The organism is Legionella stuttgartensis, from assembly GCF_977063405.2.
The window spans coordinates 403,700-461,370 of sequence record NZ_CDRUHA020000082.1; the positions used below are offsets into that span (position 1 = coordinate 403,700).

Sequence of the window (57,671 nt, forward strand, 5' to 3'; positions counted from 1 at the left end):
CGATGAAATGACCGTTCGCCTTCCAAGTGATACATTTTATGCGCTCCAAGTAGAAAAAGAACAGCATTGGCTTCCCTACCTTGCTCCTCATCTAACGTTGCAAATTCCAACACCTATAGCGAAAGGAGAGCCGGCAGAGGGCTATCTTTGGCAATGGTCAGTTTATCGATGGATTGAAGGGCAAACAGCATCCATTGAACGCGTTAACGATCAGAGCCTATTTGCCGCGGATCTTGCAAAATTTTTATTGGAATTACAAGCAATTGATACGACAGGAGGACCATTAGCTGGCGAGCACAGTTTCTATCGTGGAGGCCCACTGATAACTTATGATGCTGAAGTACAAGAGGCAATCAAAATTTTGGCGAAACAAACCGATACAGCAACTCTATCTTCAATATGGTCCGAGGCGCTCGCTGAGCCCTGGCAAAAACATCCTGTTTGGGTTCATGGTGATATTGCTGTGGGCAATTTATTGATTCAAGAAGGATGTCTTCGTGCAGTAATTGATTTTGGTCAATTGGCTATCGGTGATCCAGCATGTGATTTGGTACTTGCTTGGACATTTTTAAAAGCACAAAGTCGGGATGTGTTTCGTAGGACTCTTCAACTTGATAAAGCCACATGGGCGCGCGCTCGGGGATGGGCCTTGTGGAAAGCATTGATTGTATGTGCCGCATTACCAGGTACGAATCCTTTGGATATTACGAAATCTTGGAGTGTAATTGAGGAGATCATTGCAGATTATAATAATGACAACTAAGATCATATTGAGGCATGAATTAAATCCTCTAAGTAGGATTTTAGACCTATAGACAACTTATGGAATAAATAATTATAAGGAAAGCCATGTCAACAATTAACCTATTGAAAAGAGTGATTTTTGTATGTTGTTTGGTGGGTGTTACTGTATTCCTCAGTTCCTGCAATACAAGTGAACCCGATCAACCCATTTCATCAAGTAATGAAAAAGGTTATGGCGGAGAAGGAGGCGGTGGCCATTAAGTTTTAAATACTCATCATCTTGCAGTGTTTATCTGTGGGATGATGAGTGCCTTGCCAAATGGAAACGGAGTATTTATCAACTACCGAATTACTTTTCTTAATGTTTCCAGGCTAATATTTCCTCCACTTAAAACCACCACGGCATTTTTTCCTGGATAATCTTTGGCGCATTTTAAAAATGAAGCCAGAGCAACTCCTGCAGCACCTTCAATTAATAAATGTTGTGTTTTTATGATTGTAAGGAGTGCCGATTGAATTTCATTTTCGGAAACTAAAACAAAATCATCCACATAATCGCGACACAGGTCCAAAGTAATTGAGTCAGGCTCAATCCCCCCAGCTGTAGCATCTGAAAGGGTTGGCAAGGTTTCCATGGAAATAATTTTCCCTGCCTTTATTGACTCAGACATAACTGGAGAGTTTTCTGGTAAACACCCTATAATTTTGGTTTTTGGAGAAACGGCTTTCATGTATCCGGCAATTCCCCCAATTAATCCGCCTCCGCCAACGGGTATAAAAACTACATCAATGGAATTTAGTTGGCGCATCAGCTCTACAGCAATGGTGCCCTGACCCGCAACTACTTGAGTATTGTTATAGGGAGACACATAAACCATGCCCTGTTGTTTTGCATAGTCTATTGCGTGTAACTCAGTTTCTACACAATCGTTCCCATAGAGTTTAAGAGACGCATTATAAAAACCTATATTTTCCTTTTTTACGGGAGATACATTTTCGGGAACAAAAATAATTCCTTGGCGATTGAGCTGATGCAATCCATAGGCAATTGCTGCCCCATGGTTTCCGGTAGATGCCGCGATAATCCCATTTTGCTGCTCTGTTTTTAAAGACAATAAAGCATTAAATGCGCCGCGTACTTTGAATGAACCTGTATGCTGTAAATTCTCACATTTTAAATGAAGGTTTACCCGGGTTAATTTACTAAGTGGAACAGAGAAATCCAAAGGAGTTTCACGAATATAGGAACGAATTCTCTGTTCTGCCTTAAGTACTTCAGTTTTAATATCCAGCATGAGTTGCTTTCTCCCTCAACTATGAACGATGTGGGTAATTATATAGTGGCGCGTGAAATCTACTTATATAGACAAGAAAATAAATCAGTTCAAAAAATAATTTCTTAATTCTTCCTTAAGGTTTGATCTTTATACTTAATCCTGAACTAAAAGGGAGCCCGGATGCTATGCGTGTATTAATTATCGAAGACAGCGTTTTTAATGCATTTTGCTTATCTCGACTCATGGAGTCAGTGATTACTCCAATATCAATAGATGTCGTAAGCAACAGCCAAGATGCTTTGTCTTTTATAGATACACATGCACCAGATCTGGTTATTATTGATGGTGAGTTGAATTTGATTGATGAGTCCTCTACTCATGGCCCTCAACTTGCAGCGGTAATACTTCAAAAATACCCTCATCTTCCTCTTATCGCATGGTCAGATTCTGAATTTATGCACGGATCTTTTGCTAAGATTTTTATTCAATATAATCGGTTAGTTAATGAATATAATACTTGGACTAAAACCATAAGTCCGGAATGTATTCAAAAAACTTGGGCTTATTATTTTGATGAGTCAATTGGAAAAAAACAGCAAGCGTTCTCACATGCCTCTCATGCTAAAAGACTGGCTGGCTATCAACTAGACTGCATTTAGGCTTACATATGTTGTTCTGAACTTCTCTTAGGTATTGTCAGCAAAGACCTGAAATACGCGCTATAATTGTAAATATATACTGTTTACAGGACAAGTAAATAGATCTTTTTTTTTAAGGAAATCGCAAATGATGGATTATGAACGAATGCAGAGGCCTTCGGATCATCCACCAAAAAAAATACATAAAACAAAAAGAATTCGTAAAAAAGAAATGGATAATGATCTCAGTTCCTTAGGCCAGCAATTTAACAAGGCTAAAAATCACCAAAACAAAAAGCATGCACCAATAAAGGAGAGCATACTTGATTTGGAGGTACAACCTATTAAGACAGAAGAAGCATTTTATGCAAAAAGTATTCTGCAAAATATTCTAGAAAGCTCAATTGAGTATTCAATTGTAGGAACAGATTTGGATGGAAAAATAATTGTCTGGAACGAAGGAGCTTATCGTAATTACGGATACCATGCTACAGAAATGGTAAACAAGAAGAATATTTTGGACCTCTATAATCCCGAAGATATTAAATCCGGAGCTGCTCAGGAGTTTATGCAAAAAACATTGCGAGAGGGGAAGGCAGATAAGGAGTTTGAACGCATTCGCAAAGATGGGTCAACTTTTATTGCCTCGGTCACCTTAGCATTGCGTCGGGATAATGAAGGCCGCCCCATTGGGTTCGTTATGATTTCCAAAGACATTACTGAAGCAAAGAAAATTGAAAATCAATTGATAAAGACGAATGAAGAGTTAGAACAATTTGCTTATATTGCATCACATGATTTAAAGGCTCCTTTGCGGGCAATCGAACGTTTAGCGACCTGGATTGAAGAAGATAATATTGATAAGTTAGATGATAAATCGAAAGATCATTTGGCATTATTACGGCAACGTACGTTGCGTTTGGCCAATTTAATCGATGGAATATTACAATATTCACGAGCTGGTCGATTAGATTTGAATCTTGAGCTTGTAAATACCAAAGAAATTTTGAAGGAAATTATTGAGAGCCTTAATCAAGAAGGCCGATTTGAAATACATTATCCAAAACATCTGCCGATTTTTAAAACAGCTAAAATTCCATTGATGCAGGTATTATCTAATTTGCTGGGCAATTGCATAAAACACCACCATCGAAAAAAAGGTACGATTACAATTGAGATTGAAACATCAGGTGCCTTTTATACGTTTACGATTCATGATGATGGACCGGGAATTCCCTCCGAGTTTTTTGACAAAATTTTTATGGTTTTTCAAACGCTTAAATCAAGAGATGAATTGGAGTCTACAGGTGTTGGCCTGAGTATAGTGAAAAAAATTGTTGAAGCTCAGGGGGGGCGAGTTATGGTTCAATCTCGGGTTGGACATGGAACTTCGATGTCATTTACCTGGCCTAAGCAAATCAGCAAACAAGATTTGAACCCTCATTAATATCGTTTAGCGGATAGTAATGGCTACTAATCCTCTTTTTTGTTAGGGAACTCAAGCAGATTCCAATAGTGATGTAAGGATGAAATTACTTCCATAAAGTCTGAAATTTGAAATGGTTTGACAATATAGCCAGCCGCATTCAAGTTGTATGCATCTATTTTATCTTTTTCACTATTTGAAGTAGTAAGAATAAAAATCAATAGAGATTTTAATTGTTTATTGGTTCGAAGAGTTTTCATAAACTCGATACCATTCATTTTAGGCATATTGATGTCTAAGAGAATTATTTTTGGGGTTGGTGTTAGTTTCTTTTCTCCATTAATGCCTAATAATTTGTTTAAGGCATCTATCCCATTAGTAGCCACATGCAGTGGATTATTGATTTTATTTTTTTTAAATGTTCTTTGCATATCTTTGATATCAATTTCATCGTCATCCACAAGCATAAAATTAATGGATTTGTCCAATTGATACATAATTTTTATTCCCTATGACCGTGTAATATAGATTATAGGCAATAAAGTTAACTATTTCACATAATGATCTTTTATTGATACTATAATCAAAGTATGAATCAATATAATTAGGATAAGTCTCTTTTAGAAAACTAATTCCTAATAACCGTGATTTTGAGCCATTTAAAGAACACCATCGCGGCAGGAGAATGACTATGGAATCCAAAGGAAACATCGTTGATATTTTGTATATTGAGGATGATATTGTTGATGTCGAGGGTGTAAAACGTGTATTTAAAAAAGTTAAAGAGTCGTGCGCTATTGAGGTGGCTTCAAATGGTGAAGAAGCATTAAATAAATTATTCGGGCGGGATGGACAAGCAAAAATTCATCCGAAAGTTATTCTCCTTGATATTAATGTCCCTAAAATGAATGGGATCGATTTGCTGAAAATTATCCGTAAAGATCCTTCATTAGCTTTTACCGAAGTATTTATTTTGACTAATGCTTATACAAAAGAGGATAAGCTTGCGATCAAGGACTTAAATGTTAGAGGACAAATTATTAAACCTCTTGAATATGGTGACGCCTTGAATATTTATTGGGCAACCCATCATGTATAAAATGAAGCGCTAATGCTTCACATACCGCACAACCACGCTGCTTCATCGCATAACAAAACATTATTAATGAGCTGCATCCCAATTAGCGCCTGTACCAATAGAGACTACCAGCGGAATGGAAAGTTCCACTGTATGCTCCATTAATTCTCGAATTATCTTTTTGCTTGACTCAATCTCTTGGGCATTTACTTCAAAAACCAATTCATCATGTACTTGCATAATCATCTTGGCGGGTGGATTTTTTTGCTCATTTTGCCATTTAGCAATAGATATCATCGCTTTTTTAATGATGTCTGCAGCAGTACCCTGCATCGGTGCATTGATTGCTGTTCGCTCTGCTGCCTTTTGGCGTATCATGTTGCGTGCATTTATTTCGGGTAAATACAAACGTCTACCAAACAAGGTTTCTACATAACCTAGATGATGAGCTTGCTGTCGGGTGCGATTCATGTATTCCAAAACTTTAGGATAGCGCTGGAAATAGGTGTCAATGTAATATTGTGCATCCTGACGTTCCACCCCGATTTGTTTAGCCAAACCAAAAGCAGACATTCCATAAATCAAACCAAAATTGACTGCTTTGGCGCGACGGCGTTGCTCACTGCTGACTTCATTTAAGGGTGTTTGAAAAATTTCGCTGGCTGTTGCTGCATGAATATCCCAACCGTGAGCAAAGGCTTTTAATAGATTTTCATCTTGTGATAAATGAGCCATGATTCGTAATTCGATTTGCGAGTAATCTGCTGCAAGAATGATGCAGTTTTCAGGTGCTATAAATGCAGTACGAATGAGCCGGCCTTCCTCACTTCGAATTGGAATATTTTGCAAATTGGGCTCGCTTGAAGAGAGTCGGCCTGTGGCAGCGACTGCCTGGTTGTACGTTGTATGTACTCGGTGCGTCTGCGGATTAATTTTTTTAGGTAGGGTATCAATATATGTAGAAACTAGTTTCGTTAGACTGCGGTATTCGAGAATTACTGCCGCAAGACGGTAATCATAAGCGAGTTCTTGCAGTACAGACTCTGCTGTGGAAGGTTGTCCGGTTGGTGTTTTTGCGATCACTGGTAGTTTGTGTGAATCAAAGAGGATCTCTTGTAATTGTTTGGGAGAATTCAGATTAAAAGGTTTGCCTGCCAATTGTAATGCTTCTTGCTCTAGCGCATTAATGCGCTCTTTTAAACGGTTTCCATGCTTCTCCAAAGTTACGGAGTCAATCAGCACTCCAAGTCGCTCCATATCAGCAAGCACCGTAACTAATGGCATTTCTATATCATTGAATACTTTTTGCACTGATTCAGGGAGCAAAGGGAACAGTTTATTGTGAAGTTGCAGCGTAATCTCTGCATCTTCAGCGGCATAAGCTGCTGCTTTATCCACCGGAATTTGATCAAAACGCAGTTGTTTTACTCCTTTTCCCGCAACTTCTTCATAACTAATGGCTTTATGTCCTAGATATTTTAAGGCCATTGAATCCATGTCATGACGCCCGGCACCGCTATTAAGCACATAAGATTCTAACATGGTGTCATAACAGATGCCTTGAAGGCTGATGCCATGATTTTTCAATACGGAATAATCATATTTGAGGTTTTGGCCGATTTTTTTAATTTTGGGATTTTCTAAGATAGGTTTTAATGCAGTTAATACTTCTTCACGAATTAATTGGGTCGTTCCATCTGTATGCGTAAATGGAATATATACGGCTTTTCCTTCTTCAATCGCTAAAGAAATTCCGACGATTTCTGCAAGCATAATCTCAATGCTGGTTGTTTCTGTATCAATGCAAAATGCTTGGCATTGTTCCAGTTGATTGAGTAAATGATTTAATTGGTGATTGGTGGTAATTAATTCGAAGGGAATGTTGAATGTACTAGGTTTTGAGGATGTACTTCCTTCTTCTCCTAAAAGATCTTTCAGCCAGTTTTTAAACTCAAATTGACGGGTTAACTCAATGAGTTGTTCTTTATTCATTGGCTTAGGTTTTAACTCCCCCCAGCTTAGAGGTAAATCAACATCTGTTTTAATCGTCACCAATTTTTTGGATAATGGCAGTTGAGGTATGCCTGCACGTAAGTACTCACCAATTTTGCCACTAATTTCAGCTGCATGTTGAAGGAGATTATCCAGAGTTTGATATTCGGTAAGCCATTTGACTGCGGTTTTAGGTCCACATTTGGTTATCCCTGGAATGTTATCCACACTGTCGCCAATAAGTGTAAGATAATCAATCATTTGCTCTGGTACTATCCCAAATTTTTCTTTGACCCCATCAATACCCATGATGGTATTACTCATAGTATTGATTAATGTAATATGTTCATTAACGAGCTGAGCCATATCTTTATCGCCAGTCGAAATGACCACAGAAATTCCTTGTTCGGTCGCCTGCCTTGCCAAAGTCCCTATTACATCATCGGCTTCAACGCCTTCGATAATCAATATGGGAAGTCCCATCGCTTCCAGTATCTGGATCAAGGGCGCAAATTGAGAGCTTAACTCTTGGGGCATAGGCGGTCTATGCGCTTTGTATTCTGGATACCATTCATCTCGGAATGTTTTTCCCTTGGCATCAAAGACTACTGCTAATTCTTCTGGTTGATAGTCTTTAATGAGCTTTTTAATCATATTAGCTACCCCATAGATGGCACCTGTGGGTTGGCCTTTTGAATTAGTTAAAGGCGGTAGCGCGTGGAAGGCGCGAAAGAAATAGGATGAGCCATCAATAAGAATCAAGGGGGATGTCATAGTTACTCTGCCTCTGCTTTGGCTAGTTGCTTCTTCAATGATTCAACTTGTTCCGAAAGTGCTTTAATGTTTTTACGTATCAAAGGGATTCGATTGACACCTAACTCATGTTGAATGGCAATATCTTTAGGGCGAGCTGGATTGCCTAAATAAACATTTCCTTCTTTCAAATGTTTGTTCGGTGGTACCCCTGTACGAGCACCTAATACCACCCCGTCATCAATACGTACATGATCGCTAACCCCAACATTCGCCGCAAAAATTACGTGATTTCCGGAAGTCGTACTTCCTGCTATGCCAGTGAAACCACATAAAATGTTATGTTTACCCAATTTAACAGAATGCGCTATCTGGACCAGGTTATCAATTTTGGTCCCCTCGCCAATAACAGTCGCCCCCATGGTGGCGCGATCTATGGCGGTATTTGCTCCTATTTCTACATCGTCTTTAATAATGACTCGCCCAACATGAGGTACTTTGAGGTGTTTGCCATCAACAAAGGTGTAACCAAAACCATCAGAGCCAATAACAGTAGATGCATGAATTATGACTCGGGAGCCAATTTGACACGAATCATACACAGTGACATGAGAATGAATGGTGGTGTGAGCACCGAGAGTCACCTCACGACCAATATGAATATGGCTTTTTAAAATACAATGATCCCCAATAACGCTACCTGATTCGATGACCACATAGGGCCCTATAAATACTTCCTTCCCTAATTGCACTCCTTCGCCGATAACTGCAGTGGGGTGAATGCTAGGAACGACTGTTTGGGGCGGATTAAAGTGATTCATCAGAGTAATAAAGGCTTTGAATGGATGCTTTACTTGTATTAATGGTTTTTGAGAGGTAGTGATTTGTTCATTGACTAATATAGCAGCTGCTGGTGAGGCCTCTGCCAATTTTATATTTTCATTACTGTCAGCGAACACTAAGCTTCCAGGTTTAATTTCATCAATAGGAGATAAGAAAGAGATTTTTATTGAGTCATCACCTATGACTACCCCTTGTACCTTATTTGCGACATCACGTAGTGAATAACTCATTTGTAAGCCTTTTTTTATAAAATAGCTGATTATATACTCAAGAAACCTCCATTGCTATGTTTTAAATGACTTGATTGCTTTGCGTAGAATCATCTACAAAGTGAGTCTTTATTAAGTCCCTTTCATTTTTTAAATTGGAATAAAATATGGTGATACCTGAGCTCGCTGTCTTTCACCGTGACTACAATTTTGACTTCATTGGATGAAGATTATGAACCATTTTCTGAAGCGCAACAAAGCCCGGCAGCCGCGGTTAAAATGTAGTGATATGAAGTATAGAAAAGTAGGTCCAAATACTGTATAAAATTAGCCTGAATGCTTAGGATTTCATGATTAAAAATCAAAAGGACATGTATGTTGAAAAAAATAATAGCCTCAGGGTTTTGTGCGCTGTTTACCGTAAATGTATTTGCTATGGTAGATCCTTATGCCCCAGTGTTACCCCAGGTTTGGTCCTCAATCATTATCGTAAGTGGGGGACCTGCGTGGTCTAATCCAGGGAAAGATCAATATCTTTATCCTTTTCCGCCCCCGCAGAACAACTTATATCTAGCTGACTCGAAATCCGATTGGTTAGGATCGGGTGAATTGTTTTTTGGACTACAGCATTTTATTGGTGCAAGCAATGTTATTGCTCAATTTGGACTCGGGGTGGCCGCAGCCAGTGATGCGAGTCTTTCAGGAACAGTTTCTGTTGATGGTGTTCCCGATGTTTATACCTATAGCTATAAGGTAAGTCATGTGCGGGCGGAGTTTAAAGGGAAACTTATTGCTTGCGGGTTCCAAGCAGTTCAGCCTTATTTAAGTGGTAGTTTTGGTGTGGGTTGGAACCATGCTCATGATTGGTTTCCTACTACAATCGATCCAGTTCTGTATCCTACCTACTGGTTTGACACTGCCAGTACGGTTGCTTTTTCCTATACTGTTGGGTTAGGCGTGCAAAAAATGTTAACCCCTAACTGGCAAGTAGGTGTAGGCGCTGAATTTGCAGATTGGGGTAAAAATTATTTAGGTGATGATGGTGCGACCTTAGACCAAGGCCCCGGTATGCCCCATTTATATACTGCAGAATTATTGTTCAGTGTGGGTTATATGTTTTAAGTAGCTGTGGTGTAAAGAATTCCTCTTTGCAAACAGCGGCCTCTAGATCACATCTGCGTCTACGCCCCGCGACTTTGTCCGCGGGGTCCAGTGTTTTAGGGTAGATCTTCTGGATCCCACGGACAAAGCCGCGGGACGTCGGAATAGAGATGGGCTGGTTTTTCAGCGATGTGTAGAAAATTTAGTTGCAAGCACCCAGGCTACGCCTCTATTTGATGTACCTGCGTAGGATCAAGGCTACGTTGGCGCCTCCAAAGGCAAAATGATTAGATAGTACGATATCAATAGCTTTTTTCCGTGCTTCATTAGGGACATAATCCAAGTCGCAGGCAGGATCTGGAGTTTCCAAGTTAATTGTAGGTAATAATAAATCATGCTGTAGACTCAGTGATGTGGAAATGACTTCCATTACCCCAGAGGCTCCTATGGCATGCCCAGTCATTGATTTTTGTGCGGTGACCGGGATTTCATAGGCTCGTTCACCAAATATTGATTTAATCGTTTGTGTTTCAATTTTGTCATTTAATGGTGTTCCGGTACCATGAGCTTTGAGATATTGGATATCTCGCGATGATAATTTAGCGTCATCTAATGCCCCCTGAATCGCACGTTGCTGTCCTTCTGAAGAGGGGGCGGTAATATGAAATGCATCACAGCTGGACCCAAAACCAATAATTTCCGCAAAAATAGTGGCTCCTCGTGCTCGGGCGTGATTTAATTCTTCAAGAATTAAAATTCCGGCTCCTTCCGCCATCACCATCCCCTCACGATTCAGATCAAATGGACGGCAGGCTTTTGTTGGTGTCTCATTATTGGTTGCCATCACCTTTAATTTGCACCAAGCAGACATCATCGATTCCCAAAGAGGTGCTTCTGTACCGCCACAGACAGCAGTGGAAAGTCGACCATGAGCGATTTGTTGGTAAGCTGTTCCTATGGCATCTGCCGAGGAAACACATGCATTCGAAATCGTCGAATTGGGTCCACCCAGGCCAAATCCGATGGCAATAAAATTGGCAATGGAGTTAGACATTCCTCGAATAACCGTCAGAGGTTGCATTTTTTTCCAATTATCATCAAAGAAAAATTTATAACTGCTTTCTGATTCGGGATATCCACCCATTCCAGTTCCTATGAAAGTCCCTGTTTTGCTGAGTTCCTGAGGAGTAAGTCCAGATTGTTCTATGGCATTATGTGTACAATAGAGTGCGAATTGAGCGACCCGTGGATAACGTTTATTTTTATTAAGCTCCGGAAGATGCTCCAGTGAAAAATCCGTGATTTCCCCTGCTATTTGTGTTGGGTACAAGGAAGGATCATAGCTCTGAATGCGTTTTATTCCACAGTGCCCTTGTTTTGCCGCTTCCCAGAATTTGTTTAAACTTGTTCCTATGGAAGAGGTTATTTCCATGCCGGTTATAACAACCCTTTTTTTCATCAATGATCCCTTTTAATTTTTTAAATGTGAGACGTCTTTTATGTAAGCTGAACGAACGATTTTGAGAAAAAAAGTTGTTACGGCTTTTTTAGGACAATACTAAAGGCGGGGTTTAAATTCTGTCAAGCTCTATATGAAGAGGTTTTATTTTAAGGAAATGGTTACTCACACTGTCATTAAGTGTCGTTCCCGCGAAGATGGGAATCGATTTTTTTTGTAGTATTGAGCGATTTTCGAGAAATGGATTCCCGCCTTCAGCGGGAACGACAGTTTTATTAACTTAATGGTTGTGATGATTACTCAGCGCAGCCAATATAATCTGTTTTTCTGGGACAGCAGAGTTTCAGTTCTGCTCACCACATCGATATAAAAGGTACCTCGAGTAGCGAAGACATATCAATGTTTGTTTTTTGGTTTAATTCGTTTTTGCAATTCGAAGAGGTTAATTTCCCAGTAATCACATGAATTTTGAGTTAGAAAACCTAGGCGGGTATATAGATTAAGCGCTTTTTGATTGTGTGTTTCTACATCAAGATTCAGATCGGGTTTCCCCTCGCTTAAAGCATAATTAATACAATGAGAAATCAAGGCTGTCCCCAATCCTTTACCTTGGCGAATTGGTAAAACGGCAATATCAGAAAGCGTTGCACCATGGTTTTCCCAGCGAATGTGTGCTTTTCCTACAAGGTGATTATCTTCAAAGGCCAGTATTATTTGATAGGTTCTATCACTAAGAATGTGTTCAAAACGAGGAACTAATTCTGCTTGGGTTTTGAAGAAACAGGCTTCATCTAAGACGCAAAGCAATGGAATATCTTTTTCTGTTGCAGTGCGGTATGTTAGATTTTTTTTGTAATCCAGTAATGGGTTTAAATCATGTCGCTCCATATAGTATTCACTATGCAGATACGAAAAACCAAGCTCAGTTAACCACGGACTATTTATATGAGCAGGATTAGAAAAAATCAATTTTTGAAAACCTTGTTCTTGCACAAGCGGTAATATATTGTGAAGCAATTTTTTGGCTATGCCTTTCCGACGATAATTTGGGTGAACAAGTAGAGAAACTTCAACTGCATCTTCGTAAAAGAAAAAAACACTCAGAAAGCCGACTAATTTTTTTTTGTCATAGTTCAGCACGAGCGTAGGTAAATTTCTTTTTTGTATGAGCAAGTGAGTGTATAAATTGGGTACACTGCCGTCATTTTTTTTGCATGCGGTTTTTAAATATTCTAGATCTTTGAGCTGATCTTTATTAAGTTGATTTGTTTTACTAAGCATAATTGATAATAAATTATTATTCATTTTTGTAAAGAATAGCTTGTTTTGGATTAATTTGCTCTAATTACAGCCTAATTTATTAAAAATGTAAGTTTAAGACCGCAACAATAATTTCCAAAATAATTAAGACGATAATGATAATCTCCAAGTTATGGCCATGTCGATTATCTAAGTAACCATTAAACATATCAAAAATTTCATTTAGAGTATCGAGTCGATGATTAATCGCATTGACGCGTCTTTGAATATGTAGGTAACGTTCCAACATGGTAAAATGTTCTTCTAAGGTTGGATGTTGCCAAAAATATTTAGGGTGATAAAGGAAATTACTAATTAAATTCAGTTCACTTTTAGCACCAAGGATTTCCCCTATAATTTGTTGTATTTGAGTACGGCTAATTTCCATTTCACCGGTATGCGAAAGCGTTTGAATCGTAGGATTATATTTATCGATTAGCGCATCAATAATGGTTTCAAAATATTGTAATTTGACGGATTGAGAAAACCCGTAAGAGAGACTGAGTTTGAGTTCATCACTCTCATCCTCTATAGTCAGGCAGTCCACATCGAAAAAATCATGTGGTTCTATCGTAGTTTTATCACTGAATTGATAATGAAATTCATCATGCACCAAAAGTGTGACCGGTTTATCAATCAGCTGCTTAATGGTGTTTAGATAGTCATTAATCTGATAACGTTTGATCCCCCATGAAACCACTGTGCCATTTTTAAAAATGAATATTGTATGGTCTTTGTTGTGGTTTGCACTTAACTTTAGAACATCTCGAGTTTTCAATGAGGTAAAGTCAGTTGAAGCATTTTTAAAATGACTGTCGACACGTGATAAATCAATTGATTTGGCAATACAAAAACTTAAGCATTCCATGATGGTAGTAACCCGCGAATAAAAGCTATTTTCTATGATGAAAATAGATACATATGCTGTATCTAATAATCGAATTTAAGATCAGATACAGCATTTTACAAATATATAATAATTATCTCAACTTTAACTATTATACATCATTCTGCAGTTTCACGAGCTTGATAAGTTTTTTTTCGGTCGGTTGCCCCACATAACCATTTCGGACAAACTTCTAAAATCTCGGCGATCCTATTAAGTTGTTCTGCTGCTGGAAGTATGTGGCCAAAGATTAAAGAGTTAGCTAAATGACGTGAAATACCGAATACTTTAGCTACGGCTTTGACTTTCTCGGTTAATTCCTCTGGAAAGTCCAATGAAGCCAACTCGCGATTGAAGCGTTGCGAAAATACTTTACTGTTCATTTTCTCACTCCATGAAAAAATAATGTTCAGCATCATGCTGAACAATCCTAGATAATACCCGTCAATCCTTGATTCAGGTAAGAGAGAGTTATAACTCATTTTTTTTTAATCGCAAAGACTTTTTTGGCATGAAATCAAATAGTTATTATTTACTTGCCATTATGGTAATTAGTTGATCAACGATTGTTAAAATCCGCAACAATTCATAGAAATAGTGCAGTGAGTCACAAATAAAGTAGAGCGATAAAAATATAAGCAGGAAAATTTTATGGTATAATATTTATACGATATGATAAAAAATAATTCCACCCCAGAAGAGAATAAAAAAATACATATCAGCAAAAATAAAAAGTATTTTTGAATGAGGTGTGGAATGGGAAATAGCTATAAAGACATTTATACTACATTAGGCTCTCGGTCCAAAGTCCAACAGCTTCATAGAGATGAAAGTTTTTCCGATCTAAACACCCTTAAATTAAGCTATCTGAATGAAGCATTTGCTGTTTATTGCGCAAGAAAATACCCTAATCATCCTGCGGAACAGATCCCTAAACATCCCACAAGCCTAAAAGCGTATCAATCATTTACTAAGAACAACCCTGATTTTATTAATTACAATAGGGCTGCTCTTCTTTTATACCAAGAAAAATTAGATGCCATGGTAGTTGAATCCAGAAAGGATGCCGCTTTAGCAGAAGCCTGTAAGCTTGCATTAACCAGTTTAATTTCAAAGAACATTATAAAAATTAATTAAAACCAAATGGATGAAGTAATTTCATCTTTAGTAGAAAAAGCAAAAGAAACACCACAAGGAAACTATTCAGATACCAAAAATTGGCATACTTGCTTAGCTGCTTTTATTGTTACTAAAGGAAACTCAAAAAAAGCTAAGGTGGAAGAAGAAATAAATAAAACAATGCAAAAGGCCTTGGGTGCATTAGAACCTTATGCCAGCTATAGCACAGCAACCATAGAATATGACTTTGCCAAAGTAATAGAATACGCTTGTAAGCGATATGAAGATTTAAATCCTAATCCCAATAAGAAGAGGGTAGCTGATCTCTACGCAATAAGAGAAATCTTAAATAGTTATCGTAGTCCACAAAAGGTACCACCAGATAGAATTGATGAGGTGGTTAAAGAGATAGCAAGCCATTTCTTATCCTCAAGTTTTAGCAGAGGCTTTTCAAGCCGGTTTGAGATTTTAATAAAGCAGGCCATTGTTGATTTTTCTGCCAAACATCCACAAGGATTTAAGCAATATAAAGCTGAAAATGATAATAGAACATTACAAATAAAAACATGGTCTGATTTTGCTCCAGAAAATGAAGCAGGCAAAAAATTAGTATTAGCGGTACATGGATTGCAAGACAGCGTAAACACTTTTAATGTGGTTGCTAACCAGTATGTCAGAAGAGGTTATAAGGTTATAAGTTACGATCAGTCCGGCGCTGCTTTTGATGAGTCTCGCGGGAAAGAGGATTTAAATATTAAACAAATGCAATTAGATTTTTATAGCATGTTAGAAAAGGCCTATTCTGATCCCAATGTCGATGAAATAATCTTATTAGGCCACAGCCTAGGAGGTGCAGTTATTGCCAATGCATTAAATATGATCCATGAACTCAATGAAAATCCGCCTCCAAATTTGCCTAAAGATAAGATAAAAAAAATTCAGTTAGTAGCCCCAGCAGCTATGAAAAATCCACTGTTACAAATCATTGGTAATTTACCAACGATTAAATTTAATCCGAGTGACAAAGATGAGCATGCTCATCTAATAGGGCAACGAGGAATAAGACGAGAAGGCGGTGCTTCTGCGCTTTCATCTCTTTCAGATTTTATTTCTTTTGTAGCGAACGCTTTTAAAAACTTAACACGATATTTCGAAGAAGGGCATGCCAAAAATCCAATTCCAATAGAAATCCATTACTCCGAGACAGATGGGTTGGTAAACAAATCTAATTTTGAAGAAATTGAACGAAAAGCACCTAATTCAAAGCATAAAATTTATAAAAATCCTACAGGACAACATCATCTTCATGCAGCACCAGATTCAACTATAGTAAATGGTCTTGAACCTGAGGATGATATGCACATAGGCTTCAACTAAATTTTATGAGAGACCAAAACCAACGGGTGATTCATCTTTATCCTCCTCAAACGTATCCTCAACTTTAATAAAGGGAACTCTAAAATAGGATAAGGTATTTTTTGGAGTCAATGAAGCTTTTTGGAACAACCTATTTGTTCTTTGGTATTCATTACCAAGAGAAAACCCAAACACATTAAAAATATTAAAAATTACTGCAAGGAAGTTGTAAACAGCAGATTTAAATCGCACATCACTTGCGATGGCGGTTTGATGTTCAGTGCAAATAAATTTTAGCTTTTTTTCAAATGCTGAATGCTCGTACAATTGTTTCTCGGGCGATAAAGTAAAATATTGATTAACTGATGCGGTTAGTTTTGCTAGAGCACTTTCTAATTCTGTAACATAAGGATTATTATTAACTTTTAATTGTTGGATTGTTTTTTGTATTAGCTCTAGTTTTTCCCGCGCGAGTTTTTCCGGATTAATTACATGTTCTTTTAAATACCAGTTATAAGTGATTGTGAGTACATGAAATGCGTATGCTTTATGCCCCTGATCCAACATCGATAATTCATGAGAAAACGAATCCAATACTTTTCCAAGATAAGGATGTACTTTAATTCCACGAGCTGCAACATGTACCATTTTATCGATAGAGTTCATAAATTTATCGGGTTCAATGCTATTATTGCATTTCACAGCATGATCATATATTGCAAAAGCAGATGCGGTTAGATTTTTTTTATGCTTTCTATCATAGGGGTTTTGCAAATAATATATTAATGCAGTTCTAAAATTTTGGATTAACTCTTTAGACATTCATCGCACAGTTAGTTTTTATTTGGGCAATTGTACCAAATAGTTTTTATTTGGTTAATAAAAAATGCAAGTAGGCCAAAAAGAGACTGCCCGCTTAAGAGCTAGGCGCTCTATCTAATTTATCGATAGTTCAACAATTCTAGAACCATTTAAATAAGCTGTTTTCGAGCAAAATGAGAATTAATTTATAAATTTTTACACTATTCGTATGAAATAGGGTATAATGACGGACTGAAATTGATCAGAGTAGTTGTTTTATTTTTAGACAATCTCTTGTTTTCTTGTTCTTTGCAGTGGTTTAAGGAGAATAAAATCATTACAAAGAATATTTATTTCAAATTAGGAGTTAAAACAGAATGATGAAAGTAGCCTCGGTAATATTGGGTTTGGTTTTAACTGGTTATGCTTTTGCAGACAATCCTAAAGAAATAGCAACTCATAAAGTGACACTTGCTGGTTTGCAACCTGGTGAAGGTCGTTTTATTCGTAGTGATGTATTCGAGAATGACAAGTTCCAATCCGGTTCTTATTTTTGTGCAGGCGCAGATAGCGTTTTGTACGATATGCAGTATGTTTTTTCAAAAAGCTATGAGCCATTTCACTCAGAACATTTAATTAAATTTTCAATATGCCAAGACGAAACCATGGCTCAATGCCAAGAGTTTGCTGCCGATAAATATTCTACCTTTAGAAACTTAGATGGTTATTTGCAAAATAATAGTACCAAATCAACTGTGGATGTTTCTCCATTAAAAGTTGTGTATCAATCTTGTGAACCTAGCGCTGACATGGATGAATTGGTTAAAAAATCAATTTATGAAAATGATCGCCGTTTTTCACATGTAGGGTAATGCCCCTTCTTTAGTTTGAAGTGTAACTCGGGAATTTCGAATGGATTACGATTTTCGGGTTGCGCTTCGATCAGGCTTTTTGTTTTTGCGTCAATTGAATTCAAATCCCATTTGTTAAATTTTTGCAAAACTCATCCATTTGTTGCCTGAAATTTATGTATCAGTGGTTAAATAACGTCCACTTTAAAAAGTATCCATGTATTAATTTGGAGGTACAGTGAATGAAAAAAATGAAAGTATTAGGAAGCTGTTTATTATTAATGCTTGCATTGGATGCGTACTCCTACCAAACTCGGGAAAGTAAAATTTACAATGATAAAGGTCAACTTGTTCATATAGATGGTCTATCATGGTCTGGATTTCAGGACACCAATGTTTTTCAAGGCTTACAGAGCAATCCTTTTTATGCAATTCCCTCGTTGAGTTCCAGCCCAAGAGCTTATGGAATGATGAATTTGATCAGCAAGCCATGGGAGTTCCCAAGTTCAGGCGTAGATAGAAATTCGGGGGTGAGTTTTAAAACCGTACGATTACCCATACAGCCTGAAGTTCTTTATGATGATCAACATGAGGTTGATTTGAATAAGTGGCTTTCAGATAAAGCAGCCCCCAGCGCAGGTAATGGTTTATTTTGTAAAACATGGCAAAGTAATGGAAGTGCTTGTGAAAAAGCAGTGAGCCCGAAACAAGCGTTCTGGACTGTTTTACAGGAGTTAAAAAAGAAGAATATCCGGGTAATGATTGACATCCATCATCGTCACGGCTATGGCGATGCAATGCGAGATGGCACGGTATACGATATGAATCGATACGAACAAGATATTTCTCTTTTAGCTACAGAAATTAAAAAGCGTAACTTAGATAATGTATTGGGCATTGATATTTTTAATGAACCTTATCGTTTAAATTGGTTTAAAACGCATGACTCGCAAGTACCATGGACAAAAGTCATAGCAACAGCTGCCAATGCAGTTCAAAAAAACAACTCTAATTTGTTGCTCTTTGTGGAAGGCCCTGATTCAGGAAATGATGATTCAAACAACCCTGTAATTTGTGTCCCTAAATCAAAGATCGTGAATGATAATGGATACAGTCACTCGCCTGATCCCGCTTTATGTGGCGCGTCAGATCGGATGTTCTTTAAAGGGAATTGGGGAGAAGATTTCAAGCCTTTACTCAATGAAAAACAGGCTAAAAATGGAGTAGCAGTATTTGATAAGGACAAATTTAAAAAAGAATTAGTGAGCCAAGGAATTAATCAGACTGCTTTGCAGTGGTTGCTGGGTGATGCACAAGCGCAAAACAGTCATATCGTTTTTTCACCGCATGTGTATCCTGCTGAGGTCGCTGGTTGGGAAACTGCACCCGGAATTCCAAGCCAATTACGTTTCGACTGGTCATGGGGATTTTTATCCAAAGCAGGTTATCCGGTTGTGCTTGGTGAGGCCTCATGGAAAACTGCAAAAGGTAAGGCATTTTTTACCAATTCAGTTATGCCTTATTTGCAAGCGAACATGGAAACCAACAACATCTTCTTCTGGGCGATTGGTTATCTTGGGGATACGGTAAGCGCTATCGATCCTAATTCTGGTGAGCTCAATTTGGATGTGCAACAAACATTAAAAAATTACTTTGATGATGTTTAAAGACAGTATCTAGAAGGGATTCACGACCACACGTTATCCTGAGGAGTTTACAACGAAGGATCTCCGGATTTTACTCATACCCATCTTCTGGAGCCCCCTCACTGCATTCAGGATGACGTATCCTCCGTTAGGATTATGCAGCTACAGTCAACAGCCCCTTACTCACTCCCTACACAATGATGGCAGCTAAATAGATTTTGGGGACGTATTTGTGTTTTATTTGCAGTAATTTAGGATAATTGCTTACCCATAAAGTCGGTTGTCAATTTTTAATAAAATAATCTGCTTCATTCGGATAAGTACCCGAGTCAGGACTTAGGGCTTGTAGTAATGCCATAGCCTTATTGGCTTGCTTTATTGCCAAATTGTAATTCTTATCCCGCACCAACTTCGCTTACTCAGAATATCATGTAACTTGTTTCCAGGTTTCACAGTGGCTTTATATTCCATGCCAGACACTGCCATTCCTCAGATGGCTCGTTGTTTTCAAAGACACACAATCCGCCTGTTGCGACTTTGATCCCATATTGCGCACTGAATGTTGCAAAGTCACCAGTTAAATAAGGTGCGAAGCGGGCAATCCCATTGCTGGTAACTACCAAACATGTTTTTCCAGGGTATTCTTTACGAATACGTATCGAAAAATCCAGCCAATTCTGAATCAGTAGCGAAGGATCGACTTTCCAACCTTCAGGCACTATGGCCTGGGCTTCCCATGCATTAATTGCTTCTTTTCCTAGACGCGCAACAACCTTTTCTTCGGGTTGATTTTCATCAGGCCCATAATCGATTTCATTGAAAATGGCCAGTGTTTCAATCGGCAAATTGGTCCCCATAGTACTTTGGGCTTGCTGTGCTGTTTGTATGGCTCGTTTGAGCTTTGAGGTGAAGATGACATCAGGAATAAGCCCATTATTTTGGAGGTAGTTGCCTAGTAAGCGTCCTTGATTCAAGCCACTATCTACGAGCGGCAAATCAGTAGTTCCTACTCTACGAACAATATCGCCAGGTGCAAAAGTATTTCCATGGCGTGCAACCAGTAATCGGGTCGTCATCGTTACATCCTCTCTAATAGTTCACCGTGTTGGGCAATCAATGCCTCAGCACGTACTACATCTTCTGGACTATCAATACCTGACATACTGGCACGACCTTTATAGTCAACGGGAATGCAACGAAGAGTATAACCATTTTCCAAGATACGTAATTGCTCTAACCCTTCCATTTTTTCAAATTTACTTTCTGGCAAGCTCAGGTATTGTTCGAGCATATCTCGCGAATAACCGTATAAACCAATATGACGAAATACAGGACTCTTATCATCTTTTTGACGTAATTCATTTTCTTTGCGTATGGCTGGAATGATATTTTTACTAAACCAAAAAGCGTTGCCAGTTTTTTCATCGAATACGGCTGTAGTACCACTAAAGGGAGTGGTCAATTTATTTTGGCGCAAATCGTCCAGTTGTTTCCAGGTTAATTGGGTTACGGGAGTGACGACGTCACAAGGAGAAGTGGCAAAAGCATCAATTAGGGCACGTAAGAAATCTGGCGGCGTTAAAGGGGCATCCCCCTGCATATTTAAAATGAAATCGGGTTGGTTCTTCATGGACCGGATTGCTTCGGCTACACGATCCGTTCCACTGGGGGCTTCAGGTGAAGTCATTACTGATGCAACACCCAGTTGATTACAATGTTGGACAATTCGTTCATCGTCGGTTGCTACGACTACAGACACATTTTCTAATCCTTCAGCAGCAGCATGTGATAAGCGGACTACACGTTGCAACATCGTTTGCCCTTGAATCATTGCCAGAGGTTTTCCTGGTAAACGAGTTGAAGCATAACGAGCAGGAATTACAATGGCAGTATGCATGGCAAAAATTATTCCAATAAAAAGGCCAATAATAGCCTAAATATTTGAGGGTTACTATAGTAGAATAATTTCACAATAATTTGGGTAAAAAACACATTCTGAGCCCTTCAGACAAGCCATAGGATGTAGAGGAATTGAATTTTCCCGGCTTATTGATCGTAGTTTTACACACTGGATTTTAGATAAGGACATTGGCATGAAAAAATTAAATCTCTTCACAGCAGGGTTAATGTTACTTGGGGCAACAAGTGCTATTGCAGACGAGCACTCCTTGGCGAAACTAACTGATTTGGCAGGGGCATCTGGTTTTGAGAAGTCTGTTCGCGATGCGGTAAAGCAACAATGGCAGCCATCCATGAACAGTATTACTGTAGATGGAATGGGTAATTTAATTGGCCAATATAAAGGAAATCAGAAAGGTCCTAATGTCTTGTTAATGGCACATATGGATGAAGTAGGATATATGATTGAATCAATTACTGCAGATGGTTTTATAAAAGTTATTCCATTGGGCGGCATACCTTCTTCAGTAATTTTTGCACAACGTTGGATGATATCCACGCCTAATGGACCTATTTTAGCTTATTCAGGAATGGACTCGACGCATCTTATTGATGAAGCCAAGAAAAATCAGTTGCCCTCGGGGAGTGCAATATTTCTTGATATCGGTGCAGAAACCAAAGAGCAGGCTGAAACAAAATTTAATGTGCGTCCAGGATTGCAAGTTACTCCTGCGAGTCAATTTAGTCCATTAAGTGAAAACCGCTTTTTAGCAAAAGCGCTCGACGATCGCTTGGGACTTGCGCTTATCGGAGATGTTCTTGACTCCATAAAAAATCAGGATAAATCCAATCAACTCTATGCTGCGGCAACGGTTCAGGAAGAGGTTGGTCTACGTGGCGCAAGTACGGTATATCACAGCACTCATCCAGATATTACAATTAATGTTGAAGTAGGTATTGCGGATGATTATCCTGCTTTAATTGCAAAACGCAAAGGTCGAATTGCCTTGGGTAAAGGTCCTACTTTATTTGTCTATGATCGCTCGATGATTCCTCATCAAGAACTACTTAACTGGGTTTTAGATTTAGCAAAAAAAAATAATATTCAAGTGCAACTGGAATCAGAAATTGGTTATGGTCAGGATGGATCAAAAGTTCAAGGTTCGGGTTCAGGTGTTCCCAGTATCAACATAGGAGTTCCTATTCGCTATGCACATCAACAAGCTGGGATGTTTGATAAACGTGATTATGAACAAGCAGTTAAATTAGTCAGTCTTATAGTGACCCATCTCAATCAACACGTAGTGGATCAAATTAAACAAGGTTAATGGATTTTTTTGCCCTTGGTGAAGCAAAAGCGACACCTAGGGGTCTTGCGCTTATAGATTTTGCAATTAGTCTGATTACGGTTGTGCAGCAATCATTTTTTCTTTGCATTGCTGCAAATAATATTGTGCTGGTGAGTCCTTTGGATTATTTATTACGATTTGCTCAAAAAGATTTGCTGCATCAGCAAATTGTTTTGCGTCATAATGCATTAATGCATTCGTAAAAAGAGTACTCGAATCCTTTTTCAATTGCATTTCGCTTACTGGGTTATGATTAAAAACTTCATAAATTTTTATAGGCAAGCTTTTACCTTTCACCTGTGTTAAACCTAAGCTCCGTAAATTGTATTTTTCTTTTTGTTTTAATTCTTCATAGGTTTGTTCACCAATGACGAGTTCAATATTAAAATTTCTAGTTAATGTTTCAAGTCGAGAAGCAATATTGACAGCATCACTAATTACACTGCAATCCATCCGTTTTTCAAAACCAACGGTACCTACAATCAAATTACCGGTGTTTATCCCAATTCCTACGTTAATGGGTTTCAGGTTATCGCGAATACGTGCGGCATTAAAATCATCTAAAGCATCTAACATGTCCAATGCCGCAGTCACAGCATCATCAGCATTATTGAATAATGCCATAATGGCATCACCAATATATTTATCTATAAGACCAGAATTTTTTAAAATAGCAGGATCTAAATAACTCATTAGTTCGTTAAAAACAGTGAAAATTTCAACAGGAGATAAGCGTTCAGCGAGGGAGGTAAACGATTTTATATCTAAAAATAGAACGGTCATTACTTTTTCAACACAATCGCCGAGTTTGATATCCGAAATATTTTTACGATTCAGAACCTTAAGGAAATCTTGAGGGACAAAGCGTGCTACCGCAACCGCATTTTGTTGAATTTCGACTAACTTATTAATCAATTCTTCATTTAGGGCTTTGACCCTTTGTTCAGCAATCTGTAAGTCTTGAAAGTACGAATTGGTTCGCACCATATAACGGACTCGATATCCTAATAACGTTGGATTAATTGGTTTGGTTGTAAAGTCGGTAGCTCCGGCCTGAAAGGCTTTATTAATGGATTCATAGTCTTCTAAACCAGTGACCATCATAATGGGAAGGAAAAGACAATCAGGTAATTTTCGAATCGCTGCACAGACTTCAAAACCATTCAGACCCGGCATTTCTACATCCAGCAAAATAGCATCCGGTTTAGAGGTTTTAAGTAGCGATAATGCGGCTTCTCCATGCTCAGCTTGAATGACTTCAAAACCCACTTTGATTAATGCATTGCAGGTAATCAAGCGCATAGTGGCACTGTCATCCACAACCAAGATCACTGGATTTTCTTTTTCCATAAAAGAGCTACTCATGTTTTGTCGGACAAATTTTGGTTAAATAACTTGCAATCTGCTCTAATCCAATGACCTGGTCTACAGCATTCAAAGACTGAGCCACAGCGCCCATTCCAAAAACGATGGAGCTCTCCTGATTTTGAATCAAGGTATGCCCATGAGCTTTTTTTAATTCCAATAAACCCTCTGAGCCATCATCACTCATTCCAGTTAATAGGATTCCAATCGCTTTGTTCCCAGAAACTTTAGCAATGGAGTGCAGCAATCGGGTAATTGAAGGACAAAAACCAGAAACTGGAGGTCCATCAACTAATTTACATACTAATTGTTCATGTACACGTTCAATTTCCATATGCTTGTGTTCCGGAGCTACATACACGGTTCCTTTTTGTAATGGTTCATAATTTACTGCATTTTTTACTTTAAGATGCGTATTTTCTTCAAGCCATTGTGCAAATCCTCGAATAAAGCCTGGACTCATATGTTGAACAATCATGATAGGTAATGGGAAATCAGGGCCTAATTGCGAGAGGATTGTCTTTAATGCCATAGGGCCGCCAACAGAAGCGCCTATTCCTATAATTTCATAATTAGCATGTTCTGTTTGATGCTTTTTGCTTTCATCAAGAGGCAAATGTTTTTTTAACGGTTTTTTGACTACACGAATATCAGAGAGACTTCGTAGGGTATCAACAATGTGTGCTCTGCTTTCTTCAAAAGCAGGAGAGAATACATTAACGGGTTTTGCTAATGCAGTTAACGCACCTGCTTCAAGGATATGGAATGTGGCGGCGAGCGACTCATCATTCACCATGGAGCTGATCACTACTATCGGTGTCGGATTTTGGGCCATAATAATGCGTGTGGCTTCGAGTCCATCCATAATAGGCATTTGAATATCCATCGTAATGAGATCGGGATTTAATGTGGCTGTCAAATCAATTGCTTCTCTACCATTTTTTGCAATACCAATGACTTCCATATCTTTTTCAGATTCTATGATGTGTTGAATTAATGCAGCTTCGGTTGGTGAGTCATCAACAATTAAAATTTTTATCATGGATAATAGTTCACTATAACAGCATTTTTTTAATGATCTCCGCGGAGTTTAATACGAAATTAATTTGATTGCTTCCTGTTAAAGTAGCTCCAATGACACAAGGGATATTTGTTAATGGTTCTTGCAACGGCTTGAGTACAATTTCCCTTTCACCAATAATTTCGTCGACAAGTAAGGCAATACGGTCCCCATTTTTTTTGATTACCACAACAGAGATATGTTCTTTTGTATTTTGTTTCTTTTCATCAAGATGCAGTACCTTAGACAAAGAGCATAACAAAACTGGTTGTTCTTTGACAAGAACACTTGGGCTTCCCTCTACAATCATAACTTCATGTTGCTTTAATAGCATGACTGTTTCTACAGAGTTGGTAAGAATTACAAATATTTGATCGTTACAATTAATGGTTAATCCACGCTCCGTAGCTAGAGTGAGTGGCACTCTCAGAAAAAAAACGGTTCCTTTTCCAGACTGGCTTTCGATACTGACCTGGCCTTTTAATCGAAGCAAATTGGAGCGTACGACGTCCAAACCTACGCCCCGCCCTGAAATATCAGTGGCAATTTCTCGAGTGGAAAAACCCGGTCGAAAAATGAGCTCATAAATATCTTCTTTTTTCATATTTTCAAGCTCAGATTGGGTAATTATTTTCTTTTGCAGCGCAATGCGAATCACTTCATCAGTGTTAATCCCGGCACCATCATCAATAATTTTGAACACAATCTGATTGTCTTCCTGATTGACATTGATGCGAATATTACCTTGAGGTGATTTACCTGCAGCGGTACGGACTTCGGTTTTTTCTATACCGTGGTCGATTGCATTACGCAAAAGATGCACGAGCGGATCCTTCAAGCCATCGAGAATCATTTTATCAATTTTTACATCGTTAGTATTTATTTCAAGATTGACTTGTTTATTCAATTCAAGGGCTAAATCACGCACGATTCGCGGTAGATAACTTAATTGAGTGGTTACCGGAATAAGTCGCAAAGTGCGAATTTCATCCTGAAGTGCATTTAATAAAATGGATAATTCACTCACAGGGATTCGCAACTCTCTTTGCATTAAGCGAGTTGAATTATGGATTTCGGATAACTCAATAAAACTTGTAGAAAACAAAGAGACCCCTGGTTCTTCTTCCTCTTGAGTAAGAACTTTTAAATTAGTCTTATTTTTTTTCCATGATTGGACCAGATGCTCGATTTTAAAATTAATCTTAGTTAATTTGTTGTAATATTCTTCGATGGCAATTTTAATGGCTTGAATTTCTTCTGTATAAACCGAAACACGATCTAAATTTTGCAAAGAAACACGGATTGATTCAAATTCGCTTGTTTTTACTGGTCCCTCTTGAGTTGTAGGCGTTTTGTTAACTGTTGAAGGTTCAGTACCTGATTCAGAGTATGGCATTTCTTCAGGGGATAATTCAGTATGATGTTCGAGTTGCAATAAATGATTTTTTAAATCGAAAGATAGTGGCTTTTGCTCACTGAAACATTGCATGGCTTCATTCATGTAATCAATCGATTGTAGACAAAGATTAATCAGGCCCGGAGAAATTGTTATACTCTTTTTTTGGATTGCGGCAAATAACGTTTCTATATGATGTGCAATCTCACCTACATCAAGAGCCCCTATACCCCGCGAAGAACCTTTGATGTTATGAGCAATACGAAAAATTTCTTCCAGTACACTCTGGAACTCCTGATCGGACAGAGTTCCTTTTTCAAGTTGCAGTAAGCCATCAGTAATGGTGATTAAATTTTCCTGGAGTTCCACTTTGAATGTTTCAACCAGTTTTTTTATAAATTCATTATCTAATGCTTTTGGCGTAGGTTTTTCTGCAAGAACAATGGGCTCAGTTGAGGTGGATTGTTCCTCTATACTTTGAATTTCTTCGGTTTTCTCCACATAGGTTATAGCGTGTTGTAACTGATACAACAATGCATGATGATCCTCAGAAAGTGGTTTTTTTTCTATATAATCATGAAGAATTCCACGCATTCCTTCCACAGCGTGAAAACCTAAATTAATTATTTCAAATGATACGTTCTGAGACGGTTCAAACAGTTTTTCAATGTACTCAGCCACTTTCCCCAGATCATCGATGCCAACAGAAAATGCAGAAACTTTAATATTTCGTCCTGCGCGGGAAATTTCTTCCATCATAGGGCTTAAATCACTAGACTCACTATGTTCGATTTTTTTTAAATGATCGGTGATGAGTGTCAGTAATGATTCAAGTTCTGCACTAAATGTCGCCAGTAATTGATCGTCTGGAGTCATATGGAGCTCCTAAACTTTATAGATATCTATATCATCCTTTAGATGTTTGACAATAGCATCCAAATTATGGATAAATGTTGTCATCTCTTTGATTCCACTGGAAAAAGTGGCAGTGGTTCGATTAATTTCATTCATACTTTCAACGATTTGCTCAATTCCAACTGCTTCTTGGCGGATGGCCACTTCAATGTGTTGACTAGAAATTGACGCGTCATTAATCATTTTACTTAACGCTTGAATAATGTGACCTGCTTTTTCAACGAGTTTTATTCCTGAGTCAAGAGTCTTGGCTCCTTCTTCGGTCACTGTAACCGCGCGCTCCGTAGTGCGTCGAATGTCTTCCAGAATTTTCTGTACCTGTACGGTGGATTGTTCTGATTGCTCTGCAAGATTTCGTACCTCTGTTGCTACTGCGGCAAAACCTTTTCCAGCCTCCCCTGCTTTTGACGCTTCAATGGATGCATTCAATGCGAGCATTTTTGATTGTTGGGCAAGAGTGTTGACTACTGAGGTAATATCACCAATTTGTTGCGTGTGATTACTTAAATCAAGAATGGTTTGCGCTATTAGTTTCATTTTTTCTTCTGAAATTTTAATACCCTGGATACTTTGCTCTACGGATTCGGTACCGAGTTTTCCCTGCTCATAGGTATTTTTAGCAACCTCACGTAGTGTTTGTGCCTTAGTCATAGTTTGTTTTGAGCTCTTATCTATTTCTTCCAATGAAGCGCTGATTTCATTAATTGCTGACGCTTGAGAGGTAATACTTTCTGCTTGTTCATTCGCTGAGGTGAGTACCGTGCCCACCATAGTGACTATGTCATTGCTGGCTTTGGTAATTTTTTTGGTGATGGAGGCTAGCCCATCAGTCATTGAATTTAAATCTCTACCTAGATCTTGCAAGATATCTTCTTTATCTATTTCAAGGCGTTCTCTAAGATCACCTGAGGCTACTTTACTACTATGCAGTCTATATTTTTTCGATGAATTGACTAATTTTTCAAATAATTCTCGAGATTCTTCTTCTTTGTTGCGAAGGATTTCCTCATTTTTCTTAATTGCCTCTTGCATTGTTTTTAACGACAAAAGCATTTTGCCTAATTTATCCGAAGTCTGGATCTGAATATCTATATCACGTTCACCAGCCGCAATGCGTTCCGCAATATTAATTGCATTATCTACCGGCCTTGCTATAGAGCGCTGTGTTACATAAGGAACTGTAATCGTTAAAAAAATGGCAAGAATTAATAACGCATAAGCAGATTTTTTTAAGGAATTTAAACTTTCATTTATTTTATCTGTATTTTTTTCAATTTCTTCCGACAAGTATACATACAAGCCCCCCATCCTTTTACCTGTTTCTAAAGAATAAGAGCCTAATATAATGTCGATCATTGCATTTTCGACATCTCTTGTCTTATTTCTGCTATTTTCTACATTATTTGAATTATTGGGATCTCTCTGAGAATTGATAATGGATGTTTGAACATCATAAAGAGGTATATATAATTCTTGCAATTTATCCCATTTAGTCTGTAATTTTTTATCACCCAGCGAGTGCATTACTTGATCCCACTGGTTCCTAACCTCATTAATCTCACTCCATAAACGGGCCAGATGTTCTTTGGCGCTCGGATCTCCAGTCATCGCCCAGTGTTCGAGAAGATCTTGTGTCTGATAGATTTGACTGTCTAGAATTTCAGGTAAGTTTTCAGTACGAATTTCATGACTTAGATAAACGACGTTGTTTACTTTGGGTATCAAAAACAGAATTGATAGGATTACGGGTAAACTAAGGGTCATAAAGCCAATCAACAAACGAGCGCGTACTGTAATAACAAACCGTTTATTCCCATTAGTTTCCATGGACTTCTCCTGTCTTATATAAGCACCTTTTAATTTCTTGATTTAAACTTGCTATTAACGTTTCTACATTAATGATTGCCGTAATGGCGTGGTGTAATCCCAGAATATATTCTGGATTAGTCACATTCGCAGAAGACAATGGCACAGCTAATTCGCTTGGTAGATAAAGCTCGCTACCTTCTACGCGCTGGACAAGTAAGCCAAGAGTTATATTATTTAACTGAACAACAATGATAAATTCATTATGTTGTTCGCTACTTGAAAGTGAATGATGTAGATGAAAAAATTTAAGAAGGTCTACTACTGTAATTAGTGCACCACGCCAGTTGATCACCCCAGCAATAAAATGGGGTACGAAAGGGGCTGGAGCGATGCTCACATTCCGTAACACTTCTTGGACATACTGATAAGAGATCCCATAATTTTCATTTTGGCCTAGGCTGAAGCGAACGAACGTAATACCATGATTTTTGCTGGTATCTATTTCCTGTTTGGCAAGTTGTTTTGCTCTTGCCTGCAGTATTTTAAGTGCTTCTTCATCTTTGGGTATTAATTCTGAAGCATGCTTTTGTTCTTTTATCATCATTCAAAATCCTTATTCGCTTCATCATTATTATCCAGAGAAAAATAGATTGCACCATCATGATGAAAAACAAGATTTGTCCCAGTTGTAACAATAGGATCTGATGCGCCCAGTAAAAGATAAGCGTTTTCAGACATGCATGCGCTTATCTTTTTCATAATTTTGGTAACAAGTTCATTATCAAAATAAATTAGCACATTGCGGCATAAGATTAAATCGACCTCGAATATTCCATTGATTATCGACGGATAAGTCTTATCACATAAGTTAAGGTATTTAAATTGTACTAAATCACGAATCTCAGGCGATAGAACATAGGCGCGATCCTTTTTCTCAAAATATCGTTGTAGGTATTTTTCCGGAATAGAGCGCATGGACCATAGCCCATATGTCCCTGAAATTGCTTTCTGAAGTGCGGCCATATTGATATCGGTGCCTACTAAATAGAGATCCCATACATCAAGATTGGGTATTAGTTTAGCCAGCAACATGGCAATGGTATATATTTCCTCACCTGAAGAACAACCGGCACTCCAAATTTTTAAAGTAAAATCTTCAGCTTTTCGTTTTAGTAATTGAGGGAGCAGTTTATGCTCAAGTAAATGCATTTGATTTTTGTCCCGAAAAAAGTAACTTTCCCCCACCGTAATTGCTGCAATTAAATCGGCTAATAAAGAAGAATTACTCGCACAGCTTTTTAGTTGTTCCAAGTATTCTTGGGGGCGATAATTGAATTTATTGCATGCGGCAGTAATGGTTTTTGCTAACTCTTGCGCTTGGTTTACATGGATTATAAGTCCATAACGGGCATGGATTAACTCCATAAATGCAGGCTCAAGTTTTTTGATGTCATTTAATATATTAGCGCCCATGTTACTCATGATTGCTAGCCGTCTGGTTGAATTGGGTAAGCTTTAAAGCAAAAACCCAATCGATATTGATTAATAGCGAAACCCCTGTTTCCAAAGTCACGGCGCCAAAAAACGGTGAGTTACTACTCGAAAACTCTTCATGTATTTCGATTTGCTGTTCATCGATGTGACTCAATCCAAGCATTTTATCAACAAGCAAACCCACCTGATGCGTGCCATCAGAGCATAGTAGAATGGGCATATTCAAAGGATAAGTTTCACTGCGGGTCAAGCCCGTACCAATAGCTAAGTCAAGCACAGGAATGCATTTGTTTTTAAGATTCATTAATCCAACAAAATAGACAGGACTCGAGGGCACGATTTCGAGCATAGGCAAAGGAAGAATTTTTTCTATATAGCGTAAATCCATACAGACTTGTATGTCTTGTAAAAGAAAATGGAGAACTGTAAGGTTCTTGGGGAGCACTTTATACATTCCTTCTTTTATAATTCAACGCCATTATCGTGTCTCTAAAAACGCAGGTGATGCTGGTGTAAAAATAAATTATTAATTCCATTTTATAGTTATAGACCTAATAGGATTGATGCACAAGACGTACTCTATGTGTTTTAAATGTAGCCTTACAGGGAGGATTCATAACTCGAACGTATCATGTTCATACGTCCAAGTTATGTTTAGAAGCGGTTATGATCTACTGCTTTTATGCATCAAAATCCAAAGTTGAAGATTAATGATTCTTCTAGGTTTCCTTATGAGATGCAAAATAATTTAAATCCAACTCGCGGGCTGCCTTCACATCATCTAACCGTTTGACTGGTAACGTATGAGGAGCACTTTTAACCAGGTCAGGGTTTGTGGCTGCTTCTTCTTTAATGATTTTCATAATTCGCACAAACTGATCTAATTCTTCTTTGCTCTCCGTTTCCGTAGGTTCAATCAGAAGACATTCAGGAATCAGCAATGGGAAATAAGTTGTTGGGGCATGTACGCCATAATCCAACATCCTTTTGGCAAAATCCATTGCGGTAATACCGTATGATTTCTTTTCTGGGCTTAAAGTAAGAATAAATTCATGAGAAGCACGTCGGTTCGGATAGGCTGCCGTAAATCCTACTTTAGTTAATTCTTTGAGTAGGTAATTTGCATTAAGCGTCGCATATTCTGAAACGCGAAGTAAACCTTCTTTTCCGAGCACCCGCATATAAAAATAAGCACGTAGTAAAATACCAGCATTTCCCATAAAACAAGACAGACGACCAATACTTTGTGGGTAGTCTTGGCGGGTTGCCCATTGATAACCCGAATCGGTTTTTTTTACGACCGGTAAGGGTATGAAGGGAAGTAATCGCTTACCTACAGCTACTGGACCCGCACCAGGCCCGCCGCCACCGTGCGGGGTTGCAAATGTTTTATGCAGGTTTAAGTGCATGACATCAAACCCCATATCCCCGGGTCTTACTTTCCCCAAAATTGCGTTAAGATTGGCACCATCGTAATACAATAATCCACCAGCTTGGTGAACAAGAGCTGCTATCTCTTTAATTTGACGCATAAACAAGCCCAAAGTAGAGGGGTTGGTTAGCATGATACCGGCTGTTCTTGGTCCTATTTTGCTTTTTAACTCTTCTAGATCGATGTCGCCATCCGCAGCAGTAGATATTTCAACAATCTTAAAGCCACACATGACCGCTGAGGCTGGATTTGTACCGTGGGCAGCATCGGGAATCAGCATTTCATCGCGTGCTGTATCACCTCGGGATTGATGATAGGCTTTAATCATCGCAACGCCAGCAAATTCTCCTTGTGAACCCGCCATCGCTGTTAAAGAAACACCAGCCATTCCTGTAATTTCAGCAATATGTTCTTGCAAGCGATATAAAGGCTCTAAAAAACCTTGGCTGTTTTCTTCGGTCGCCAGAGGGTGGCGATTGAGAAAGTTGGGTATGGATGCCGCTTTGTGAACTCCTCGAGGATTATATTTCATGGTGCATGAGCCCAGAGGATAAAAATTGCCATCAATCGAGAAATTTTTATGAGACAAACGAGTGAAATGCCTGACTACTTGCAATTCAGAGCATGCAGGCATTTTGGGGGGCGTTTTTCGCTGCAATTCCTCAGGAATAGCATATTTACTGATTGAAATTTTTGGTGCTTGGGCTGTTGCCTGACGGTCTTTTTTAGATAATTCAAAAATCAACATAATTTGCCCTCCATTTTTTGAATAAATTCTTTAAGTTCAGCTCGATGAAGGGCTGGAGTAAATTCAATAAATTGATATTCCGCGATTTCCGCCAAGTAATACGGATCCTTTTGGAATATGGATTCGAGATAGGCGCGATCATTTGTGGCTGCAATGATAATTCCACCAGTACGAGGTTTCATGGGACCTGAGACCAATAATAGGCCTTGCTTATAGTAGTAATCAAGAAACTCTCGGTGTGCTTGTAGGTACTTATCTACTTCACTTAGAGGAACTAAGTAGGTTAACTGAATTACAAACATGAGGCACCTCGTTGAGACATGATGGATTTCAAGGTTTGGGCATAAAAGGCAATTTCCTCTTCAGTACGCATTTCCGTAGCACAAACTAATAGAGTATTAGCCAATTGAGGATAATGAATTCCTGGGGTATAGCCTCCAGTAATACCTGCTTGTGCCAATTGTTGTAACACCAGTTCTACGGGTTGGTCGAGCTTAAGTAATGCTTCATGAAAATAAGGGGCATTAAAAACTTGCTCTACACCCTCAATTTGGGTTAATGCGTCTACTAATTCATGTGTATTCTGATGGCATTGACTTGCAACTTGGCGTAATCCTTCAGCGCCCAAAAGACTCATATGAATGGTTGCTGCGGTGACTAACAAACCTTGATTGGTACAAATATTTGAGGTTGCTTTAGCGCGGCGTATATGTTGTTCACGTGCTTGCAAGGTTAAAGTAAATCCTCTTTTTCCATCTTTATCCAAAGTACAGCCGATGATTCGGCCAGGCATTTGGCGTACATGAGCCATGCGAGTGCTTAAAAAACCAAAATAGGGGCCTCCCGATGCCATTGGAGAGCCTAAAGGTTGTCCCTCACCACAGGTAATATCTACGCCATGCTTTCCCCATGCGCCAGGGGGTTTTAATAAGGCGAGTGACACAGGATTGACGCAGGCGATACTAATGGTTTTATTGTGCTGAGCCCAATCGCTGAGTTCATCCACTTTTTCAAGACATCCAAAAAAGTTAGGCTGAGCGATAACCAGCGCCGTAATATCTTCGCCTGTATATCCTTCCAATGCGGAAAGAGGGGTAATCCCTTGTTTTTCATCAAAAGGCAGTGTGATCACTTCAATATGCTGATTACGCAGGATAGTCTCAATGGTTTCACGATAGAAGGGATGAATTGTCCCTGGGATTAATACACGACTTGTTTTGCTGTGTTTATTAACGCGTACCGCCATTAAAACCGCTTCGGCTAAGGCCGTAGCGCCATCATACATCGATGCATTAGATACATCCATCCCTGTTAATTCACAGATCATGGTTTGGTATTCGTATAGTAATTGCAAAGTGCCTTGACTGGCTTCGGCTTGATAAGGCGTATATGCGGTTAAGAACTCACCACGAGAAGCGATATCCCACACTGCGGCAGGTATATGATGCTCATAGCATCCTGCGCCCATAAAGCAGATTCCATTTTTATTTTTGTCTGCCAAATTTCTTGCTTCTTTGAGCATATCCATCTCATTGATACCAGCAGGTATATTTTGAAATCCTGCATATTGCAAAGACAATGGAATTTCATCAAATAGGGTTTGTGTGTCTTGAACCCCAATGGAATCAAGCATGGCTTTGCTGTCTTCGGGAGTGTGTGGGATATAAGGCATAATTAATGCTCCTCAGCGATCTCATTTTGATATTGTTCTGCAGTCAATAAACTATTAATTTCATCCGGATGACTGGGCTTCAGTTTGACAAGCCAACCTGCTGCATAGGGTTCAGAATTAACAAGAGCTGGATTTTCGACTACTACTTCATTGACGGCAGTAACGATACCGCTCACTGGCGCATAAAAATCAGAGGCAGCTTTTACTGACTCGACGACACCAAGTTCTTCTCCTGCGCTCACTTCATCTCCAATTTCAGGCAATTCGACAAACACCATATCGCCCAGTAATTGTTGAGCATGGTCGGTAATGCCTACGGTTACTTCATTGTGTTCTTCTTTTAGCCACTCGTGGGTATTGGTGAATTTTAATTCATTCATTGCATTGTCCTTATTTAATTCTATAGCACTGAAGCGAAGCTAAATCTATGAAATCTACAAAGTTACAAGAAAATCCAGATTCTTTTTCGTGTATTCAGACTATTTGTTCTCATTTTTACAGTTCTACTATCTGGGTCAAACTAACTTGATTTTCTGTGCCTCGATGCACGCATACTATGTATGCCGCCTTTAGTACTCGAAAATCAGGGCCGTTTGACTCAAGCTGGTGAAAGGTAAATGACCCTAACTTAATTCGATGTTTTAAATCGCCTTTCCTGATTTAACAAAACGTGGTTTTCCTACTTTTGCCGGGATTAATTTACCACGAATATCAACCATTACTTCCTCACCGGTTTCAGCTGGAACTCTCGCCAAGGCTATAGATTTTTCCAGTGTGGGTGAGTAGCTACCACTAGTAATAATTCCATCAGCACAACCAGGGATTATCACTTTTTGTCCATGACGCATAATTCCTTTATCTAATAAAGTAAGCCCCACCATTTTTCGTTTAATTCCAATTTGCTTTTGGGAGAATAAAGCGCCCATGCCAATAAAATCACGATCTGCGGGTTCCCATTTAATAGTCCAACCAAGCCCTGATTCTAATGGGCTGGTGGTTGTGTCCATGTCCTGGCCGTAAAGCAGCATTCCTGCTTCCAAACGAAGCGTGTCACGGGCACCTAATCCACAAGGATGCACACCAACCTGCATTAAATCATTCCATAATTGGACAATGGAATCTTGGGGGGCGATGATTTCAAATCCATCTTCCCCTGTATACCCAGTGCGGGCAAAAAACCATTGCTCCACATCCACGCATTCGAAACTGGTTAAAGTAGAAACGGCGTCAATTTGTGCAGGATTAAGAATTTTTTGTGTTTTTTCTATGGCCTTAGGTCCTTGCACGGCAATCATTGCCAATTCTCTTCGTTCTTGTAAACCAACGGCAAAGCCCTCACTTTTTTGGCGAATCCACGCCAGATCATTGTGTCGGGTTGCCGAATTCAGGACGACTCTGTAATTATCAGAAGCGCGTTGGTATACGATAAGATCGTCGATAACTCCACCATGTTCATTACACATGCAACTGTAAAGTGCTTTTCCGTTGTGTTCAAGCTGATCCACATCATTCGTTAAAAGCTTACGTAAGAATTGACGGCCACCGGCACCAAGAATATCAACAATAGTCATATGCGAGACATCGAACATGCCTGCATCTTTACGCACATAATGGTGTTCATTAAGTTGAGAACCATAATGCAAGGGCATTTCCCAGCCATGGAAATCAACCATTTTAGCGCCACATGCTTGATGTGTGGCATGGAGAGGGGTTTTAGCAATCATTGTACGTCCTTTTTCAATCACCTTAGTGTGGGTGATTATACCTATTGCGATATATACTGTATATTGCATACTGCATATTTCTTAGGACTACTTTAATGACTGGGCTAAATGTTTGGCGCTGGATGTTGGATTTAGGTTGGTTATTGTTTCTTCTAATACTCCTCAGGCATTTTTGGCGTGATAGACAAGTTTTGATTCAAGCGCAATCGTGGCTCAAAGTTAAAGGGTATATTACGAAATGCGAATGGACAAAAGTAGGTCATAGTATTTGGCCTAAAATTGAATATACCTATCAAGTTAATGATAAAAATTTGACTGGAGAATATTTGTTTTTAGATACCGCTCATAATAATCCGAATAGTAAATATTCCCGTGGTATTGCTTACAAAGCGGCCATTGCCTTTCAAGACAATACGGCTATTGATATCTATTATAATCCCCATGACCCTGAAGAATCAGCTTTAGATGTAACCATGCCGATCAAATTAAATATGATTTTGGTTTCGATCGGCATGTTAATCCTCGTGCATCTAGGACTTATGGCTTGGCGTTATTTGGGGTAGGTTGCCCTGCTGCTGGTGTGCCCGATGGTGGCGTACTTGCTGGCGTTGAATCACTTTCTTCTTCCACATCACATTTACAAGGTTGTTTGTTGACTGTTGATTGTAAACTGGTGATGGTATATCCCCGTACTCCCTGACCTGATGGCGCGACCATAAAATTAATGTTTACTTTCAAATTTTGTCGTTGTTGGTATTGTGGATTTTGGTACACCACGATAAGGCCCATAGTTGCTTTCCAATGTGTTGGGTCGATATTGGTGATTACAGGGGGGGCAGTAGCTACGGCGCTTACACTATAAAGATTTTTCTGTACATCCTCTGGTAATTTGGACGCATTTAAAGCATTGCTGTAGGAAATCCATGCATCAGCTGCAAAATACTTGGCTATTTTTCTTTGATCTTCAAGGTAGTTTTTATAGCTATAAGTATAGGTAGCAACTATTGCCTCATTGACCCAGACGGATAATTGTACGGGTTCCGGTTGTGCATAACTGAATTGGAAAAAAATTGATAAAAGAATAAAGACTAATTTCTTGTTCATAAGCATGTCCCGTTTACAGTAAAAAATAGAGTGTAGTCTAATAGTACAAAGTTAAGAATATTTTCCTATATTTCCTTCATCCGGCGACTTGTTCGCAGGGTGTAGGCTGGATGAATAGGCTTAACTTAGTGCCATTAGGGTGTAGTCAATTATCCAGGTGACCCGTTAAATCCACAATTAGATTATTTTATAGTGTAGCTCATTCATTCCACATAAAAAAATCCCCGGCTGCTGCCGGGGCAAATTGAATGTTTAGATAATGAATCTAAACACTGCTCCGCTTAAGAGGGGGTAAAGCGGAGCTAAGCATTCGGGGGAAATGCTCACTATATTAGACACAGAAATTATTAAAAAGTTCAATTTTTGTACAAATTATTTCATTTTAAATAAAAAAAGGAACTAATCTATTGAATATTAATGCATTTTAATAAGGACTTGAGTTTTAGCTTGTCATTTTTTATTTTTGAGCAGAATGCTCTTCGTTTTTATAAGAAAAGAAAGCGTTATATTCAGTCGCTTGAATCTATCGGAGGGGGCTTCTTTATGATATTTTATTACCCTGAAACAAGCAACTGAACTCGCATCAACAAAAACTAATTCCTGTGCGGAAATTTGCGATGCATAGGCATTATATTAATGCTCTTTAGTTTCACTGCTTTTTTCAATTATATATACTGCGTGATACATATTGCAGAGTGTGTCTGGGTGTCGACAAAGTTATTGAGGAGGGCATTGTGCGCGAAAGTCGGTTCTACTTTGCTAATCCTGATAGATTTGGCCGATATATCAATCGTTGGGATTTGCTGCTCCTTATTCTCATTTTTTCCATTTTGTTCTTTCTGGGTTGGGCCGGCTCGCAAATGGCTACTCCCTACCAGTTGGGAGAGCAGATACCCATTTCATTGGATCCTGCCAATCTTCCCTTTTATGCATCGCGTACGGTACTTCGTATGTTTATTGCATTGTTTATTTCAATTATTTTTACATTTACGGTAGGGCTTTGGGCTGCTAAAAATCGGCGCGCAGAACAAATCATTATTCCTGCAATTGATATTTTGCAATCCATACCGGTGTTAAGTTTTTTATCGATTACGGTAACCGGATTCATCCGCTTGTTTCCTAACAGTTTATTGGGACCTGAATGTGCATCCATTTTCGCTATTTTTTGTGCCCAAGTATGGAATATGACTTTTGGATTTTATCAATCATTAAAAACATTGCCACATGATTTACAAGAAGTTTCTTCTATGTTTCGACTCTCGGCATGGCAGCGTTTTTGGAAATTGGAAGTTCCTTTTTCCATGTCGAGCTTGTTATGGAACATGATGGTTTCGATGTCTGCTAGCTGGTTCTTTGTGGTTTTATCTGAAGCGATCTCTGTAGCGCATCAAAACATCCGCTTACCCGGGGTAGGCTCTTATATCGCTTTAGCAATCCAACAACGTGATTTACATGCAGTGGGTTATGCTATTTTGACAATGATGATTGTTATTTTTTTATATGATCAAATATTTTTCCGACCTTTAATTGCGTGGTCTGAAAAGTTTAAAACAGAGCCCTCACATGACGGAGCTGAATATCAATCTTGGCTCGTGGATTGGATTCGCGGCAGCCGGCTAATGAAGCAGTTTACTGAAATTCTGGGCATTTTTACCGATCATTTTGTCAATGCGCGTTGGCTGAGAATCAATGAGACGAAAGTCATTAAGGAAATTGATTTTAAAAAACAGAAGCGTCTGGATAGACTTTGGAGTTTCTTAGTTTTAATCAGTGTTTGTGCTGGAGCATGGTTTTTATTGCGCTTTATTCTTGCAGAATTGAAAGTGAGTGATATTTTGCATGTGTTTTTGCTTGGAGCAGCAACAGGTGCCAGGGTGCTTTGTATGATTTTCCTGAGCTCTTTAGTTTGGATTCCAGTAGGCGTGTGGATTGGTTTAAGGCCAAGAATTGCCCAAAAAATACAGCCAGTGATTCAATTTGTTGCAGCGTTCCCAGCAAATTTATTCTATCCTTTATTTGTGATTGCTATTGTAGCGTTTCATTTAAATGTAGAAATATGGGTGACTCCACTCATGATTCTTGGGACTCAATGGTATATTTTATTTAATGTGATTGCGGGAGCATCTACTATTCCTCGAGAACTTTATCTTGCTGCAGACAATTTTGGCTTGAAAGGATGGCTGTGGTGGAAAAGATTGGCATTGCCCGGCATTTTTCCTTTTTATATCACTGGCGCCATAACGGCGGCAGGTGGCGCCTGGAACGCCAGTATTGTGGCTGAGTTTGTGAGTTGGGGAAATACCACACTTAGAGCCACCGGTTTGGGTGAGTACATCCAAGCGAGTACGGCAACAGGAGACTTCCCCAAAATTGCTTTAGGTACTGCAATGATGTGTTTGTATGTACTTACTTTTAACCATTTGATTTGGCGTCCGCTCTATCGCTTGGCGGAAGAACGTTTTAACCTTAATTAAAAGATACCTATGTCTGAAACCATCATTGCTATAGAAAGCTTACGCAAGTCTTTTAAAAAAGCTGCAGAACAAGATTTGCTTGTGCTCGAGGATGTGAACTTTAAGCTACAAGAAGGCGAAATCGTTGCTTTATTAGGTAAGTCCGGTTCAGGAAAGTCTACTTTGTTGCGTATTATTGCGGGTCTTGTAGCCCCCACCGGTGGGACCGTAACTTATAGAGGCAAACCCGTCACCAGTCCCGTTGCAGGAATTGCAATGGTCTTCCAGTCGTTCGCATTGATGCCCTGGCTTACTGTATTGGAGAATGTGGAGCTTGGTCTTGAGGCGCAGGGTGTTAGTCGCGAAGAGCGTAGGCATCGCGCTATTGAAGCAATTGATATCATTGGTCTTGATGGTTTTGAATCGGCATTTCCCAAAGAGCTTTCCGGTGGGATGCGTCAACGGGTTGGTTTTGCGCGCGCCTTGGTGATTAATCCTGATGTATTATTAATGGATGAGCCTTTTTCGGCTCTTGATGTGCTTACCGCGGAAAACCTGAAGTCCGACTTGCTGGAGTTGTGGGCAGAGAAGAAAACCAATACGAATGGCATTTTATTAGTAACTCATAATATTGAAGAAGCTGCTACATTAGCCGATAGGATTGTAATCTTTGGTAATGATCCTGGTTACATCCGAGCTGAATTACCCGTCACCCTACCCCAGCCACGTGATCCTGAGTCCCCTGAGTTTCGGGCTTTAGTTGATAAAATTTATACTTTAATGACTACTGGTCCTAAAGAAAAGGCAAAACGCGCGCAAAGAGAGCGACAAATCGGTTTAGGATATCGTTTGCCCGATGTAGAGCCTTCCGAACTGACCGGCTTGATTGAGACGATGACCTCTTTTGAAGAGCGTATTGACTTACCCGAGCTCGCAGATGAGTTGATGATGAATATTGATGACTTATTCCCTATACTTGAGACGTTGGAAATATTAGGGTTTGCTAAAGTTTCTGCAGGGGATATCCAATTAAGCGACTTAGGAAAGCAATTTGCTGAGGCCGATCTTCAAGAACGTAAACAATTATTTGCGCAAAGATTATTAGAAAAGGTACCTCTTGCCCGTTATATTCGACGGATTTTAGATGAAAAAGTAGGGCATAGGGTTTCTGAAGAACGATTTTTAAGTAAGCTTGAAGATTATTTAAGTGAAAAAGAAGCAGACCGTGTATTACGTACAATGATTGACTGGGGACGTTATGCGGAGATTTTTGCTTATGATTTTAATACAGGAATTTTAAGTTTGGAAAATCCAGGTAAGGGAGCATAAAGACTTAATAAGCTAAATTCAAAGGTATATTCAGCAAAAAAAATGTTCGTTGCACTTCCTCCTGGTGCCAATAGCAATTCAATGAATACTTAAATTAGAACGAATAGTTTGTTATTATTTGTTCAGATTTGATCCAGGGAGGATTGTTTAGCATGGAGCACAAACAAGAATATGATGAGCATTTCAAAATAATTCTTCTGGGGGATAACGCAGTAGGTAAATCGTGCTTGGTTCAAGCTTATTGTGGTGGTTCCCTCTATGGTTATGATGTATACATGGACACTATGGGGGTTGACCAGGAAATAAAATCGCTAAAGGTGTTTAATAAAAAAGTACAATTACGCATCTGGGATGCCTCAGGAACGTCAAAATTAAAGGAAATAGTTGCCTCTTATTTTCGATCGATTGATGGAGCTCTGATCTGCTTTGATTTAACTAATAAAGCATCTTTGCAGCACACGAAAGAATATGTAGCTCGTCTAAGAGTGACTAAGGTAAATCTTCCAATGATTCTAGTCGGTTGTAAAGCAGACCTAGAGAAGCGAAGAGAGGTAAGCTTCATGCAAGCAAAGGAATTAGCTGATGAGCTGGGGCTCGAATATTTAGAAGTTTCCTCACTACACAAAATAAATGTTGAACAACTTTTTCTGCAAATTGCCCTGCACATATATCTTGCCAAACATCTAAGTAAAATTAAGCCTATCTTGGATGAATGCTTCAATAATTATTTAAAACTCACAAACCCTCATCGTACAAGCTTGTTTGCGGAGAAGCACTTGAACCTGGTCTTAAAAGGAGAAACAAGAGCAGAGTACAACGTGCAGTTTGAAAAATTGTTTGCTTCTACAAGAGTCGAGGAAGTGATCGTGTTTTGTAGAAAAACATTAGCTCTCATGGAAAAGGCCAATAACTTTTATAAACAAGATAGCCCTGTTTTAAGTACTTTTAAAACCTGTCCACTTGCAAGCACCTTAAAGGGAATGTTGGACGTTTTGTATGGTATGTTAGGCGACATGATGGGGGTTGTCGCGGCAAAAGAATTGATATATCAGAACCAATCCGTTGAGCACACACTTTAATGTCGTGAGATCTCCGGAAGGAAGGCATAAGTAAAAAGCAGGAGATCCTTAGTCATGTACTCCTTAGAATGACGTGATGATAAACGTATCAGTCTAACGTTTCACGTGAAGCATTATTTCTCTTAATTTAGAATGTACCCTTCGTTACTGGATCCCGCGAACAGCTCACGGGACATAGGCAGATAGGGTATATAGAGGATGAACGTTTCGCGACCCGGGTTACGCCTTGCGTTACCCAGGTTTTGAATGAGTACAATGGACTAGACTTTTAAGCCGATTTTCGCGTGAGGTAATTCAATAGTTCTAATAAACGCTCTGGGTTGCCAGCCATTTGTAAGTCGGTTTTATACTTACCATTTATCACAAAAGCAGGTACTGCATTAATTTGATAAGTTCCCATGAGACTCATTCCATTTTGTACCCGCATATCAATGGTTGGTGAGTTTTCAAAAGCACTTTTCGCGATTTCTTTATCAACTCCTTGTGTAACAAAGAAATTGATCATTGCTTGTTTGGAATCGAGAGGCTTTCTTTCTTCTTGTATGGCTTTAAATAGTAATGGAGTCATTTTATCAGAAAGTGCCAATGTTTTAGCGGTATAGTAGGCTTTAGCATAGAGCTCCCAGGAGGGTTTAAATACTACTGGGACACGTTCGAATTGAATGTTGTTGCCCATTTTACTAACCCAAGAATTGAGAGGTGCTTCTATTTTGTAACACCATGGGCAGCCATAACTAAAAAATTCTTCAATGGTGGGGGCTTTATTTTTATTATTTGTTGCATTCGGATTGGTAACAATTTGATAATCCTTCCCCTCCACAAATGAAGCAGCTAGGGCCATTGCTGGTAAAAGCAAGAATACAGCGATTAATTTTTTTAACATAATTTAGTTCCTAATGTAACCCTTCAATATAATGTGCAACTGCTTCCATATCTTCTTGGCTCATTCTACTACTTATATCGCGCATGATATGGTTTAAATCATTGTTCCTCTTCCCGTCTTTAAATGCAATTAATTGCAACACTGTATAAGCAGCATGTTGGCCAGACAGTATTGGGAAGCCAGCTTGAGCATTGCCCGTACCTTTGGGACCATGGCAGGCGATGCAGGCGGTAATCCTTTTTGCAAAATCTCCTCCACGGTAGATTTGCTCACCCCGGTTAAGAAATTCTTTAGGAGTACTGCCATTAGCAAGAGGCATTTTAGCATAATATGCTGCCAAGTCATCCATGTCCTGTTTGCTTAGGGTGGCAACAAGCGCATTCATTGTTGGTGCGTTGCGTAATGCACTATCTTTCATATCATTGAGCTGTTTTATAAAGTATTTGGGATGTTGTCCGGCAATATTAGGCCAATCAGGATTCGGACTGTTACCTTGTTGACCATGGCATGCGGAACAAATCACCGCTTTGTCTGCTGCAGATGAGGTGTTTTCTTGAGCAAAAAGAACTAATGGAAAACAAAGGATAAAAGTGAGTACAAATTTTTTCATCGATTTCTCATAATAAATTTACGAAGTAATGGTACACTGCCTTGGTTGAAATCCCAAAATATTATAATTCTTATGTCGGAAAATCCTTATTCAAAAGCTGTTTTTTTAAAAAGTGCTGCCAAAGTACCTCAGTTGCCTGAAGATTCAGGGTATGAAGTTGCGTTTGCTGGCCGCTCCAATGCGGGAAAATCAAGCGCATTAAATTGTCTCACTGGCATCAAAAATTTGGCCCGTACCAGTAAAACACCTGGGCGCACTCAATTAATTAATTTATTTGGCATTGATGAAACACGTCGCCTTGTTGATTTGCCAGGGTATGGTTATGCAAAAGTTGCTTTGCAAGTGAAAATGGACTGGCAAAAAAATTTAGCGCATTATCTTGAAGTCAGGCAGAGCTTAAGAGGGTTGATTTTATTGATGGATATTCGTCATCCTTTAAAAGATTTAGATGTGATGATGGTCGATTGGGCATTAAACCGTAAGCTTCCGGTCCATATTTTATTGACTAAATCGGACAAATTAAGCCGTAGCGAAGTAAAAAATACCGTATCAAAAGTTCGTAAGCATTATGAATTGGCTACTCATTTGATAACGGTCCAATCTTTTTCATCCTTGAAAAAAGATGGGGTGGGTGAGTTGATCACTTTACTAAATCAATGGTTTGACTTGTAGTTTGAATGAAGTAAATACTTTTCGTTGAACTTTCGGGTTACACTCGTTGTTGAGTATTATGTTATAAAGATAACAGACTTCACCAATGGATTGGTGAGAGATAGGTGTTCTATGCTGCATTAATTGTAAGGAATTTTAATGCTACGAGGCGGCAAATTTTTTAAAGATTCTCTATCTGAAACGGATTATCCCCACGAACAAACGGGTTTGTCGATTGAAAGCCTTCCCAATGAAATGCTCTTGCCCATTCTGCAAAAAGCCAGGACCACTCGCAAAGATAAAAATAACATGTCACTGGTTAGTAAATGGTTTCGCGAGTTGAACGAAGCAAAACCTCTTGGTACATCTCAACATTATGATATCGATTTTATTATTGAGTCTTTGCTGCGTGATTTGTATCGGATGGTATTTAATCCATGCCCCGCGGGGATTGCACAACTTAGTGCTAATAAAGAACTATTACCAGCAATTGAACAACTTAAAAAACAACTTTTAGCTGTTTTGAAGGCTGGATCTTTTGAAAAAATTGATAGAGCGACGTTTGCTCTTTTATTCAATGGTGATACGAAAACAATACGCTCCAATTTACTCATTAAACACGGAGGCTTGCTGCCTTATGTTATTGAGAGTGTGAACGATTTTCAATTTCTTGCTGCTACGGTGGATAAAAGTCAATGGAATGCTATCGAAGTAATTTTTCGAACGATTAAAATAAATGAGAAAAATGACCTAACCACACGCATCCATTTAATGTTACGTATTTGTGCTGAATTAAAAAACAATAAAAGCCAGACGGAGAACCATCGAAAGTACCGACAGATGTTAATCAATACGTGTCACCAACTGGCTTCTTTGTCTGAAGAGCAAAACATGGTTGCTATGGAAATGATTAATGAAGGAATTCGATTATCAGAAGAGATAAATTTGCATAATCTAACCAATACATTCATTGTAGTGCGCGGCATATTTAATGAGCAATTAGGTGAGGAGGCAGGCTACGATATGCGTTCACAATCGAAACCATTCAGATAAGTTTATATTTCTCACCCTATAAGCTACAGGGTGAGAATCATTTGCCCATACGGGTTTGAATTATCACTTGATTTCAGCATGTTCCAATACTTTTTGTGCTTGCGTCGCTCGATAATTTTTAATTGCTTCGCGGTACACAGGGTATTTATTCCCGAGAATCGTTACTGCCAAAATAGCCGCATTGATGGCGCCTGCTTTTCCCACTGCGAGGGTTCCTACTGGAATTCCTGCCGGCATCTGGACTATGGATAAAAGCGCATCAAGGCCATTCGTAAAAGTCGAGGAAGGCATGGGTACACCTAAAACGGGTATTATAGTTTTAGCTGCTACAACACCGGGCAAATGGGCCGCGCCACCTGCTGCTGCGATGAAAACTTCCACGCCACGTTGTTCTGCTGATTTGAGATACTCAAATAACGCATCTGGGGTACGATGTGCTGATAAGGCGCGAACTTCGTGAGGAATGTTAAATTGTTCCAGAGTTCGACTGGCTTCTTCCATAATGGTCCAATCAGATTTTGAACCCATAAGTATCGATACAAGTATATTTGACATAATTCCCTCGTTAATTATTTATCATCTTAGTATTTGTAGTTTGGGGAAGAACAGCTCGGGTCTTCTCGGTGCTTGCAATAATCTGTATTGCTTCAACCAAGGCTAATCCTTCGAGTTCTTGCACCCTAGCTTTCAAAAGCTCTGGAGTATCACCTGCCAAAACAGGACATTTCTTTTGCAAAATAATTGGTCCTGCATCCACTTGTTCTGTAACAAAGTGCACGGTACAACCTGTTTCAACCTCCGCTGCATCTAAAACCGATTGATGTACATCGAGATTCATTAGTCCTGCATGAGCAGGTAACAAAGAAGGGTGAATATTGATTATTTGATGTTCCCAATCGGCGACGAACTGCGCTGATAAAATGCGCATGTAACCAATTAACACAATAAGTTCTATTTGATGCTGTTTAAGTATTGCAGACAGATTATTATCAAATTCCGTGCGACTTAGACCATGAGAATTGGCGAACATTGCTTGAATTCCAAAGTTTGCTGCTTTTTCCAAAATGGGAGCATCCTCTTTGTTGCTTAAGACCAGTTCGATTGATGCCGATAAACGTTGTTGTTCTATTGCGGCAACAAGTGCATTCAGATTAGTGCCTCGAGTTGAACCAAGTACTGCGATGCGAATCATAATGCGCGTATCCTTTGCATATGGTCAATGCGTTGTTGAATCAATTGCTTGGTCCCTATATCTTGGCGATGAAATAAGGGGCCTTCAATTGAAGAAATTTCATTCTCAGCACTTTGTTCGGCAGCAAAAATCGAATCAGCAATGCCCACATATGCTGCTGTACGTGAACCTTCAGCAAGGATTTGATCTTCAACCTGATTTACTGATGAAAGATATAAATGGTCTTGATGAGCAACCTTGGAGAAATCCACCACAAAATTTTTCTTTGGTGCATCAGGATAACCTTCAGGGACGGCATATTTACACACAGTGGCTTGTTTTGAAAATTTAACCTTCTCTGCAGTCAGATTGCCGTTCACCATGGCTTGGCATAGGGCAACAAAATCAGACTCCAAAATCGATAGCACATTTAAGGCCTCAGGATCGCCAAAGCGTGCATTAAATTCGATCACATAAATCCCATTTTTAGTCGCAATAAAACTGCCATATAAAATACCAATATAGGGTTCATCGCATTCAGTAGATAGGGCTTTAAAGACAGCATTATTAATCGCTAAGGCTTCATGAACATCGTTTGCAGTTAAGAAGGGTAATCGATGATCGGTATCGGAATAACTCCCCATCCCGCCAGTATTGGGTCCTTTATCACCGTTATACGCACGTTTATGGTCTTGAACCAGAGGCATAGGAATCAGCTTCTTGCCATCAGCGAAACACATGAAGGAAAACTCTTGTCCAATCAATTTTTCTTCGATAAGGATGGTCTGTTTTTTATCAAGAATTTCCTGACAAAAATCCAAAGCTTCAGCAATTGAATGCAGATGATCTCCAGCAACTTTAACGCCTTTGCCACCCATTAATCCATTTGCTTTAATAACGTAATTGCCTTCGCCAAGTTCATTGAGAAAAAACTCAATCTCATTGAGGGTTGTAAATTTTTTATAACGTGGCAAACCTGCTATATGGTGTTTTTGCATGAGATCGCGTGCGAACTCTTTAGAGGTTTCAATTTGGGCCAATATTTTTTTGGGGCCGATAGTCGGAACTCCTGCTTGCCAAAAAGCATCAGCCATCCCTTGTTCAAGCGGCGCTTCTGGACCGATAATGACTAGCTCAATTCCCCAAAGCTTTGCTTTTGATACTACAGCCGCACAATCAGTGATATCGCCTGCGCAATATTGATTCGTTAATTGATGGATACCTGGATTTATTGCCGTACCATAACAAAACAATGACGTCTTGTGTGGCGAACGATGTAAGGCTTTGATCAGTGCATGCTCACGTGCGCCAGAGCCGATAACAAGAATGTTCATTCGCGAGTATCCTCTTTTTTGGGGGGAGTAGTTAGTCTGCTTGTTTCACGTTGTTGCTCGAGCTGCTGCATTTTTTCGGCAGTGAGTTTTTTACAAAAATAATCGCCATCCATACATGCCATACACGGTTTTTTGATTTGGTTGTCACCACGGCGAGTCACTGCTTCAACCAAATCTTCATTAGATTGATAGAGCAATACGTCAACACCAAGATAATTGGCAATTTCATCTTCAGTTTTATTGGCAGCAATCAACTCTTTGCGCGAGGGAATATCAATCCCACTAAAACATGGATTTTTAAGTGGTGGCGATGTGGAGGCAAAATAAATTTTCTTTGCGCCAGATTCTCTTACCATTTTGACAATTTCACGAGAGGTTGTTCCTCGGACAATACTGTCGTCGATAATCATCACGACCTTATTTTTAATTTCAGTTTGCTGTGGCGTTAGTTTGTAACGGATATTTCGACTTCGCGCCTTTTGATTAGGCATAATAAAGGTACGACCGATAAAAGGATTTTTATATAGGCCTTCGGAATATCTTACCCCTAATTCATGAGCAAATGAGAGGGCTGCAGTATTTGCAGTGAATGGAGCAGGAATGACTATATCCGGTACGAGTTCAGGGTATTTTTGCTTCCATTGCTGCGCTAGGTTTTGTCCCATACGTAAACGAGCGCGGTATACGCTGACATTATTGAGCGTTGCATCCGGACGTGCAAAATAAACATACTCAAACACACAAGGCCTGAATTGTTCGGTTTTTAAAACACGGCGGCGGTGCATCGTCCCCTTAAGATCCACAAAAGCTACTTCACCGGGTAAAATATCCCCTCTAGGCTCAAAGCCTAAGGCATAAAAAGGGGTAGTTTCTGATGCAAAAATAGTATCAACAGTTCCATCGGGATTTTCACGTGTTCCCCAAACCAGCGGGCGGATCCCATGAGGGTCACGGAAGGCAACCAGTCCTTTGCCAATAATCACGGATACAATGGAGTAAGCCCCTTCAATTCGTTCAAAAATATGCGAGACCGCCTGGGTTAGCAGTTCAAAAAAACTGTCGGTATTTTCCTCATTACTGGAAGCATTGCTGGCCAGATTATCTGCAAGCATGAGTAATAGGGCTTCAGAATCAAGGGAAGTATTAAGATGGCGATGTTGTTTCAAACGAATATCATCAGCCAGTTCTTGGTAATTGGACAGATTGCCATTATGGGCAAGTGCAATGCCACGTGGACTACCAATCCATAATGGCTGGACATCGGTTGCTGTATAACCACCAGCAGTAGGATAGCGGACGTGACCAATACCTATGTTTCCTTGTAGTGTGGAAACGTTATCAGGAGTAAAAATTTCCCGTACTAAACCTAATCCATGTTTCGTATAGAAACGCTGATCACAAGTGAGTATGCCCGCAGCATCTTGTCCTCGATGTTGTAAATGGATAAGACTCTCATACAATTCGGAGGCTACGGGTTCATGACTGTAAATACCTACTATCCCACACATTCCTTACACTACCTTAAATAATTTGCAACATGGCGCATGATCCGTTGCTCCACAGGTTCTTTATGTTCTATAAAACTAAATTTTTTACCGGTGATACGTTCATACAACTGAATATAACGTGAGGAAAGTTCTTCAATTAATTCTTGTGGTGCTTGAGGAAGTTGCTCATCGTGATAAGGATCTGAATTTTTTGCAAACCATAATCGCAAAAACTCTTTATCAATATTTTCGGGTTCTAAGCCCTCGGCAATGCGTGCTTGATAGCTGTCAGCAAGCCAGTAGCGACTCGAATCAGGAGTATGAATTTCATCCACTACTATAATTTTTCCATCAGCATCGCGGCCAAATTCATATTTAGTGTCTACTAAAATCAAGCCATGTTCTTTAGCGATTTCAGTACCACGTTGATAGAGTTTTAGTGCTAACGCACTTGCTTCTAACCAATCTTCTTCAGTCATCCATCCATCTGCAATAATTTCAGCTGGAGAGATAGGTCGATCATGAATTTTTTCTTTAGTCGTTGGGGTTAAAACAGGTTGTTCTAGTTGTTGATTTTTTCTTAATCCCTCAGGAAAAGTAATTCCGCAGTATTCACGTACTCCACTTTGATACTGAGTCCATAAAGAAGTGCTTGTGGTACCACTGATGAACCCTCGTACTACAAACTCAATCGGGAAAACGGTGCATTTTTTGGCAATAACGACATTAGGATCGGGAACTGCAATAATGTGATTAGGAACAAGATTTTTGGTTTGTTCAAACCACCAGGCACTAGTTAGGTTAAGTACCGCACCCTTATAAGGAATCAAGGCAAGATGTCTATCAAATGCGGTGAGTCTATCGGTGGTAACCAGCATGATGTAATCACCCAAGTCATATGAGTCCCTTACTTTTCCTTGATATTTTTTGCCTACAGGCAAATTGGTTTGGTCCAAGCAAAAAGCTAAGGCTTCTCGAATTTCATTTTCATAATGAGTGGTCGTAGCGGTAGCATTCATGAGCATAAGGGTTCCCGATAATGTGAGTTAATAAAATATGGTCTATTAACGCAGAGACATTGGTTTCATCACTGGTAAATTGCCATAAAACACCATGATTAATTTTACTTATTTTAGGTACTGCATAGTGAGTATTAAGGGTTTGTAACGTTTGCTGCCCTTTCAAGTCCTCTTTTGCACGAACCAGGTAAGCTAAGGCATTTGGAATGTTCAATTCGTTTGAAGAAACTTCGCGCTCTTTGCGATCCGAATACAAAAGGCCCGTTTTTTTAAGTTGGGCAAAATGCTCTGCAGAATCGCATTCAATTTCCCAGTGTTCAAAACGATTCACGGTTACTGGGAAACCTAAGCGTCTTAAGGTTTTTTGTACGGTTAAAGCTTGATTGTCCGTGATAATGAGTTTGACCAGACAAAGATGGCTTGATGGGATTTGGCTGAAGTTTTTAAGGCTGCCGGTCATTTCGTCTACTACGTTCTGGGACTTGGAGTGTAGACTGGAGGGAATGGCTGCGTCTTCACCCAAGCTACCTTTTAGTTCTTTGATATAATCACGCATGGAAGCAAAAATAGGGTCGCCATTCATCGTGCGCTCAGGATGGGGCATCATGGCCATAACATTGCCAGCCTGGTTGGTAATTGCTGCAATATTGCCCGCAGAGCCATTTGGATTAATTGGGAAATTATCAATGACCTGGCCTTGGTCATCACAATATTGAAATAAATTTAAACCCAGTTGTTCTATCTGCTTTAACAAGGAGTCTGGCATAAGAAAACGTCCTTGAGCGTGTGCAATCGGCAGATGAATAAAATCTTTGGTCGTTAGATGGCGAGTAAATGCGTTATGTTGATGATTTTCTGCCAAGCGCATATGCACCCAGGCATTATAAAAACCTGTCCCCACGATTTTTCCATGAGCAATACGCTTATTTTCTGTGAGCGCCATACTGATTTCATGCTGATTTAAGCCGGGTACTAAACCTGATTCAACGAGTATTTGGGCGCCATTGCAGATTCCTAGTACGGGCTTTCCTTTGTCACTTTGGGCTTTGATTTCTTGAATTACGGGATCAAGTGCGGCAATAATTCCTGCACGAGAGCGATCTTCATAGGAAAAACCACCGATAAGGATATAACCATCCAGATTACGTAGTTTTTCTAAAGATTCATTCCACAAAAACTCAACAGGCTCCATTCCGACCCGTTTTACAGCAAGTGCTGTTTCGCGTTCACAATTGGACCCTGGGAATTGAATTAAGCCAATACGTATCATAACAGCCTCACCTTTTGATCTCCTTTTACTACGCGTCCAATTTCATAAAGAGGGAAGGAAGGAAAATCGCGGAGCACTTCGCGAACAGCCGATAATGTTTCTGGTGCTATAAAAAGAACTAAACCTGCACCCATATTAAAAGTTCGATACATGTGTTCATCATCCAGATTTCCTAACTTACGCAACAGACTAAATATAGGCAGTTCAGGAATCTGTTTTTTATGAATTTCAACACCACATTGTTTGGGTAAAATGCGAGGAATGTTTTCCAGTAATCCACCACCTGTGATGTGAGCCATTCCTTTAATAGGGATGTTTTTTTCCAAAATACTTAAAATAGGCCTGGTGTAATTCACATGCGGTGTTAAAAGCTCTTCACCAATGCTTTGAGAAAAATCTTGAAATTGAGATTCTACCTTGTAACCTGCCACATCAAAAAGCAACTTTCTTGCTAATGAATACCCATTAGTATGTAAACCACTTGAAGGAAAAGTAACTACGAGATCTCCTTCACAGATCGTTTTGCCTTCAATCGCTTTGTTTTTTTCGACAACGCCAGTAATGATACCGACCAAATCCAGCTCACCTGGCAAGTAGGTACCGGGCATTTCAGCGGTTTCACCGCCAACTAAAGAAATGTGATTTTCTTTGCAGGCTTTGACCATGCCGCTAATGATCTGTTCGATGATTTCCGGTTTTAATTTGTCGTTTGCAATGTAATCCAGGAGCGTAAGTGGTTTTGCACCCAAAACAATAATGTCATTGGTGGTGGCACTGACTAAATCAATCCCGATGGTATCGAATTTTTGCATCATTTTCGCAACCATCATTTTGGTACCTACACCATCAATACTTTGTACGAGTACGGGGTGCTCATAATCTTGCAGTAGGCTTTTGAGATCATACATGGCACCAAAGCTGCCAATCCCAGTAAGAACTCGTGGGGAAAAGGTGCTTTCTACCGCTTTTTTAATACTCCGTACTGCTTCATTACCTGCTTCTATATCAACGCCTGCAGCTTTGTAATCAATAATTGACATTATATGAGCCTCTCAACTAAACCATTTTCCCAAGCAGTTTTGGCTGCACTGATTGATACATTGATAACCGAATTGATTACCAAGGTTGGGGTTGCTGTTGTTTCACCTATGGACTGAAACGATACAGAATATTTACGAAATATATCTTCCAGTGCGCTTAATTTCTCCAGTGATACCTCGAGGATAAATCCTCCACTTTCTGAAAACAGCTTTTTATCATTGGGTAAATTACCAGGAATAAATGCATTCACCCCAATTTCATTTTTAAAACTCATTTCTGCCAAAGCAACGGCAATACCGCCTTCAGAGATATCATGTGCGGATAACACTAGACCGGCTTGCATCGCAGCATGGATGGCACTGATTTCATCAGCGAATGAAGAAAGATTGGGTTTAGGGAGTTGACTACCTAATTGTTGATGTAATTGGTAATACACACTACCACCACACTCATCTTTGCGCTCGCCAATCATTAAAAGAACTGAATTAGGTTTCTTGAAGTCATAGCTTATTGCTTTGGAGTAATCGTTGATTGAACCAAGGCAACTGATAATCGGACTCGGTGGAATGGCACCTTGAGCTGACTCGTTATAGAGCGATACATTACCCGATATAATTGGTAGCGTTACATTGCGATCGTCGAACATTTTTACTGCATGGCATGCATCGACGATGCCGCGTACAGCATCAACAAACTCGCCCATTTGTTCGGGGTTTTCGGGATTACCAAAACACAGACAATCAGTTAGAGCAAGAGGCCATGCGCCTACGGCAACGATGTTACGTACCGATTCGATAACCGCATTAACGGCTCCCCAATAGGCATCAATTTTATTATAACGCGGATTATGATCGACGGATAAAGCGACCCCTGTATATTGAATTTCTTGGGGGTATTTATCTTCATTAAATGGAGCAATTACCCCAGCATCAGCCCATCCTGGTTCGACGACTGAGCGACCTTGAACTTGTTTGTCATAACTTTCATAAATTGGTGCACGGGAAGCAATATTTTCGTGAGCAAGTAAATCCAAGAATTGTTCATTGAAATCGCTCACTGTAATCTGCTCTGGTTCCTTATGCGTGTTTTGTTTCGCACTATAAGGGCGATCATAAAGAATCCCTTGGGTAATATCTTGGGCGCGAGCGGAGACAATTTCTTTTCCTTGGGCTTTAACAACGTATAAACCATCGTTTCTTATTGTTCCCACCACAGTTGCTTGGGCGCCATCGCAGATTTCTGGAAGGGCGAATCGCTCGTTATAATGTTTTAAAAACGTCTCAACCAGTTCTTGAGGAACAACCCACATAAAGCGTTCCTGTGTTTCCGAACAAAGGACCACTGCAGGTAATAAATTATTCATGCTGGTTGGCACCAGATCAAGATTGATTTCTGCGCCATAACCACTGGCTTCCGCCAATTCAACACTGGCGCAAGCAATTCCTCCAGCACCTAGATCTTTGAAGCCTATCCGATCAATCAGATCGTTTTCGCGCAGGAATTCAAACATGGCGTAATTGGCTTTAAGAATATGTCGTTGTAAGAACGCATTCGGTTCTTGGACAGCTCCTTTATTTTGCTCTTGTTGTTCTTCACTCAGTGTTGCTGAAGCAAACGCTGCGCCGCCAAAACCACTATTATCTGTGGGCTTACCTACTAAGATAAATTGATAGCCTTCTGCATTCGCTGGAGCATAAGAATGGATGATCTGATCTTCTCTCACTACCCCTAAAGTAACTACCGTAACCAGACAATTTTCATTATAGGCTTCGTCATAATAAGTATCACCACCTAAATTGGGGATGCCAAGAGGATTCGCATATCCTGCAATTCCTTGAACGACCCCTTGATTTATCCATTTCGTTTTTGGACGATCAATATCGCCAAAACGCAAACTGTCCGCGACTGCAATTACTTCCGCGCCCATACAGCACACATCGCGTACATTTCCACCCACTCCAGTTGCAGCACCTTCGAAAGGTACAAGTTGAGAGGGATGATTATGCGATTCATGGCTTACGACAATACCATAACGTCGGTTTTGTTTATCTGTTGCTACGGCAACAATTCCGGCATCTTCTTTAGGGCCCAGAATGACGTGGGGTGCCTTGGTATTGAACTGGTTAAGGTGTTTGCGGCTACTTTTATAAGAACAATGTTCGGAACCCTGAATAGACCATAAAATGCATTCTGCATAAGTTGGTGGTCGTTTTAAGAGGGTATTTTGTATCGTGAGGGCTTCATCAGGAGTTAGGCGCACGCTAAAACGTTGGAGTAAATTGGCTATTTCCTCCAAGGACAGCTGAGAAAAATCAAAACAATCCGGGGCTTCTTGCATTTTAGGGGATCTGACCTTTAGCTAAAACGTGACTAATTTTAATCGTATTTTGCATATAAAGCAACACATTTTTTGCATTTACTCAACAAATTGCTAAAAATTTACACATTTTAGGGCGTGGCTCTTGGAGCCCGGGTTAAGGCAAAGCATAACCCAAGTTTTGTGCTATTGAATTCCCAAATTCCCTTTAATGACAGAATAAACGACTAAGTTTGATTCGCCTCCTTCCACAGTTTTTCTACGATTTGGGGATTTGCCAAGGTGGAGATATCGCCCAACTCCTCGAGACTTTGTAGTTCTTTTGCTGCAATTTTGCGCAAAATACGGCGCATGATTTTACCGGAACGTGTTTTGGGTAAATCATTAACGATATGGATTACATCAGGTTTTGCAATAGGGCTTATCTCCTTATTAACCTGTTGGATTAACTGGGTTTTTAAGGTGTCATCTGGCATAACATCTTGTTTTAAAATGACATAGGCATAAATTCCCTGGCCTTTAAGATCATGGGGAATGCCCACTACTGCAGCCTCGGCAACTGCGGGGTGACTCACGAGCGCACTTTCGATTTCTGCAGTACCCAAGCGATGGCCGGAAACATTAATGACATCATCCACCCGACCTGTAATCCAGTAATCACCGTCCTCATCGCGTTTTGCACCATCTCCTGTAATGTAATAACCATGATGTAAATAGGTCATGCAATAACGTGGATGATCACCAGCAATGGTTCTCGCCATTGAAGGCCAGGGATATTTAATTGCTAAAAATCCTTCACCAGCCCCGGTTATTTCGTGGCCGTTCTCATTGAGTAATACAGGGATAACGCCTGGAATAGGTTGGCGTGCTGAACCTGGTTTATTAATTGGATCATCGGCTCTGGGACTAATCATTACCGCCCCAGTTTCGGTTTGCCACCATGTATCCACAATCGGACATCGCTCTTGACCTACTTTTTGATAATACCATTGCCATGCTTCCGGATTAATAGGCTCTCCCACAGAACCCAGTAAGCGTAAAGAATCCCGCGAGCTGGAGGCCAACCATTCATCTCCAGCACGCATTAAGGCACGTATGGCGGTGGGCGCTGTATAAAATACGTTTACCTGATGCTTATCAACAATTTGCCAATTTCGAGAGAAATCAGGCCAGGTAGGAATTCCTTCATACATTAGAGTTGTAATTCCATTACAAAGAGGACCATATACTACATAACTATGTCCCGTAACCCAGCCTATATCTGCAGTACACCAAAATACTTCGTCTGGTTGGCAATTAAAAATTAATTGGTGCGTATACGCTGTTTGTACGAGGTAGCCTCCGGTGGTATGCACTACGCCCTTGGGCTGGCCGGTGCTTCCTGATGTATACAATATAAATAAGGGATCTTCAGCATCCATGGGTTCTGGAGCGCATTGTGCGCTTACTTTTTCTTTGAGTTCATGCCACCAATGATCTTTATTTTTATCAATAGCAACAGGATCATCACTCGTTTTGATGAGCAGTCTTTTTAGTGATAAATCACTGCACGCCTCGTCAACCTGTTCCTTTAATCCAACCAACTTACCACCCCGATTAAAATGGTTGGCAGTGATTAAGCAGGCACATTCGGAAGCAAGTATACGTTGTCTTAAGGCATGAGCTGAAAATCCAGCAAATATTACCGTATGGATGGCGCCAATTCGTGTGCAAGCAAGCATGGCAATTGCTGCCTCAGGAATCATCGGTAAATAGATGGCTACTTTGTCGCCTTTTTTCACCTTTAATTGCTTGAGCACATTACTCATCCGACACACTTCGGCATGTAATTCGGCAAAGGTCAGTGTTTTATGTTGGTTTGGGTCATCTCCTTCCCAGATGATGGCGGGTTGATTTGCTTTATGGGGTAAGTGTCGGTCTAAACAATTCAAACTGACATTCAATTTCCCACCTTTGAACCAGGTTACATCACCATGTTTTAACCCACCAGTAAGCACTGTATCCCAAGGTTGAAGCCAATCTACCGTTTGTTGGGCTACTTCAGACCAAAACTCGTTTAATGAATCTTCGGTTGGAGTTAATTTTGGGTTGCGCAAATGAGAATGCATGTTATACCTCTATACCTTGGGAAATGAGTTTAATAATTGCTGAAAAATCAGAATCACCCAGGCCCTGGTCTATAAAATGTTGATAAAGAGTAGTTGCTTTCGCTCCCAAAGGAGTGTTCACATTGACCGACTGAGCTGAATCTTGGCTAAGCAACAGATCCTTAAGCATCATTGCTGCAGCAAATCCTGGTTTGTATTCGTTATTTGCAGGGACATTTTCCAACACTCCAGGAACAGGTGCATATTTGCTCATTGCCCAGCATTGCCCTGATGCATTGGTTACTACTTCAAAAAGTTTTTGTGGAGATAATTGCAGTTGTTCTGCAAGGATAAACGCCTCTGAGATGGCAATCATGGAGATCCCCAGGATCATGTTATTACATATTTTTGCTGCCTGACCGCTTCCTGCACTGCCAGTATG

The 57,671-nt window shown here is 39.6% G+C and carries 53 protein-coding genes and 1 pseudogene (2 of these 54 running past the window's edge); 17 read left to right on the forward strand and 37 right to left on the reverse strand.

The features are described 5' to 3' along the window. Nucleotides 1–763 carry the 3' portion of an aminoglycoside phosphotransferase family protein gene (locus ACWTEW_RS29665; protein ID WP_454781614.1) on the forward strand. It extends 125 nt beyond the left edge of the window, so the window shows 763 of its 888 coding nt (coding positions 126–888); its start codon lies beyond the left edge, outside the window; the stop codon is at nucleotides 761–763. 86 nt (nucleotides 764–849) lie between these two features. Further along, the gene (locus ACWTEW_RS29670; RefSeq protein WP_454781615.1) at nucleotides 850–1,005 is read left to right on the forward strand and encodes a hypothetical protein; all 156 of its coding nucleotides are present in this window, start codon (nucleotides 850–852) and stop codon (nucleotides 1,003–1,005) included. Nucleotides 1,006–1,085: 80 nt separating this feature from the next. On the opposite strand, the gene ACWTEW_RS29675 is transcribed toward ACWTEW_RS29670, so the two are convergent. After that, a complete protein-coding gene (locus ACWTEW_RS29675) occupies nucleotides 1,086–2,039 on the reverse strand; it encodes a threonine/serine dehydratase (protein ID WP_454781616.1) in 954 nt (317 codons plus the stop codon). Nucleotides 2,040–2,206: 167 nt separating this feature from the next. Between ACWTEW_RS29675 and ACWTEW_RS29680 the strand changes: the two genes are divergently transcribed. Beyond that, nucleotides 2,207–2,680 (forward strand): response regulator, encoded by a 474-nt coding sequence (locus ACWTEW_RS29680; RefSeq protein ID WP_454781617.1) that lies wholly within the window; start codon nucleotides 2,207–2,209, stop codon nucleotides 2,678–2,680. A gap of 127 nt (nucleotides 2,681–2,807) precedes the next feature. Continuing rightward, nucleotides 2,808–4,106 (forward strand): sensor histidine kinase, encoded by a 1,299-nt coding sequence (locus tag ACWTEW_RS29685; protein ID WP_454781618.1) that lies wholly within the window; start codon nucleotides 2,808–2,810, stop codon nucleotides 4,104–4,106. Nucleotides 4,107–4,132: 26 nt separating this feature from the next. On the opposite strand, the gene ACWTEW_RS29690 is transcribed toward ACWTEW_RS29685, so the two are convergent. Then, nucleotides 4,133–4,582, reverse strand: a complete 450-nt coding sequence (locus tag ACWTEW_RS29690; RefSeq protein WP_454781619.1) for a response regulator — start codon at nucleotides 4,580–4,582, stop codon at nucleotides 4,133–4,135. A gap of 194 nt (nucleotides 4,583–4,776) precedes the next feature. On the opposite strand from ACWTEW_RS29690, the gene ACWTEW_RS29695 reads away from it, so the two are divergent. Further along, nucleotides 4,777–5,184, forward strand: coding sequence for a response regulator (locus tag ACWTEW_RS29695; RefSeq protein WP_454781620.1), 408 nt, complete (start codon nucleotides 4,777–4,779; stop codon nucleotides 5,182–5,184). Between the two features lie 63 nt (nucleotides 5,185–5,247). On the opposite strand, the gene polA is transcribed toward ACWTEW_RS29695, so the two are convergent. Then, nucleotides 5,248–7,929 carry a DNA polymerase I gene (gene polA, locus ACWTEW_RS29700; RefSeq protein ID WP_454781621.1) on the reverse strand — a complete coding sequence of 894 codons (2,682 nt, stop codon included), beginning with the start codon at nucleotides 7,927–7,929 and terminating at the stop codon, nucleotides 5,248–5,250. Between the two features lie 2 nt (nucleotides 7,930–7,931). Beyond that, a complete protein-coding gene (gene lpxD, locus ACWTEW_RS29705) occupies nucleotides 7,932–8,981 on the reverse strand; it encodes a UDP-3-O-(3-hydroxymyristoyl)glucosamine N-acyltransferase (RefSeq protein ID WP_454781622.1) in 1,050 nt (349 codons plus the stop codon). A 354-nt stretch (nucleotides 8,982–9,335) separates the two neighbouring features. Between lpxD and ACWTEW_RS29710 the strand changes: the two genes are divergently transcribed. Then, nucleotides 9,336–10,082 carry an outer membrane protein gene (locus ACWTEW_RS29710; protein ID WP_454781623.1) on the forward strand — a complete coding sequence of 249 codons (747 nt, stop codon included), beginning with the start codon at nucleotides 9,336–9,338 and terminating at the stop codon, nucleotides 10,080–10,082. A gap of 208 nt (nucleotides 10,083–10,290) precedes the next feature. Here the strand turns inward: ACWTEW_RS29710 and ACWTEW_RS29715 are convergent, their stop codons facing one another. The 4 genes from ACWTEW_RS29715 to ACWTEW_RS29730 form a co-directional block, all read right to left on the reverse strand. After that, a complete protein-coding gene (locus ACWTEW_RS29715; protein WP_454781624.1) occupies nucleotides 10,291–11,520 on the reverse strand; it encodes a beta-ketoacyl-[acyl-carrier-protein] synthase family protein in 1,230 nt (409 codons plus the stop codon). 396 nt (nucleotides 11,521–11,916) lie between these two features. Further along, complete coding sequence (locus ACWTEW_RS29720; protein WP_454781625.1) at nucleotides 11,917–12,801, reverse strand: GNAT family N-acetyltransferase; 885 nt, start codon at nucleotides 12,799–12,801, stop codon at nucleotides 11,917–11,919. A gap of 79 nt (nucleotides 12,802–12,880) precedes the next feature. Continuing rightward, nucleotides 12,881–13,687: an RMD1 family protein gene (locus ACWTEW_RS29725; RefSeq protein WP_454781626.1), complete on the reverse strand. Its 807-nt coding sequence runs from the start codon at nucleotides 13,685–13,687 to the stop codon at nucleotides 12,881–12,883. Nucleotides 13,688–13,824: 137 nt separating this feature from the next. After that, entirely contained in the window at nucleotides 13,825–14,088 is a 264-nt protein-coding gene (locus tag ACWTEW_RS29730) for a hypothetical protein (protein WP_454781627.1), read from the reverse strand. 373 nt (nucleotides 14,089–14,461) lie between these two features. Here ACWTEW_RS29730 and ACWTEW_RS29735 point away from each other — a divergent pair, with 373 nt between their 5' ends. After that, nucleotides 14,462–14,842, forward strand: a complete 381-nt coding sequence (locus ACWTEW_RS29735; RefSeq protein ID WP_454781628.1) for a hypothetical protein — start codon at nucleotides 14,462–14,464, stop codon at nucleotides 14,840–14,842. A gap of 6 nt (nucleotides 14,843–14,848) precedes the next feature. Then, nucleotides 14,849–16,201 (forward strand): alpha/beta hydrolase, encoded by a 1,353-nt coding sequence (locus ACWTEW_RS29740; protein ID WP_454781629.1) that lies wholly within the window; start codon nucleotides 14,849–14,851, stop codon nucleotides 16,199–16,201. 3 nt (nucleotides 16,202–16,204) lie between these two features. Here the strand turns inward: ACWTEW_RS29740 and ACWTEW_RS29745 are convergent, their stop codons facing one another. Beyond that, a complete protein-coding gene (locus tag ACWTEW_RS29745; protein ID WP_454781630.1) occupies nucleotides 16,205–17,002 on the reverse strand; it encodes a hypothetical protein in 798 nt (265 codons plus the stop codon). 356 nt (nucleotides 17,003–17,358) lie between these two features. Here ACWTEW_RS29745 and ACWTEW_RS29750 point away from each other — a divergent pair, with 356 nt between their 5' ends. Together ACWTEW_RS29750 and ACWTEW_RS29755 are read left to right on the forward strand one after the other, a co-directional pair. After that, nucleotides 17,359–17,853, forward strand: a complete 495-nt coding sequence (locus tag ACWTEW_RS29750) for a hypothetical protein (protein ID WP_454781631.1) — start codon at nucleotides 17,359–17,361, stop codon at nucleotides 17,851–17,853. Between the two features lie 221 nt (nucleotides 17,854–18,074). Then, complete coding sequence (locus tag ACWTEW_RS29755) at nucleotides 18,075–19,499, forward strand: cellulase family glycosylhydrolase (protein ID WP_454781632.1); 1,425 nt, start codon at nucleotides 18,075–18,077, stop codon at nucleotides 19,497–19,499. 158 nt (nucleotides 19,500–19,657) lie between these two features. Here the strand turns inward: ACWTEW_RS29755 and ACWTEW_RS29760 are convergent. The 3 genes and pseudogenes from ACWTEW_RS29760 to kdsB form a co-directional block, all read right to left on the reverse strand. After that, nucleotides 19,658–19,854 (reverse strand): annotated as a pseudogene (locus ACWTEW_RS29760) (BBE domain-containing protein); the annotation flags it as partial. 73 nt (nucleotides 19,855–19,927) lie between these two features. Beyond that, nucleotides 19,928–20,554, reverse strand: a complete 627-nt coding sequence (locus ACWTEW_RS29765; RefSeq protein ID WP_454781633.1) for a histidine phosphatase family protein — start codon at nucleotides 20,552–20,554, stop codon at nucleotides 19,928–19,930. A 2-nt stretch (nucleotides 20,555–20,556) separates the two neighbouring features. Next, entirely contained in the window at nucleotides 20,557–21,375 is an 819-nt protein-coding gene (gene kdsB / locus ACWTEW_RS29770; protein WP_454781634.1) for a 3-deoxy-manno-octulosonate cytidylyltransferase, read from the reverse strand. 229 nt (nucleotides 21,376–21,604) lie between these two features. On the opposite strand from kdsB, the gene ACWTEW_RS29775 reads away from it, so the two are divergent. Continuing rightward, complete coding sequence (locus ACWTEW_RS29775) at nucleotides 21,605–22,705, forward strand: M42 family metallopeptidase (protein WP_454781715.1); 1,101 nt, start codon at nucleotides 21,605–21,607, stop codon at nucleotides 22,703–22,705. A 75-nt stretch (nucleotides 22,706–22,780) separates the two neighbouring features. On the opposite strand, the gene ACWTEW_RS29780 is transcribed toward ACWTEW_RS29775, so the two are convergent. From ACWTEW_RS29780 to gcvT, 12 genes are all read right to left on the reverse strand, one after another. Beyond that, on the reverse strand, nucleotides 22,781–24,076 hold the full coding sequence (locus ACWTEW_RS29780) for a response regulator (RefSeq protein ID WP_454781635.1): 1,296 nt from the start codon (nucleotides 24,074–24,076) through the stop codon (nucleotides 22,781–22,783). A 7-nt stretch (nucleotides 24,077–24,083) separates the two neighbouring features. Next, nucleotides 24,084–25,133: a chemotaxis-specific protein-glutamate methyltransferase CheB gene (gene cheB / locus ACWTEW_RS29785; protein WP_454781636.1), complete on the reverse strand. Its 1,050-nt coding sequence runs from the start codon at nucleotides 25,131–25,133 to the stop codon at nucleotides 24,084–24,086. A 13-nt stretch (nucleotides 25,134–25,146) separates the two neighbouring features. Further along, nucleotides 25,147–27,423, reverse strand: a complete 2,277-nt coding sequence (locus ACWTEW_RS29790) for a chemotaxis protein CheA (protein WP_454781637.1) — start codon at nucleotides 27,421–27,423, stop codon at nucleotides 25,147–25,149. Between the two features lie 9 nt (nucleotides 27,424–27,432). Continuing rightward, nucleotides 27,433–29,289 carry a methyl-accepting chemotaxis protein gene (locus tag ACWTEW_RS29795; RefSeq protein WP_454781638.1) on the reverse strand — a complete coding sequence of 619 codons (1,857 nt, stop codon included), beginning with the start codon at nucleotides 29,287–29,289 and terminating at the stop codon, nucleotides 27,433–27,435. After that, nucleotides 29,279–29,875, reverse strand: coding sequence for a chemotaxis protein CheW (locus ACWTEW_RS29800; protein WP_454781639.1), 597 nt, complete (start codon nucleotides 29,873–29,875; stop codon nucleotides 29,279–29,281). Before ACWTEW_RS29800 ends, ACWTEW_RS29795 begins: the two co-directional genes overlap by 11 nt. Continuing rightward, entirely contained in the window at nucleotides 29,872–30,744 is an 873-nt protein-coding gene (locus tag ACWTEW_RS29805; RefSeq protein WP_454781640.1) for a CheR family methyltransferase, read from the reverse strand. Before ACWTEW_RS29805 ends, ACWTEW_RS29800 begins: the two co-directional genes overlap by 4 nt. A gap of 1 nt (nucleotide 30,745) precedes the next feature. Further along, on the reverse strand, nucleotides 30,746–31,219 hold the full coding sequence (locus tag ACWTEW_RS29810) for a chemotaxis protein CheW (protein ID WP_454781641.1): 474 nt from the start codon (nucleotides 31,217–31,219) through the stop codon (nucleotides 30,746–30,748). A 265-nt stretch (nucleotides 31,220–31,484) separates the two neighbouring features. Then, nucleotides 31,485–32,945 (reverse strand): aminomethyl-transferring glycine dehydrogenase subunit GcvPB, encoded by a 1,461-nt coding sequence (gcvPB, locus tag ACWTEW_RS29815; protein ID WP_454781642.1) that lies wholly within the window; start codon nucleotides 32,943–32,945, stop codon nucleotides 31,485–31,487. Further along, nucleotides 32,939–33,247 carry a YciI family protein gene (locus ACWTEW_RS29820; RefSeq protein ID WP_454781643.1) on the reverse strand — a complete coding sequence of 103 codons (309 nt, stop codon included), beginning with the start codon at nucleotides 33,245–33,247 and terminating at the stop codon, nucleotides 32,939–32,941. Before ACWTEW_RS29820 ends, gcvPB begins: the two co-directional genes overlap by 7 nt. After that, nucleotides 33,238–34,617 (reverse strand): aminomethyl-transferring glycine dehydrogenase subunit GcvPA, encoded by a 1,380-nt coding sequence (gene gcvPA / locus ACWTEW_RS29825; RefSeq protein ID WP_454781644.1) that lies wholly within the window; start codon nucleotides 34,615–34,617, stop codon nucleotides 33,238–33,240. The genes ACWTEW_RS29820 and gcvPA overlap by 10 nt, the downstream gene beginning before the upstream one ends. A gap of 2 nt (nucleotides 34,618–34,619) precedes the next feature. Beyond that, nucleotides 34,620–34,997, reverse strand: coding sequence for a glycine cleavage system protein GcvH (gene gcvH, locus ACWTEW_RS29830; RefSeq protein ID WP_454781645.1), 378 nt, complete (start codon nucleotides 34,995–34,997; stop codon nucleotides 34,620–34,622). A gap of 261 nt (nucleotides 34,998–35,258) precedes the next feature. Next, a complete protein-coding gene (gene gcvT / locus ACWTEW_RS29835) occupies nucleotides 35,259–36,341 on the reverse strand; it encodes a glycine cleavage system aminomethyltransferase GcvT (protein WP_454781646.1) in 1,083 nt (360 codons plus the stop codon). A gap of 95 nt (nucleotides 36,342–36,436) precedes the next feature. Here gcvT and ACWTEW_RS29840 point away from each other — a divergent pair, with 95 nt between their 5' ends. After that, nucleotides 36,437–36,904, forward strand: a complete 468-nt coding sequence (locus ACWTEW_RS29840; RefSeq protein ID WP_454781647.1) for a DUF3592 domain-containing protein — start codon at nucleotides 36,437–36,439, stop codon at nucleotides 36,902–36,904. Here the strand turns inward: ACWTEW_RS29840 and ACWTEW_RS29845 are convergent. Further along, nucleotides 36,879–37,445, reverse strand: a complete 567-nt coding sequence (locus tag ACWTEW_RS29845; protein WP_454781648.1) for a DotI/IcmL family type IV secretion protein — start codon at nucleotides 37,443–37,445, stop codon at nucleotides 36,879–36,881. The two genes, ACWTEW_RS29840 and ACWTEW_RS29845, sit on opposite strands and share 26 nt — an antisense overlap. 734 nt (nucleotides 37,446–38,179) lie before the next feature. Between ACWTEW_RS29845 and ACWTEW_RS29850 the strand changes: the two genes are divergently transcribed. The 3 genes from ACWTEW_RS29850 (at nucleotide 38,180) to ACWTEW_RS29860 (ending at nucleotide 42,306) form a co-directional block, all read left to right on the forward strand. Then, nucleotides 38,180–39,919 (forward strand): ABC transporter permease, encoded by a 1,740-nt coding sequence (locus tag ACWTEW_RS29850; RefSeq protein ID WP_454781649.1) that lies wholly within the window; start codon nucleotides 38,180–38,182, stop codon nucleotides 39,917–39,919. Nucleotides 39,920–39,928: 9 nt separating this feature from the next. Further along, nucleotides 39,929–41,227: an ABC transporter ATP-binding protein gene (locus ACWTEW_RS29855; RefSeq protein WP_454781650.1), complete on the forward strand. Its 1,299-nt coding sequence runs from the start codon at nucleotides 39,929–39,931 to the stop codon at nucleotides 41,225–41,227. 152 nt (nucleotides 41,228–41,379) lie between these two features. After that, nucleotides 41,380–42,306 carry a Rab family GTPase gene (locus ACWTEW_RS29860; RefSeq protein ID WP_454781651.1) on the forward strand — a complete coding sequence of 309 codons (927 nt, stop codon included), beginning with the start codon at nucleotides 41,380–41,382 and terminating at the stop codon, nucleotides 42,304–42,306. 268 nt (nucleotides 42,307–42,574) lie between these two features. Here the strand turns inward: ACWTEW_RS29860 and ACWTEW_RS29865 are convergent, their stop codons facing one another. Both ACWTEW_RS29865 and ACWTEW_RS29870 read right to left on the reverse strand, forming a co-directional pair. Next, nucleotides 42,575–43,189, reverse strand: coding sequence for a thiol:disulfide interchange protein DsbA/DsbL (locus ACWTEW_RS29865; protein ID WP_454781652.1), 615 nt, complete (start codon nucleotides 43,187–43,189; stop codon nucleotides 42,575–42,577). A gap of 10 nt (nucleotides 43,190–43,199) precedes the next feature. Then, a complete protein-coding gene (locus ACWTEW_RS29870; protein ID WP_454781653.1) occupies nucleotides 43,200–43,799 on the reverse strand; it encodes a c-type cytochrome in 600 nt (199 codons plus the stop codon). 72 nt (nucleotides 43,800–43,871) lie between these two features. On the opposite strand from ACWTEW_RS29870, the gene yihA reads away from it, so the two are divergent. Further along, complete coding sequence (yihA, locus tag ACWTEW_RS29875; protein ID WP_454781654.1) at nucleotides 43,872–44,471, forward strand: ribosome biogenesis GTP-binding protein YihA/YsxC; 600 nt, start codon at nucleotides 43,872–43,874, stop codon at nucleotides 44,469–44,471. 138 nt (nucleotides 44,472–44,609) lie between these two features. Next, on the forward strand, nucleotides 44,610–45,503 hold the full coding sequence (locus ACWTEW_RS29880; protein WP_454781655.1) for a hypothetical protein: 894 nt from the start codon (nucleotides 44,610–44,612) through the stop codon (nucleotides 45,501–45,503). A 63-nt stretch (nucleotides 45,504–45,566) separates the two neighbouring features. Here ACWTEW_RS29880 and purE read toward each other — a convergent pair whose 3' ends face one another. The 10 genes from purE to mmsB all read right to left on the reverse strand — a co-directional run. Next, nucleotides 45,567–46,058: a 5-(carboxyamino)imidazole ribonucleotide mutase gene (gene purE / locus ACWTEW_RS29885; RefSeq protein WP_454781656.1), complete on the reverse strand. Its 492-nt coding sequence runs from the start codon at nucleotides 46,056–46,058 to the stop codon at nucleotides 45,567–45,569. A 10-nt stretch (nucleotides 46,059–46,068) separates the two neighbouring features. After that, entirely contained in the window at nucleotides 46,069–46,695 is a 627-nt protein-coding gene (purN, locus tag ACWTEW_RS29890; protein ID WP_454781657.1) for a phosphoribosylglycinamide formyltransferase, read from the reverse strand. Then, on the reverse strand, nucleotides 46,692–48,008 hold the full coding sequence (gene purD, locus ACWTEW_RS29895) for a phosphoribosylamine--glycine ligase (protein WP_454781658.1): 1,317 nt from the start codon (nucleotides 48,006–48,008) through the stop codon (nucleotides 46,692–46,694). The genes purN and purD overlap by 4 nt, the downstream gene beginning before the upstream one ends. Continuing rightward, nucleotides 48,005–49,516: an amidophosphoribosyltransferase gene (gene purF / locus ACWTEW_RS29900; protein ID WP_454781659.1), complete on the reverse strand. Its 1,512-nt coding sequence runs from the start codon at nucleotides 49,514–49,516 to the stop codon at nucleotides 48,005–48,007. The genes purD and purF overlap by 4 nt, the downstream gene beginning before the upstream one ends. Before the next feature lie 8 nt (nucleotides 49,517–49,524). Beyond that, nucleotides 49,525–50,520: a phosphoribosylaminoimidazolesuccinocarboxamide synthase gene (locus tag ACWTEW_RS29905; RefSeq protein WP_454781660.1), complete on the reverse strand. Its 996-nt coding sequence runs from the start codon at nucleotides 50,518–50,520 to the stop codon at nucleotides 49,525–49,527. Further along, nucleotides 50,483–51,784 (reverse strand): phosphoribosylformylglycinamidine synthase I, encoded by a 1,302-nt coding sequence (purQ, locus tag ACWTEW_RS29910; protein ID WP_454781661.1) that lies wholly within the window; start codon nucleotides 51,782–51,784, stop codon nucleotides 50,483–50,485. The genes ACWTEW_RS29905 and purQ overlap by 38 nt, the downstream gene beginning before the upstream one ends. Next, complete coding sequence (gene purM / locus ACWTEW_RS29915) at nucleotides 51,781–52,824, reverse strand: phosphoribosylformylglycinamidine cyclo-ligase (protein ID WP_454781662.1); 1,044 nt, start codon at nucleotides 52,822–52,824, stop codon at nucleotides 51,781–51,783. The genes purQ and purM overlap by 4 nt, the downstream gene beginning before the upstream one ends. After that, a complete protein-coding gene (gene purL, locus ACWTEW_RS29920; RefSeq protein WP_454781663.1) occupies nucleotides 52,824–55,163 on the reverse strand; it encodes a phosphoribosylformylglycinamidine synthase subunit PurL in 2,340 nt (779 codons plus the stop codon). Before purL ends, purM begins: the two co-directional genes overlap by 1 nt. Nucleotides 55,164–55,369: 206 nt before the next feature. Then, nucleotides 55,370–57,250, reverse strand: a complete 1,881-nt coding sequence (gene acs, locus ACWTEW_RS29925; RefSeq protein ID WP_454781664.1) for an acetate--CoA ligase — start codon at nucleotides 57,248–57,250, stop codon at nucleotides 55,370–55,372. A gap of 1 nt (nucleotide 57,251) precedes the next feature. After that, nucleotides 57,252–57,671, reverse strand: the final stretch of a protein-coding gene (gene mmsB, locus ACWTEW_RS29930; protein WP_454781716.1) for a 3-hydroxyisobutyrate dehydrogenase. Its footprint extends 489 nt past the window's final position; 420 of the gene's 909 nt are visible here — the last part of the coding sequence; its start codon lies off the right edge, out of view — the gene reads right to left on this strand; its stop codon occupies nucleotides 57,252–57,254.

Excerpts from the sequence above, each read along its gene's own strand:
- ACWTEW_RS29670 (WP_454781615.1), top strand. The coding sequence starts at position 850 with ATGTCAACAATTAACCTATTGAAAAGAGTGATTTTTGTATGTTGTTTG.
- ACWTEW_RS29675 (WP_454781616.1), bottom strand. The coding sequence starts at position 2,039 with ATGCTGGATATTAAAACTGAAGTACTTAAGGCAGAACAGAGAATTCGT.
- ACWTEW_RS29680 (WP_454781617.1), top strand. The coding sequence starts at position 2,207 with ATGCGTGTATTAATTATCGAAGACAGCGTTTTTAATGCATTTTGCTTA.
- ACWTEW_RS29685 (WP_454781618.1), top strand. The coding sequence starts at position 2,808 with ATGATGGATTATGAACGAATGCAGAGGCCTTCGGATCATCCACCAAAA.
- ACWTEW_RS29690 (WP_454781619.1), bottom strand. The coding sequence starts at position 4,582 with ATGTATCAATTGGACAAATCCATTAATTTTATGCTTGTGGATGACGAT.
- ACWTEW_RS29695 (WP_454781620.1), top strand. The coding sequence starts at position 4,777 with ATGGAATCCAAAGGAAACATCGTTGATATTTTGTATATTGAGGATGAT.
- polA (WP_454781621.1), bottom strand. The coding sequence starts at position 7,929 with ATGACATCCCCCTTGATTCTTATTGATGGCTCATCCTATTTCTTTCGC.
- lpxD (WP_454781622.1), bottom strand. The coding sequence starts at position 8,981 with ATGAGTTATTCACTACGTGATGTCGCAAATAAGGTACAAGGGGTAGTC.
- ACWTEW_RS29710 (WP_454781623.1), top strand. The coding sequence starts at position 9,336 with ATGTTGAAAAAAATAATAGCCTCAGGGTTTTGTGCGCTGTTTACCGTA.
- ACWTEW_RS29715 (WP_454781624.1), bottom strand. The coding sequence starts at position 11,520 with ATGAAAAAAAGGGTTGTTATAACCGGCATGGAAATAACCTCTTCCATA.
- ACWTEW_RS29720 (WP_454781625.1), bottom strand. The coding sequence starts at position 12,801 with ATGCTTAGTAAAACAAATCAACTTAATAAAGATCAGCTCAAAGATCTA.
- ACWTEW_RS29725 (WP_454781626.1), bottom strand. The coding sequence starts at position 13,687 with ATGGAATGCTTAAGTTTTTGTATTGCCAAATCAATTGATTTATCACGT.
- ACWTEW_RS29730 (WP_454781627.1), bottom strand. The coding sequence starts at position 14,088 with ATGAACAGTAAAGTATTTTCGCAACGCTTCAATCGCGAGTTGGCTTCA.
- ACWTEW_RS29735 (WP_454781628.1), top strand. The coding sequence starts at position 14,462 with ATGGGAAATAGCTATAAAGACATTTATACTACATTAGGCTCTCGGTCC.
- ACWTEW_RS29740 (WP_454781629.1), top strand. The coding sequence starts at position 14,849 with ATGGATGAAGTAATTTCATCTTTAGTAGAAAAAGCAAAAGAAACACCA.
- ACWTEW_RS29745 (WP_454781630.1), bottom strand. The coding sequence starts at position 17,002 with ATGTCTAAAGAGTTAATCCAAAATTTTAGAACTGCATTAATATATTAT.
- ACWTEW_RS29750 (WP_454781631.1), top strand. The coding sequence starts at position 17,359 with ATGATGAAAGTAGCCTCGGTAATATTGGGTTTGGTTTTAACTGGTTAT.
- ACWTEW_RS29755 (WP_454781632.1), top strand. The coding sequence starts at position 18,075 with ATGAAAAAAATGAAAGTATTAGGAAGCTGTTTATTATTAATGCTTGCA.
- ACWTEW_RS29765 (WP_454781633.1), bottom strand. The coding sequence starts at position 20,554 with ATGACGACCCGATTACTGGTTGCACGCCATGGAAATACTTTTGCACCT.
- kdsB (WP_454781634.1), bottom strand. The coding sequence starts at position 21,375 with ATGCATACTGCCATTGTAATTCCTGCTCGTTATGCTTCAACTCGTTTA.
- ACWTEW_RS29775 (WP_454781715.1), top strand. The coding sequence starts at position 21,605 with ATGTTACTTGGGGCAACAAGTGCTATTGCAGACGAGCACTCCTTGGCG.
- ACWTEW_RS29780 (WP_454781635.1), bottom strand. The coding sequence starts at position 24,076 with ATGGAAAAAGAAAATCCAGTGATCTTGGTTGTGGATGACAGTGCCACT.
- cheB (WP_454781636.1), bottom strand. The coding sequence starts at position 25,133 with ATGATAAAAATTTTAATTGTTGATGACTCACCAACCGAAGCTGCATTA.
- ACWTEW_RS29790 (WP_454781637.1), bottom strand. The coding sequence starts at position 27,423 with ATGACTCCAGACGATCAATTACTGGCGACATTTAGTGCAGAACTTGAA.
- ACWTEW_RS29795 (WP_454781638.1), bottom strand. The coding sequence starts at position 29,289 with ATGGAAACTAATGGGAATAAACGGTTTGTTATTACAGTACGCGCTCGT.
- ACWTEW_RS29800 (WP_454781639.1), bottom strand. The coding sequence starts at position 29,875 with ATGATGATAAAAGAACAAAAGCATGCTTCAGAATTAATACCCAAAGAT.
- ACWTEW_RS29805 (WP_454781640.1), bottom strand. The coding sequence starts at position 30,744 with ATGGGCGCTAATATATTAAATGACATCAAAAAACTTGAGCCTGCATTT.
- ACWTEW_RS29810 (WP_454781641.1), bottom strand. The coding sequence starts at position 31,219 with ATGTATAAAGTGCTCCCCAAGAACCTTACAGTTCTCCATTTTCTTTTA.
- gcvPB (WP_454781642.1), bottom strand. The coding sequence starts at position 32,945 with ATGTTGATTTTTGAATTATCTAAAAAAGACCGTCAGGCAACAGCCCAA.
- ACWTEW_RS29820 (WP_454781643.1), bottom strand. The coding sequence starts at position 33,247 with ATGTTTGTAATTCAGTTAACCTACTTAGTTCCTCTAAGTGAAGTAGAT.
- gcvPA (WP_454781644.1), bottom strand. The coding sequence starts at position 34,617 with ATGCCTTATATCCCACACACTCCCGAAGACAGCAAAGCCATGCTTGAT.
- gcvH (WP_454781645.1), bottom strand. The coding sequence starts at position 34,997 with ATGAATGAATTAAAATTCACCAATACCCACGAGTGGCTAAAAGAAGAA.
- gcvT (WP_454781646.1), bottom strand. The coding sequence starts at position 36,341 with ATGATTGCTAAAACCCCTCTCCATGCCACACATCAAGCATGTGGCGCT.
- ACWTEW_RS29840 (WP_454781647.1), top strand. The coding sequence starts at position 36,437 with ATGACTGGGCTAAATGTTTGGCGCTGGATGTTGGATTTAGGTTGGTTA.
- ACWTEW_RS29845 (WP_454781648.1), bottom strand. The coding sequence starts at position 37,445 with ATGAACAAGAAATTAGTCTTTATTCTTTTATCAATTTTTTTCCAATTC.
- ACWTEW_RS29855 (WP_454781650.1), top strand. The coding sequence starts at position 39,929 with ATGTCTGAAACCATCATTGCTATAGAAAGCTTACGCAAGTCTTTTAAA.
- ACWTEW_RS29860 (WP_454781651.1), top strand. The coding sequence starts at position 41,380 with ATGGAGCACAAACAAGAATATGATGAGCATTTCAAAATAATTCTTCTG.
- ACWTEW_RS29865 (WP_454781652.1), bottom strand. The coding sequence starts at position 43,189 with ATGTTAAAAAAATTAATCGCTGTATTCTTGCTTTTACCAGCAATGGCC.
- ACWTEW_RS29870 (WP_454781653.1), bottom strand. The coding sequence starts at position 43,799 with ATGAAAAAATTTGTACTCACTTTTATCCTTTGTTTTCCATTAGTTCTT.
- yihA (WP_454781654.1), top strand. The coding sequence starts at position 43,872 with ATGTCGGAAAATCCTTATTCAAAAGCTGTTTTTTTAAAAAGTGCTGCC.
- ACWTEW_RS29880 (WP_454781655.1), top strand. The coding sequence starts at position 44,610 with ATGCTACGAGGCGGCAAATTTTTTAAAGATTCTCTATCTGAAACGGAT.
- purE (WP_454781656.1), bottom strand. The coding sequence starts at position 46,058 with ATGTCAAATATACTTGTATCGATACTTATGGGTTCAAAATCTGATTGG.
- purN (WP_454781657.1), bottom strand. The coding sequence starts at position 46,695 with ATGATTCGCATCGCAGTACTTGGTTCAACTCGAGGCACTAATCTGAAT.
- purD (WP_454781658.1), bottom strand. The coding sequence starts at position 48,008 with ATGAACATTCTTGTTATCGGCTCTGGCGCACGTGAGCATGCACTGATC.
- purF (WP_454781659.1), bottom strand. The coding sequence starts at position 49,516 with ATGTGTGGGATAGTAGGTATTTACAGTCATGAACCCGTAGCCTCCGAA.
- ACWTEW_RS29905 (WP_454781660.1), bottom strand. The coding sequence starts at position 50,520 with ATGCTCATGAATGCTACCGCTACGACCACTCATTATGAAAATGAAATT.
- purQ (WP_454781661.1), bottom strand. The coding sequence starts at position 51,784 with ATGATACGTATTGGCTTAATTCAATTCCCAGGGTCCAATTGTGAACGC.
- purM (WP_454781662.1), bottom strand. The coding sequence starts at position 52,824 with ATGTCAATTATTGATTACAAAGCTGCAGGCGTTGATATAGAAGCAGGT.
- purL (WP_454781663.1), bottom strand. The coding sequence starts at position 55,163 with ATGCAAGAAGCCCCGGATTGTTTTGATTTTTCTCAGCTGTCCTTGGAG.
- acs (WP_454781664.1), bottom strand. The coding sequence starts at position 57,250 with ATGCATTCTCATTTGCGCAACCCAAAATTAACTCCAACCGAAGATTCA.